Here is a 57,671-nt window from a genome sequence, read left to right on the forward strand (position 1 = left end):
TGGGTTTACTACAAGAACGTATTACGTCAACCCAGTCAGGCTCTATCACTTCAGTTCAGGCGGTATACGTACCTGCGGATGATTTGACCGATCCATCACCTGCTACAACGTTTGCTCACTTGGATGCAACAGTTGTACTAAGCCGTGATATCGCATCACAAGGTATCTATCCTGCGGTTGATCCATTGGATTCAACATCACGTCAGCTAGATCCACAAGTAATCGGCGAAGATCATTATAATGTTGCTCGTGGTGTTCAGGAAGTTCTACAGCGTTATAAAGAGCTTAAAGACATCATCGCTATCTTGGGTATGGATGAGTTATCAGAAGAAGATAAACTGGTTGTTTATCGTGCTCGTAAGATTCAGCGCTTCTTGTCTCAGCCATTCCACGTAGCCGAAGTCTTCACTGGTGCACCTGGTAAATACGTACCACTACGCGATACCATTGCTAGCTTTAAAGCAATCATCGCTGGTGAATACGATGACCTACCAGAGCAAGCGTTCTACATGGCTGGTAGCATCGAAGAAGTAGTCGCCAAAGCAGAGAAAATGAAATCTACTGCAGCGTAAGTTGTGTTAGCAATCGCTAAACGGCAGGTAGGCTATAATAAGTCTATTTGCCAGTAGGTAACGCATCGCAGTTTTGATTGTAAGGAGTTAAGTATGGCAACGTTACAGTGTCGCGTCGTAAGTGCTCGTGAAGAGTTGTATTCAGGCGAAATTAGCATGTTAATAGCTACGGGTACCGAAGGCGAAATTGGTGTATTGCCAGGTCACACACCGCTTATTACTTTGCTAAAACCGGGTGCGATGCGAGTGCAAACACCAAACGGTGAAGAAGAAGTGATTTATGTCTCAGGCGGCGTGTTAGAAGTACAACCGAAGATGGTTACCGTGTTGGCTGATACTGCTATGCGTGCACATAACCTTGACGAAAGCAAAATCGTTGAAGCACGCAAAAAAGCTGAGCAAATGCTGGTCAATCAATCTGATACTGTACAAACCAATGCGGCATTAGCGTCATTGGCTGAATCAGTCGCCCAGCTGCAGACTATTCGTAAATATAAAAACCGCGCCTAGCACATTGTTACGCTTTAGTTTTTGTTATAAACATAAAAACAGTCCATGAGGGGCTGTTTTTTTATGCTTGTTCTTCTAATAGTTAGCTTTCTAGTAGTTAGCGTTTAATATTTGCCATAGCTCAGACATTTACTATAGTGAGTGAAAAGTAATATCAATACAGTACGCACTGCTGATATCAGTTTTTCTTGCTTGCTGTGCCTGCGCAGACAGAGGCTACAAAAAATTGATATCAGCAATACCGTCACGTTTTTAGGATATTTTGACTATATTTGAAAATCTCCTAAGTTATGCAATATTTATCAAAAACTAAATCGAAAACTAAACTGATTTTCATAAAATGATGGAAAAGTGACTAGCGGCAACGCTGATATATGGTTATATTAGAGAGTAGCAACCACATTTTTTATTTTAAAAGTCCAGCAGTTATTTGGCGTCATTCAATAACATTTAATGTTTGAGCTTTTAAAGCGTTGGTTCGATATAAGACCAGTAGAATGATTAAATAAATTTATCCTATGCCTTTTAAAGTTAGTAAAAGGTATAATTTTTGGACGCAAACTAACGTTTTAAATGACGTAGTTTATAGGTTTTGTTACTAACTATAAGCTATAGTATAGGAAGCTGTGTGTTTAATAGTATACTGTGCTACCAAGTTTGTAACCGTGTTACGGTCACTGCCTGTATTGGATTACAAATTGATTGAGTTACGATGCTATTAATTTACCGCTCTTATTTTCACCGCTTTTAAATAAGATGTATTAGAGGATATAACAATGACAACGAATGAAGAAGACAACACCCCCCGAATCTTGATTGTTGAGGATGACGAGCGCTTAGCCATGTTGACCCAAGATTACTTGGTTAAAAATGGTTTAGAAGTGGCAATTGAAACCGATGGTAATCGCGCCATTCGCCGTATTGTCAATGAACAACCAGATTTGGTCGTACTTGATGTCATGCTTCCTGGTAGCGATGGCTTGACGGTATGTCGTGAAGTACGTCCACACTATCAAAATCCTATTTTGATGCTGACCGCGCGCACAGAAGATATGGATCAGGTTTTGGGTCTTGAAATGGGCGCTGATGACTATGTCGCTAAGCCTGCTCAGCCACGTGTATTGCTTGCCCGTATTCGTGCGCTACTGCGCCGCTCAGAAAATGCACCATCAGAAGATGTGCCACAACGTCTAGAGTTTGGTGAGTTAGTCATTGATAACGGTGGTCGTTCAGTTAATCTAGGTGATGAGTTCGTCGATTTCACCAGTGCTGAATATGATTTACTATGGTTGCTTGCTTCTAATGCAGGTCGTATTCTATCTCGCGAAGATATCTTTGAGCGTCTACGCGGTATTGAGTATGATGGTCAAGATCGTTCAATTGACGTACGTATCTCACGTATTCGTCCAAAAATCGGTGATGATCCAGAAAATCCAAAGCGTATTAAGACCGTACGTAGTAAAGGCTATCTATTCGTAAAAGAAGGCAACTAATATTGTTGCTTCTATAGGTTGATTAATTATTAATCACTATTCGAAAAAACCAGCAACGATGCTGGTTTTTTTGTGGCTAAATTCTAATTTTTAAACTTAAATGCAGTGTTATGTGGTTTAATTAACTCATTATTATAGACGCTGACTAAATATATGTCATACATATAAGTCTTTGGATGATTGCTGCATATGAACTAAAATGCGGTAATTAAAAGTCTATCTCTATTCGATCATGCTCGATATCATCAAACACATAGCACTATCTATATGTTTGATGATATTAGCAATCTCTATTTATTAAGTTGGTCACGGCACGTATGTCATTAGTCTCTTCTTTAAAACACAGTATTTTTGTTCGTATCTATGCTGGGCTACTTATAGTCTGCTTATGTGTGGCACTGTTTGCGCAGTTATTGATGGATACCATTAATAAGGAGCGTGTGCAGTCTTATCGTGAAAATATGGCAATGGGCGCGTTTCATTTGGTGAGTGAAGGAATCTCTCACCAAAATAGCGAAGAAGAGCGTGAATATTGGTTATCAGATGCGAGTAGTTTGTTTGGTACTACTTTTAAAGTCTTGCCTATTGACGAAGTAGATTTTAGCGCCAGTGAGTTACGCCGTTTTAAAAATGATAATACCGTTGTACGTTATTTCAACCAGCCTGTATATGCAGATGTTTATTATCGCTTGCCGGATAATGAGAATGTCCTAACAGCACGGATATCGGAGGTTACGGAGCAGCAAGTCAGAGCAATTGCTGTCTTTTTATTGGATGATTTGTCTTATGAAGTCACCTTGTCTGATAAACGTGCACGCTTGGCCGAACTTGAGGAGAAATTTTCTTTTCCTCTGGCATTTGTGCCTGTTAACACGCTCGATTTAGATTCAGATCAAATGTCACGCCTACGCCGCGATGAAGTGGTCATCTCATTACAAGACCCTAATAGTAGTACCAGTAGCTCAGCCATCAAGATAGTGGTTCCGTCTGAAATCAATGATATGGCAGTCTTGATAGGGCCTGTACCCTTATTTAACTGGTTTCCACTTAATTTGATTATTAGTATGATCCTGATTAGTATGTTTTTAATCAGTTTGGGTGTTTATGCGCTCATTTTTCCACTTGAGCGCAAGCTACAGCTGATTCAAGTTGGTGTTAATGAGGTGAGTAAAGGCAACCTTGATATTCAAGTACAGGTTATTGGTCAAGATGAAATAGCACGTTTGTCAGCGACTTTTAATGCCATGACCTCGCATATTAAGCGTTTGATTGAATCACAGCGAGAGCTTACCCGAGCGGTTTCACATGAGCTTCGTACTCCAGTGGCTCGTATTTGATTTGCCGTAGATATGCTTGCTGATACGGATGACGAAGACTCACGTTTTATGCAGCGTGACTATATTGATGAAGATATTGAATCGCTTAATGGTTTGATTGATGAGATCTTGACCTATGCTAAGCTTGAGGAAGGGTCACCAAAGTTAGATTTAGAACCAGTAAACTTAAGAGAGCTGTTAGAGCAGATCGAGCGCGAAACCAATGCGCTAGGTAAATCTATCAAAATAGTAACCAGTTTACCAAATGCAAAAGTCACAGCAGTTGCGGATAGACGCTACTTACACCGTGTGATTCAGAACCTTGCAGGTAATGCGTTACGCTATGCAGAAACAACCATTATCATTAGTGCAGGTGTCAAAAAAGGCAATGCCTTCGTCAGTGTCGAAGATGATGGACATGGTATTCCTGAAGCAGATCGCGAAAAAGTATTCATTCCATTCTCACGCTTAGATGACAGCCGTACACGCGCGTCAGGTGGCTATGGCCTAGGCTTGTCTATTGTATCGCGTATTGCCTTTTGGTTTAATGGTAGTATGAAGGTAGATGAGAGTCGTGAATTAGGCGGTGCAAGGTTCGTAATGACATGGCCTATGAAACCATTGACTCAAGTGCTTGCCGCTGACCAGTTGACCCAAGAAAAGAGCGATCGTGATTTTGGCACTGAATAAGGCAAAATGCTATTTCATGTCCGCAGCATGAAAAATACTTTCGCCAGTACAAAACAGATTAAGCGCTCAATATATAACGGATTAAGTTGAGAAACATTGGTTTGAACAGCCAATTTTTAATATTCAGTCTTATAAGTTGGAAACTAGAGGAGGGCAGAGGATGCCATATTTATTTGGCGGTTTGGTAGTACTGAATGCGTTGACGCTGGGTTATTATTTATTCTTGCAGCAGCCAACCATGACTCAAACGCTAAAAGCCGCGCAGGATGACATTACTCAGCCATTAGCGTTTACTAATAGCGCTGCGTACATTCCCCCCGTTATCGGTGCGCGTGAATAATTGTCATTGCTTAAATAATGAGACAGTTAAATAGTTACAGCGACTTTAAAGACGATTTTGCCATCGTCTTTTTTCAGCTTCTTTATTAGGTATATGATCTGCCATTTTTGCTTTGTCTGAATGAGCTGCTTCTATATTTTCTGTCAGTGTTTGCTCTCCTGCCACTTTGGATAACAGGGGAATACGCACACAGACTTGTAGGCCGCCATCAGGATGATTGATGGCCTCAACCGTACCATGATGCAAGTGGGCGATACGATCAACAATAGCCAGACCTAGACCACTACCTTGCGTGGTTCGCGCTGTTTCACCACGTTCAAAGGGCTGCATGATGCGCTCTAATTGATCTTCTTCTACTCCATCACCGCAGTCCCGTACACATATCATCAGCTGCTCTTGGGCTTGCTTATTAACTTCATTTTCAGACACCACGTCGCTGTCTTCTACGTCAGCTGTTTCTATGAAAGTCGGCACGACCGTTGCTGATAAATAAATAGGCGGCTTGCCATAACGATTGGCATTGTTGACCAGATTAATGACCAAGCGCTTAATGGATAATGGACGCACTGGCACAACCTTGTGACAATCCGATTGATAAATAAATTCCATGGGCGCGAATTGCACCATAATTTCATTAAATATCGTGTCCAAATTGGTCAAGCGCACTGGCTCATCCGAGCCGTCTTTCATAAATGAGATAAACTGCTCCAAAATGGCATCCATATCCTCAATGTCATAAATCAACCCTTCACGAAAAAAATCGTCCGGTAGCATTTCAGCGGTCAAGCGCATACGAGTCAACGGTGTACGCAGGTCATGTGAGATACCAGCAAGCATGATGGTACGTTCTTTTTGCGCTTGATTGAGCGTGGTAAATAAGCGGTTGAATGCCATATTTACCTGACGTATCTCTGTAGGCCCTTTTTGCGTTGGTAAGGATGTTGCGTGACCCAGTCGAATATAGTTGGTGGCCGCACGCTGTAAATACCTTAAAGGACGGTTTAATTGCCGTGCTAACAAAATAATGGTTAGCAGCGATAATATAGGTAATCCAATGAGGAATAGTACTAACAATCCTGGACTATATTGCGAATAATAAACCACGGGTTCGCGAATCCAAAAACTGGTGTCACGACTGTCTTGTACCCACAGCTGCGGGGTTGGTTTGAACTTGAAATACACTTCCACTGGTCGACCTAACTGTGCCCCTATTTCGCGTTGTAATACATCGGTAAAAACACCCGCAAAGGCTTTATCTGCTACTTGCGGGAAGTCACTGGGGTTATCAACCACCACCACGTGCGAATGCTGATATATCCATTGCCGCACCTCGGGGCTATCCTGCCAGTCTTTATTGACGCTATTCATCAAACGTAGCTCGCTGGTCAGATAGCGCGCATGATTTTTGAGCTCTGGCAAATAAAGACTGCGCCAAAAGAACACAATCGATAAGCCGACACTGATAATGACAATAAAAGCCACCATTAAGGTAGTCAGCCAACTGTTGGAATAAGAGCGTGGCAACCAACCTTTACGAGGTATTTTAGGGTTTGGGGTGGTCATATGCATCCAAGGTATAGATAAATAATAGGGTGATAAAATAGTGCCACGTCACAAAAACTGTAGCTCGTTTAGATTATCAAGTAAGCAAGCACATTGCTGGCGTTACGGTCTATTGTATACTGTTTTTATTGGGCTGTTATGAGTAGAAATAGAGCAGCACAATCAAGTAATCAAGTTACATGGATTTACTATGCACAATTTGAACACTTTGATTTGGCTAAGTCGTCCAAAATCACAACCTCACTAAGTACGATCTATAAAAGCTAGTTTTAATATTTTAGTTTTAATATTTTAGCGATTTGATACGGTCAGAAGCAGGGTATTAAGACTTTATAATCATGGGCAATTATTAATTTCAATTTACATACAAGCATATTTAAGCTATTGTTAATAAATAATTAAATAAGCATAGTTTATGTTTTCAATAAAATAAGACTGTGCTATAATTATGCCCTTTTTGGTATACCTGCGAAAGAGAGAATTCACATGGTTGTTATTCGTTTAGCACGGGGCGGTGCCAAGAAACGCCCATTTTATCAAGTAGTTGTTGCTGATCAACGCCGCGCGCGTGACGGTCGCTACATTGAAAACATCGGCTTTTTTAACCCACTCGCTAAAGAGTCTGAAGAAGCAGTACGTCTGAACATGGAAGCGTACAATGCGTGGATCGCCAAAGGTGCACAACCTTCTGATCGCGTTGCTTCATTAGCAAAAGCTTACAACAAGTCTACAGCTCAAACTGAAGCAACTGCTTAAGTTTTTCTTGCTGTTACTGAAATGCTGATAGTGTGATTATGTGCATAGCTCAGTAGACTTTAGAAGATATAGCGTAACTGGTCTGACCAGGGTGCGCGATTAACTGTTTATCGCTTTTGATTGCGTTTATCGCTTTTGATTGAAATGTTTTAATCATTGTTAGGTTAGCCGTTATGTCATCTATTCCAAACGCTAGTGCTCTTATGAAAATCGGTCAGCTTAAGAAGCCTTATGGCATCAAAGGTTGGCTTTGGGTATTTAGCGATACGGATGATCGTACGGCCATATTCGCCATGCAGCCGTGGTGGATGAAAACCGCTACTGGCATGAAACCTCTGACTGTGAAAGCTTGGCGTGAACAAGGCACAGGAATCGTGGCTCAATTTGAGCAGGTTCCTGATCGCAATGTTGCGGAGACTATGAATGGGGTAACCCTTTGGGTCGAGCAAGACGTCTTGCCAGAAACAGCGGAAGATGAATATTATTGGTCGGATTTGGTCAGCTTGCGCGTGATGAACGAGCAAGATGAGTATCTAGGCAATATCGCTGAAATGTTTGAAACCGGTGCCCATGACATCATGCGCGTGGCGCCTAATTCAGACAGTTTAGATAAAGAAGAACGCCTGATTCCATGGCATAAGCAAACCGTGATGCAGGTCGATATGACTGCGAAAACGGTGCTTGTGGCATGGCCAAGTGATTATTAATAATAAGCAATAATTAATCAGTAATGGTTAATAAGGTCTTATTAAGACAAGCTTTGCTGATATAAGTTTCGGCTTTATCGCTGAGCATCGTTAATAGTTACACCGATTCATTTAGCTTTTATTAGCCATTGTGCAAGTAGACATCAGATGTATTTTGCCGTCATTAGTATTTTTCCTGAGATGTTTGCTACGATTCGTGAGTTTGGTATCACGGGTCGGGCAGTCACACAGGAGCAAGTGACGATTGAATGTATCAACCCGCGTGATTATACCACTGATAACTACCGCCGTATTGATGAACGCCCGTATGGTGGCGGTCCTGGGATGGTGATGATGGCTGAGCCATTATCAATAGCTATCGAGGATGCGCGCTTGCGAGCGGGTCAACATGGCTGCCGTGTCGACAGTGAGCATTGTCCGGTGATTTATATGTCGCCACAAGGACAGACGCTTAGCGAAAGTAGTGTGGTCAGTATGACTGAGTATGATGGCATGATTATATTATGTGGTCGTTACGAAGGTATTGACGAGCGCTTACTGGTGCAGTATGTCGACTTGGAAGTGTCGTTGGGTGATTACGTATTGACTGGTGGTGAGCTGCCAGCCATGGTGATGATGGATAGTGTGATACGTCGTCTGCCTGATATTATGGGTGATGATCAATCAGCTGAGCAAGACTCGTTCGTCGATGGCTTGCTTGATTGTCCACACTATACCAAGCCGCATGAGTTTGCGGGTATGGCGGTTCCTGAAGTATTACTTTCAGGACATCATGCCAATATCGCTAAGTGGCGCTTTAGTCAGCAAGTCAGTCGCACGCAAGCGCGTCGTCCCGACTTATGGCAAGCGTTCACCCCAACAGTAGAGCAAGCGAAATGGCTAAAAGCATTGGCAAAAGCAGATAAAAAGCCACGTTAATAACGGTCAAAAACATAAACAGTTAAGCAATAAAATTTTGAGCAATAATAAAACGAGTCATAGCATAATGGCCGTTGGTTATAATCCATTTACGTTGTAGTTGTTATTAATACAAGATGTTGATAATAGCTATGATTAATTATTACAAACAGGTGATATGCGTTAAGCCTCTATTATCTAATGTGAGGAGATAACTCTCATGAGCAACAAGCATCCATTGGTTCAGGTCATCGAAAATGCTCAATTGATTGAGCGCCCAAGCTTTGCACCCGGCGATACCGTTGTGGTTCAAGTTAAAGTACGTGAAGGTGAGCGTGAGCGTCTACAGGCTTTTGAAGGCATTGTAATTGCTAAGCGTAACCGCGGTCTAAACTCAGCGTTTACCGTACGTAAAATCTCAAGCGGTGTTGGTGTTGAGCGTGCATTCCAATTGCATTCACCAATTATTGACAGCATTGAAGTGAAACGCCGTGGTGCGGTTCGCCGTGCAAAACTGTACTACTTACGTGAGCGCTCTGGTAAATCAGCCCGTATCCGCGAAAAACTTGCTCCGCGTGCACCTAAAGTTGTCAAAGCAAAAACTGACGCTCGCGTTCCTGATGCAGTTGAAACTGCACCGGGTATTTAAGCAAAAGCTTGCCGTCTTTAGTTGGCTGTATAATTTACAGTTGATTAAAGTAAGGTAATAGTAGATACAAGCCCTTATTCATAGGTTTATCATATAAATAAGCGGGCCATACCAAAAAAGACAAAACCCCAATCTATGCGCATGCTAGATTGGGGTTTTTGTATGTAGGGTTCAAAAATGTATGTAAGGTTCACAAAAATGATCAGTAGCCGCTTAACGGTCAACTATTCTTCTAAGCAACCACTTCAGCTAATAAGCAACTAATAATTAACAACTGACTAAGTATCGAGCACATCCATACGGCTGCTTTGATTCTTTGATTTGCTGTGTTTGCGCAAGCGTATATAAATAGTCTTGGTGACAGTAGCGATCAACTTCTGCTGATCGTCAAAGATATCCGCCTGATATTCACGAAATACAGCGTCACCGTCTTTGGCCAGTTCTTGAATAGTGATGAGTTCGGTACTAGGAATTTTCATCCGAGTAATTACTTTACTGTTACCTGGCGCGACAAAGTCGATATGTGAGCTTTTGTCCCACACCACATAACTACTGCCCAACTGGTGCATTAGCATGAGCATATAAAAGGGATCTACCATCGAATATAAGCTGCCGCCGAACTGGGTACCGACGATATTCTTATTCAGAGCATTGAGCCCCATGCTTACCACGCACAACCCTTGATCGAGATTGATATGCTCAATTTTGATACCCGCGCCAACATAAGGCGCGTAAGTATTGATGCGCAGTTTAAGTAAATGCGGTGCCAGTAGCGGCATGATATTTTTTTTAGCCTTACGTTTTAGGGTCTCAAGATTTTTTGGTAATAAACTCATAGATATGTCCTGTTGCCTTTTTCAATCTTGTCTGCTGGGCTATTTTTAGTTTATGAATTATTTTATCAAAAGCGCACAAGCACCTGACGATGGTAGGTTTGCTATTGATTCATAGCCATGCAAAAGATATTTATCATAATAAAAAACGCCAACAGCCACCAGCGTTAAAGCGTAACTGATAGACGAATTTTCTGCTATATAAAAACCAGTTTTACCCAGCAAATTCTTAATTATAGTGCAGTAGATAAGTGACAGAGTTTTTAAAGCCAATTTTTCATCTTAAAATATATCATAAGTACTCGATTATTTTCTATTAGTACGTTCGTTACACAATATCATACTTCTTTATTTTATCTCTTCATCACATGGTTATGTTGATCATTATATGCCATTAATAATGATACAAATGGTCTCTTTTAAACCATAAAAACTCGCATTATGGCGGTCGATGACTTACAATACCCGCAAATTTGCTTTGACCGATTGGATTTATCAGGCACTAGCCAAATAAATCGGTAGGGCATAAACCCATCAGTCGACATAAGGAAGTGTGATGAGTGACCTCCAGATTCCCGTTTCAGGGTCCGATGCGCAACCGCCAAATTCGTCCGATAACCACAACGACCTATCAGGCAGCTATGTTGATTTGCATAAGCCAAGCTCAAGCTTTGATAGCCGTGATGATTATCTCAATCATGAACTACAGATTATGCAGCCAAAACGCTGGCGCATGAACTTGCCGTTCCGTGATTATCGTTTTGAGTATGAAGATACCATTCCGGCGATGGCAGCGACCATTGGTAAAGTGGTTATGGTGGGCGCTATTGCCGCCACTTTTGCAGGGCCACTTGGGTTAAGCGATGCTTTTGTCCTAGAAAACGTCCGTTATGAGCTATTGATTGTCTCGTTCTTCGTTATTTTATTCTCAGGATTTCTGCTACCGACCGCCAACCTTGCTGGTACGCATGGTCCACTGATTCCGCTCATCCCTATCGTGGTTGCCGCTGGTGGGCATCCGATGGCTTTTGGTCTGCTCATCGGTGCTTTTGGCTTATTACTGGCGATTAGCAAAGGGGGGAGTCTACTGGCAAACTTGACCAGTAAAGGTGTGTGCGGTGGTTTATTGCTTTATCTAGGCTTTATTGGTACTACCTCACAAGTCAAAAACCTCTTTGCTTGGGCAGAAGGCATCGGCATGGCGCATATTGCCTTCGTAGTGATTTTATTGACCATTATACTGTATGCGGTGTTAGAGAACTTCCAAAAGCGTTGGCTGGCAGTGCCACTTAGCTGCTTGTTAGGTGGTGGAGTAGCCTTTGCCATGGGCGCACCCTTTGCTTTTGAAACAGGGCCAGGCTTACCAAATATGAGCCCAATGTATTGGTGGGGTGAAGATACAGGTTGGATGCTTGGTCTGCCAACCGTTGAAAGCTTTATCGTGGTGCTACCGTTTGCAGTATTAGCAGTGGCGATGTGGTCGCCAGATTTTTTAGGGCATCAGGTGTTCCAAAAAATCAGCTATCCAAAACGCACTGAGCGTGTGTTAATGGATATCGATGATACGATGACCAGTGCCTCTATTCGTCAGGTGGCAGGCTCAGTATTGGGCGGTGCAAACTTTGCCTCATCATGGGGTACATATATTGTGCCAGCAGCGATTGCTAAGCGTCCTATTCCTGCAGGTGCCGTATTGACAGGGTTGTTCTGTGTTATCGCAGGTATCTGGGGCTATCCAATGGACTTGGCTATTTGGGAGCCCGTGATGTGTGTGGCACTGATTGTCGGCGTTTTTATTCCGTTACTTGAGGCAGGTATGGAGATGACACGCGAAGGAAAAACCACGCAGTCTGCTGCGATTGTCGTCTTTGCATCGGCACTGGTGAATCCTGCGTTTGGTTGGTCGATTACCCTTGTGCTTGATAATCTAGGGTTAATTGGTTCTAAAGAACGTAGTGCGAATTTATCAAAGATGAGCCGTTGGATTATTCCTGTGATTACTTTTGTGATATTGACTGGCGTGATGGCTATTGTCGGTATGTTACCGGGTATTCCAGCGCTAATGTCTAATTTTCGCCACTAGCAGCGCTTTATAAAATACAAGTAGCATTTTAAACTATAGAAAAAGTCAGCTTGGTGCTGGCTTTTTTTCTGTCTGACGTTACACTGATAGTTGCCTTGCAAAACTTTCGCTATCGCCCCATAAACAGCTATATATCAGTATCTTGAGAGCAATAAATTCTATGGTAACCGTCTCAGAAACAAGTCCCGTCGATGATAAAAAAGCCCGTCTAAAGCATTTGATTCAGCGCCTGCCAAATTTGCCAGGTGTTTATAAAATGCTGGGTAAGAATGGCGATATTTTATATGTCGGTAAAGCCAAATCGCTTAAAAGCCGCGTCAACAGCTACTTCGCTAAGACGATTGACCACCCAAAAACACGGGCATTGGTGGCGCGGATTCATAACATTGAGACCATTATTACCCGTAGTGAGACTGAGGCGTTACTGCTCGAGCAAAACCTGATTAAAGAGTATCGCCCACCTTATAACGTGCTACTGCGTGATGACAAATCTTATCTGTATGTGTTTATTTCGGCGGACAAGCCTTATCCGAGATTGGCTTATGGTCGTGGCAAAGGCAATCATCAAAAAGGTCGCTTCTTTGGGCCTTTTCCCTCTGCTCACGCGGCAAAAGAGACATTGGTTTTGATGCAAAAAATGTTTCAGATGCGCCAATGTACCAATACCTTTTTCAAGCAACGTAAGCGCCCTTGTCTTGAGTATCAGATTAAGCGTTGCCGTGCGCCCTGCGTGGGCTTGGTATCGCCAGAAGAATATGCAGAGGATGTGAATAACACCATTCGCTTTCTCAAAGGCGACTCTAGCGACATTCATAGTGCTTTGATTGAAAAGATGGAAGGTGCCGCCGAAGAATTAGACTTTGAAAAGGCGGTCTTTTATCGTGACCAGCTGTCTATGCTGCGTGAAGTCCAAGCTAAGCAAGCCGTTTATACTGTGCAGGGCGAGGCCGATGTGATTGCTATTGCCAGTCAGGCAGGCATGACCTGTGTCAACGTACTGACCGTCCGTGGCGGGCGTGTGCTTGGCGGTAAGAACTATTTTCCTGACGTCGATAGTAGCGAGCCGCTTGCTGATAATTTATCTGCCTTTATTACCTCGTTCTACTTTCAGGTGACGGATGACTTGCCAGCAGAAATTATACTCAGTCATGAGCTACCCGATCAGACGGCAGTTAGTGAAGCACTGGCAACGCATTTTGGTAGCAAAGTCGTCATCAAAACCAACGTACGTGAACATCGTGCCGAATGGTTAGATTTGGCAAAATTGAACACGAATAATGCGCTTAAGACTAAGTTGGGTGATTATTTAGAGCTGCATTCGCGCTTTGGCGCATTGAAAGACGTATTGGCCGATGTCACTGAGCGAACGATTGATAGAATTGAATGCTTTGATATCTCGCATACGATGGGTGAGGCGACCATCGGTAGCTGCGTTGTCTTTGACCAAGGTGGATCACGTCGCCGTGATTATCGTCAGTATGCCATCCATGATATTGTCGGTGGCGATGACTATGCCGCGATGAAGCAAGTGCTGACACGGCGTTATAAGAAGCAGCCGCTGCCTGATTTATTGCTGATTGATGGTGGTAAAGGTCAACTTGGCATCGCTAAAGAGGTATTGACCGAGTTGGGTATTCTTAATGATACGCTGCTCATTAGTGTGGCAAAAGGTGAGGGGCGTAAGGCCGGACTTGAAGTATTGCACTTTATCGATCATGAGCCGCTTGATTTGCCAATGGATAGCAAGGCGTTGCATTTATTGATGCACGTTCGTGATGAAGCCCATCGTTTTGCCATCACAGCGCACCGTAAGAAGCGTGATAAGCGCCGTTCATCATCAGTGCTAGAGGTCATACCGGGGCTTGGTGAAAAGCGTCGTCGTGACTTGCTGAATCACTTTGGCGGAATGCAGCAATTGCTTGGAGCATCACAACAAGAGCTGGCAGGTGTGCAGGGGATTGGTCCCATTTTGGCGAAAACGGTTTATAAAGTATTGCATGAGTAATCTGATTGATCGTAAAAAAGGGCTGTCCTAGAAATATCTAAGACAGCCCCAATTTTTCAATCATTTCTAATGAGTGAGCGACAGTTATTCAGCAGCTTTTATTTTATAAGTCACAAATCTAAAATCTAAATCACTCTTTTCATCGTGCATCTGCTCAGACTCTTCTGCCACTGTAAAGTCATTTGGTATTTTAGGATAAAAGGCTTCACCATCAGCGATTTCGGTATCTACATGAGTCAGCTCAATGCGATCGGTATACATCATCGCTTCTTTAAATACCCGCTCACCGCCAATGACCCAAATCGTATCAAGGTGCGCACCATGTGCCAGACTTGCCGCCTGCGTTAAGGCATCATCTAAATTATGTACGACATAAGCGTTGTTTTTGCCCACAAGGCCTTGTTGATCAGCATAATCCATCTGAGTGCTGATGATAAAGCTTACCCGCTTTGGCAACGGCTTGCTGCCCATTGACTCAAAAGTCTTACGCCCCATAATGACGATACCTTGAATAGCGCCATCGTTATCTTTGGTCGTCATTTTTTTAAAGTGCTGCAAGTCTGCTGAGATATGCCACGGCAGTGCATTGTCTTTACCGATACAACGATTGCTACTGATAGCAGCAACTTGGGCGACTTCAGTGTGGGCATAACTCATAACGTATCCTTTTTATTATCTATAAAATGCTATTCTTATTTAAAATATTTAGTCAGACAAATGCTATACAGCAACCTTTGCTTTGATAGCAGGATGCGACTCGTAGCTATCGACGCTAATATCTTCATATTTAAAAGCAAAAATATCATTAACATCAGGGCTAAGTGTTAATGTTGGAAGCGTATAGAGCTCACGTGTCAGTTGCAGCTCGACTTGCTCACGGTGGTTTTGGTAAATATGACAATCGCCACCCGTCCAGATAAACTCACCAACCTCTAGTCCGCAAACTTGCGCGACCATATGGGTCAACAGCGCATAGCTAGCGATATTGAACGGCACACCGAGGAATAAATCCGCTGAGCGCTGATAGAGCTGGCAGGACAGTTTATTGTCCGCGACAAAGAACTGAAATAGTGTGTGACAAGGTGGCAAAGCGACTTGCTCTGCTTCACCGGGATTCCAGCCGGAGACGATCAAGCGTCGTGAATTGGGATTGGTCTTGATTTGCTCAACGACTTGGGTGATTTGATCGACACCATCGTTATTATAGCTGCCATCGTCACGCTTACTCGCGCCATAATTGCGCCACTGATGACCATAAACGGGCCCTAAATCCCCAGCAGGACGCTTAAAGCGCGCCGTCTGCTCAGCCGTTGCCCATTCATTCCAAATACGCACGCCATTTGCTTGTAAGTAATCAACGTGAGTACTACCGCTTAAAAACCATAATAGCTCATAAACGATAGATTTGAAGTGGACTTTTTTGGTGGTTAATAATGGGAATCCTGATGCTAAGTCAAAACGCAGTTGCGCGCCAAAGTGACTTAGCGTACCAGTACCGGTACGATCGCCTTTTTCAGTGCCTTCACTCATAACCTGACGCAGCAAATCCAAGTAGGCTTGCTCATTTTTACTCTGCTTGTGGTGACTAATGGAGTTGCTAGTGCTCATAAAGTTACTCTTCTACGCTGCTAAAACGCATCATTGATATAGTGATTAACAGGGTTTTTGGGGCAAAGTACTGCTTTATACAAAATAATGCTTAATAAGCCGCTTGCTTACCCCAGTCATAGATACCGCGTTTGTAAGCATAAATCAGTAGGATGAAGCCTGCAATAATCATCGGTGCGCTGAGTATTTGACCTTTGGTCATCCAACCCAACAACACAAACCCTTGGTCAGCATCTGGCTGGCGGAAGAATTCGATGATAAAGCGGCTAATACCATAACCCAACAAGAATACAGCCGTCGCAGACATACGCGGGCGCGGCTTCGATGAATACCACCATAAGAAAAGGAACAATAGCAGTCCTTCTGCCAACGCTTCGTATAACTGCGAGGGGTGGCGCGGCAATAAATACTGTCCATTTACCTCAAGCATCAATTCTTGTAGCTCAGGATTGGTCTGTAATTGCTGCATATCAAAGGCGGCCGCTTGCGGGAAATACGTCAGCCAGTTATAGCCGCCATCAGAGACACGGCCCCACAGCTCCCCATTGATATAGTTGCCGATGCGACCGAACAGTAAGCCCGTCGGTACACAAGGAACGATAAAGTCAAAGACTTGAAAAGGTGTCTTCTTATATTTACGGGCGAAGAACCACATACCGAGCATCACGCCGATGAAACCACCGTGGAATGACATACCGCCTTCCCAAACCTTGAGAAGGTACGCCGGATTTTGCAACAGCTCGCCGAACTGATAAAACAACACATAACCGATCCGACCACCTAAAATGACACCAAGCGCGCCATAAAAGACCAAATCAGAGACCATATCGGTGGTCCAACTGTCGCGTTTGGTACTGCGATACCATGCTAGACCGAACGCCGCGGCAAAGGCCAATAAATACATCAGTCCGTACCAGTGTACTTCTACCGGACCCAAGGACAGCGCGACAGGGTCATATTGCGGATGAATCATCATAAGGATATCATTATTATTGATAATAGAATGTGGGTCATAATAGCAAAAATAGTTTGTTAGGCATACCAAATTACTATTAGGCGAATCCCATCGTAACAACTTATCTGCTACTGGTAACATCTAGAAAGAAAGATAGAAAACCGCTAAGATATAAAAAAGCTCCTTTAGAAAAGTGCTTTAAGAAATAATGCTTAGAATAACGATTATAATAAATATAGCATCATGTTTAATAAAGCGTTACAGAGCATGGGCTTGCGCTAATGAAACCTATTAATGGATTAAACGTACTTTTAAGGAATGATTATGCAAGCTGATTTATCCAAAGTGGCAATATCATCTAAGTTGATTGCTAAAACGCGGTTAATGTCGCTGAGTTTATTTGGCATAGCGGCTTTAAGTGTGACTCCTGCTCAGGCAGCCAATAGCAGTATTGAGCAAGTGACGATTTATCAAGGCTTAGCCAGTGTCACCCGTGCGTTACCCATTACTAATAGTGGCGAGCAAACGCTGGTTTTTTCTTGTTTATCCCCTTATATCGATAAAGACAGCCTGAGTGTGCAAGCGGCTAATGACGTTAATATTGGCGAAGTCAGCATCGAAACCTTAAGCGCTGAACAAGCGGCACAGTGTCAATATCAAGGTGATGCCAACGTACAGACGCAGCAGAATAATTTGGACGCGATTAATGCGGAGTTAGAGGCGGCACGCTTAGCAAAAGCCTACTTGCAAAACCTTACCAAGGTCACGCAAATGAGTACACATGGTAGCCTTGCCGATAATGCGCGTGAGGTAGAGACGCAAGCGACCAGTATCAATAAAAGAATTTTGAATATTCAGCAGCGCCAAGCGCGCGCGCAAGATACGCTGAACCAGCTGATGGCTGGCAGTACAACTCAAGCACAGGATAGTGTGACGCAAGTGAGTGTGCGCGTCGCAAGTCGTTCGCCAAGCAGCGTCAAGCTGCATTATCAAGTGCGCGGCGCCAGTTGGGAGCCGACCTATCAAGCACGTCTCAACACGGAGAGCAAACAATTAAACATCATCGCCTCTGCCGTTATTGCCCAGCAAACAGGGGAGAATTGGCTAAAGATTCCTTTGGTATTAAGCTCAGTTAATCCCACTCAAACCACGACCAGCCAACTACCAAGAGTCGAGCGCTTGTCATTATATGAAGAACAGCCAAATAGTAAATTGTCACGCTATGCACAGCCTATGATGGAGTCTGCTCCAGTCGTTGTTGTAGGTAGTGATAGCTATGGCGGAGCAGGGGCTGCAGAGATGCCACCGCTACCGAGCTTTAGCGTGAGCAGTCAGAATAAAAACGGCATCACCGAATATCGACTGCCGCAGCGTATTAGTATTCCAAGTGATGGCAGGCGGGTACGGACGGTTATTGATGAGCAATCAGGCAGTAGCAAGCTGTGGATTCGTAGTACCCCGAGTGTGGAAGCCGCTGGCTACTGGTACGCATCCGCACCGTTTTTGACTCCGGCTTGGGTCGATGGCTCTTTGCAATTGTACCGTGATGACAACTATGTCGGGCAATCGCGCTATAGCTACCAGAATCTAAAAGAGCAGGGTATTGGTTTTGGCATCGATCCCAGTATGCTGGTCAAGCAACTCACTGATGAAGACAAACAAGGTGATAAAGGCGTGTTTAATCGTCAGCAAACCAGAACGACCATCCAAGCCTATCAGTTCACCAATCAGCACAATCGTAGCGTGCATTTACAAGTCTTGGGTAGTGAGCCGGTTAGCAGTGATGACAGTATTAAGGTCACTGCGACGCACACCCCAGCAGTGAGCCAAAAAGACTGGAATGACAATAAAGGTATGGTCGCTTGGGAGTTTGATTTGCCGAGTAAACAGTCGCAAGTGATGCAGTCTACTTATCAAATTAGCTATCCGGCTGATAAGCAGTTAAACACCAATTAATGCTAAATAAGAACTAGGGTCTGTTGAACATTCAAATAGTAGGACTGCTGATACTAAAATCGTCCCAAACCTTTTATCAAATCAGGCGTAAACCGACGATAATGTCGAGACCTTAGCTAGGTTTACAACAACGTTTGGGATGATTTTAGTATCAGCCTTTCAGGGCAGGGCTATTTTTTGCCAATACATGGCGAAATTATCTAACCTAGAACGACTAGTCGTCAAAAATTTCACTGCGTATTGTCTAAAAAATAGCCACTGCCAGTGCCACACTTGAATGTTCATCAGACCCTATATAATCGATTCAATTGAAAACAATATAATACCGATGGGAGTGCTGTTAGGATAAATTTTTTGAAGCCTCTGGAGTGCGAAGCGCACAGCAAGCTAGGAAAATTTATACCAGCAGGACGCTATTTTGAACGACCCTTTTTGATATCGGAACGATTATATAATAATCATATAAAAGGAATGCTATGTGTATCGTCGCCATTGCTTGGCAATTATTTGATGAGCTGCCTTTGGTTTTATTATCCAATCGCGATGAGTTTTTGCAGCGCCCAACCGAGCCGTTACATCAATGGGCTGATAAACCTATCTATGCCGGACGCGATAAACAAAGCGGCGGCACTTGGTTAGGTATCTATCAAAAGTCATATGACGATTTATATGAGCAAAACGGACGTTGGGCAGCGGTATTGAACTTTCGCGATGGCGTGCAGGCAAGTAATGACGAACGCTCACGTGGTGAACTGGTCACCGATTTCTTGACCAGTACGCTAAGCCCAATAGAGTTTGCACGGCAAATCAGTTTGCAAGACTATGCTGGCTTCAATTTAATTATAGGTGATGCGACCCAAGCGGTCCTCGTTAATAATCGTGGTCATGCTCCCACGCCCTTACATGCAGGATTGCACGTTATCTCTAACGGTCAGCCAGAGGATAGCTGGTTCAAAACTGAGCGCCTACGTGGCAGACTGCGGCAAGAAGTATTGCCCTTGATTGCTGAGAATAGCTCACCTGCATACTGGCAACAGGCGGCCTTTGAGGTGCTGTCAGATAATATCAAAGCACCAGCGGACAAGCTGCCAGATACTGGCATGACCAATGAGATTGAGCAAACCTTGTCTTCTATTTACATCGAGCCTGTCGCTTTTGGCGATAGTGCTAAGAACGTACCAACTTATGGCACTCGCACTCAAAGTATCTTAACGTTGCGTGATGAGGATAAAGGCTCAAATTTTACAGCTCAGATTGTCAGTCGCGAGTACCCACACTCAGCAGTTGGTGAATAAAACAATCACTTATTTTCAGTCATATGCACCCTTGTTCTCACACGAACCAGTAGGCAATTTTAAAAACCCTAAAGTAATTGTGGTTTTTGCTTTAAAGTGTCGCGCTTATGGCTTACACTCACTGAGTAGGGGCTTAGAATTTACTGCTAGTATCTAATGCAATTACTGACTATTAAATGACAGCCAGGGCGTGTTTTCAATTCACTCAATACTCATCTAGATGGGCTAAAAATGGATAAACCTTGCCAAACATTGTCAAATAGCTGGTTAATATCCCGATATTATCTACGCTATTTTTCTTGTTTGACGGCAATTGATCTCATTTTTATCACCATTTTTGAAATGAAGACACGCCCTAGTATGAATCAAATAAGTGTGAAAACAGTGTCAAAACAAGGAGTGTGACATGAGTATGATGAAATCACTAATATTTGTTGCGCCAGGTAAAATTGAAATTGCAGAGAAGAAAATTCCCGATGTTGGGCCCAATGACGCTCTTATAAAAATCACTACAACGACCATTTGCGGCACCGATATTCATATTTTTAAGGGTGAGTATCCCGTTGCTCAAGGGTTGACCATTGGTCATGAGCCAGTCGGTATTATCGAAAAGCTCGGTAGTGCGGTGATGGGTTATGAAGAAGGTCAACGAGTGATTGCTGGCGCGATTTGCCCAAGTTTTACTTCTTATGCCAGCCAAGATGGCTTTCCTTCACAAGATGGTGGTTACATCGGGCCAGACGGGACTTGTCCTTGTCATGGTTATAAAGCGACTGGCGGATGGCGCTTCGGTAATATCATCGATGGCACGCAAGCCGAATACGTTTTAGTACCCGATGCGCAGGCCAACCTAGCGCCTGTGCCTAATGGGCTGACTGATGAGCAAGTGCTGATGTGCCCAGACATCATGTCTACTGGTTTTAAGGGTGCTGAAAATGCCAATATCAAAATTGGCGATATCGTGGCTGTATTTGCGCAAGGTCCAATTGGATTGTGCGCCTCTGCTGGTGCCAAGCTGAGAGGGGCGTCTACCATTATCGCTATTGATGGCAATAACGAGCGCTTAGCGATGTCTAAGAAACTGGGGGCCGATATTACCCTCGTCTAAGAAACTGGGGGCCGATATTACCCTCAATTTTAACGAAGTGGATATCGTTGACGAGATTATGAAAATTACTGCGGGTCGCGGGGTTGATAGCAGTATCGAAGCATTGGGCTTACAATCTACCTTTGAACAATGTCTGAAAATTTTAAAACCAGGCGGTACGCTATCAAGCCTTGGCGTTTATTCAGAAGACTTAAGCATCCCCATGTCACACTTTGCAGCAGGTCTTGGTGATCATACTATCCGCACCGCCTTGTGCCCGGGTGGTAAAGAACGGATGCGTCGTCTATTAAATGTGGTGGAGTCAGGGCGTGTCGATTTATCTGAGATGGTCACACATACCTACGCGCTAGACGATATTGTTGCAGCCTATGACTTATTTATGCATCAACGTGATGGCGTACTAAAGGTTGCCATCAAACCATAAATCTAGGGCGTGTCCTCATTTTCATCACCATTTAGATTGTTATCAGTTGAATTGAGGACACGCCCTAGCTATTTTAAATATAAAAAATCCTGCATCCATAATAGATGCAGGATTTTTTATATTCACTAACAAACAAACAATAAACCAGAGGCTAGGTAAGAAGCAAATGGTTGGTATGCTCAGGGATAATCAGTTCTTGTTTAAGCGGTAATTCACGTGCCAGCTCTTGCAAAGCACGACGGTATACCCCGCGTTTAAAGTGAATCACTTGTCCGAGTGGATACCAGTAGCTGACCCATTGCCAATGGTCAAATTCCGGTTTTCCCTCATCAAAGCGGATATGTTGAGTATTTGGCTCATCTAAGCGCAGCAAAAACCACTTTTGTTTTTGCCCAATACACAAAGGGTGCTGTCCATGACGCACATAGCGTTTCGGCAGCCGATAACGCAACCAATCTTGCGTGACTGCCAATAAATCTACATGACGCGGATGTAAACCGACCTCTTCCCAGAGCTCGCGATACATTGCATCCATCGGCGTCTCCCCGCGGTCGATACCGCCTTGAGGAAACTGCCAAGCGTTGTGACCAATACGTTTTGCCCACAGAACTTGCCCTTGTGTATTTGCCAAGATGATGCCGACATTGGCGCGAAAGCCGTCTGCATCTATCATGACTAACCCTTTTTAATTTGTCTAAAAATAGCTTATTTCAACATGACACAACGATAGCAATCATAATTATTATAGGGTGACAGTTATCAATATCAGGTAAAAATAAGATTCATTACCGTTATTAAACCAAGAAACAACCCAAATGTGTAACAGTATTTTGCTATAAAATGTTTCACGAGTTTAACCCTTTAAAATCAGACAGTTATAAATGGATTTTTGTAGGTAAGTTTTAGACGCCATAACGATAAATATAAGTTATATTTAAAAAAGCATATTCAGAGCAGAACGATAAATCTCACTAACCAAAGTGAACACTCAAAAATAGACTCATCAAACGCTCAGGGTAATAATCTAAGACAGTGGCTTTTTAAAATCTCGTTTTAGCTTATGCTACACTAGGGCGTGTCCTCAATCTGAACCCTAAATGGTAAGTGGGCTAATCTCAAGCAAAAATAAAATATTCAGCCAATAAAAAACGTTTAAATCACACATTAAAATAAGGGTAATCTAACATGTCAGAGTCAAAAGCAAGCGTTACGTGGCAAGAAAATAAAGCCTTTATGGGCGTGTCCCCATCGGGACATAACGTTCAAATCGATGCCGATAAAGAGAAGGGTTCCAGTCCCATGGAGCTAATCCTACTAGGGCTAGGTGGTTGTGCGAGCTACGATGTGGTAGCGATTTTACAAAAGTCACGTCAAGCAGTGACAGACGTGCGTTGTGAGCTGACAGCTCAGCGTGCTGAAACCGTCCCAGCGGTATATACTGATATTCATATGCACTTTGTGGTGACTGGTCAAGATATCAAAGATAAGCAAGTTGAAAAGGCGATTCATTTATCAGCAGAAAAATACTGCTCGGCCAGTAGAATGTTGGTACAAGGTGGGGTGAATATTACCCATGATTTTGAAGTGATTGCAGGGTAGGGGCAAATAGACTAATGAATGCACTCTTTGGGTTGATCCCTAATACCGCAGCGTCAGCGATTTGGGCGATGGTGGTGGCAAGTCTGTTACCACTCGCTATGGCACTGACTGCGAAAGCCATTGGTGGCTTTAACTTGGCTGACAATGCGCATCCGCGTGACTTTTTACACAGTACGACTGGCGCAGCAGCACGTGCTAATGCCGCTCAGCAAAACAGCTATGAGACATTACCCGTATTTTTGGCAGCGGTATTGGTGGCGATGTTGTTCTTTGTACCGCAATCAATTATCAACACGCTGGCTTGGCTTTATGTGCTGATTAGGGTTGGCTATTGCGTGGCATATATTACTAATTTGGCAACGTTTCGCTCGATACTTTGGGTATTATCAATTGCCTGTTGTTTGATGCTTTTTTATCTGGCCATTCGGGTAAGCGTCTAGCGTTCGTTTTTTATCGAAAGACCAGTTTAGAATAAAGGCAGGTATTATTATCGGACACTCATTCGTAGTGCGCTAATAATAGCTGCTTTATTTTTTTCTCGCTTTATACGGTCCCACAATATCTTTGCCTCGCTATAGCCTTTGGTGAGCATCGCTAACCACTGCTTATAACGTCCGACCAATACCACATCGCTTTTTGCGGCACCTTCTAAGAACTTAATCTGATGCACGATTAAATCTTCCCAGACTAAGGCGGTCAATGTTTCTGCATCATTATTATGGCCATCAACCTGCGCAATCAAATCGGGACGAGTAACCGCGCCGCGACCTAACATCAAATGATTGGTCCCCGCTTGCGTCATACAATTCTGTGCATGCTCGGCGTTCCATATTTCACCATTGGCAATGACGGGAATATCTAAGTTATAAAAGTTTTGGATTTTATCCCAATAGGCTGGCGGTTTATAACCTTGGGTTTTTGTCCGTGCATGAATGGTTAGCCAATCAGCACCACTGTCTTCAATCGCACTGCGAATATCATCCATGCGACTGGTGTCGGTATAGCCCAAGCGAATCTTTGCGGATACAGGAATATCGCTAGGTACTGCTGTTCTTACTGTGTTGATTATCTCGTACATGACTTCAGGTTCATCAAGCAGCACTGAGCCACCACGATGGCTATTTACCGTTTTAGCCGGACAACCAAAGTTAATATCAATGGCCGGCGCCCCAAGCTCGGCAGCATAAGCGGCATTGTCAGCCATCAACTGCGCGTCACTACCGAGTAGCTGAATATGAATCGGCGTACCGGATGCAGTTTTGGCATCATAATGCAGCTCTGGCACGTACTTATAAAACACATGCGCGGGCAAGACAGTTTGGGTGACGCGAATAAATTCACTCACTGACCAATCATAAGGACGACCCAAGTCTGTGGCAATCTGTGTCAAAATTTGCCGCATTAATGGATCGGTCAAGCCTTCCATTGGCGCGAGCAGGCGAACGGGATTGGCAAATAACTGTTGTATGGTGTTTTGGCGTGTCTGAAGTTGCTGATTATGATTCATGATCGGAGAGTCAACATTATAAATTGAGAATGACAAAGGCGATAAAGTGTGAGCTCGAGCAACATTAAGTATTGCCAAAAATCACTTTTTTACCCGTCTGCAATCCTGATATCAAGTCTTTGATATGATGGATGTCCAAATTGCTTTGCGCACGTGTGCAAGCAACATAGAGCAAACGCAATTCTTCTGGGCTTATCTTGACCGCATTGGTGGTCACATCATAATAAAAATCATCATCGAGCTGTACTTTGCCCCATTCAAGACCTTTCGCTTTATGCGCGGTTGAGATGACATAATCGGCATTTTCAATACTGGATAGGCTATTCACGGCTTGGCTGAGTACATTAGTCCCATGGTCGTCGACCAATTTAACCAGAGTTTTTAAGTCACTGCCTTCGTTGGTTTCAGAATATTCTTGTACGTCACCCCAATTATAAAAATATGCCAGTTCAGGGACGCCATACGCCGATTTACCATTCTTTAAATTTTCGGCTGCCTGACAGAACTTAAGCATACGATCGGTATCCGCTTGTAGTGCCACCCGGTGACCGAGTTTAAGTCCAGTCAATAGCTGCGACATCGCAGCAGCATTGGTACGACATAGGATGGCATCTTTTTTACTGTGTGCCATGCCTTTTTCGGTAGAAGACTGCTTATTGGGGTTGCCTTTTAACGGTACGTCTTCTTGCAAGGCTTTGAGCAAAGTATTGGCAATCTCAGCAATCGGTTCACCAAAGCGAAACGACTGCGTCAACAAGGTCTGCGGCAATGGCAGCTTTTTCATCGCATTGATCGCGCCGCGCCACTCATAAATCTGCTGATGGGCGTCGCCGACATAAATCACCTGCCGTGGCTGCTGGGTCAAAATCCCCATCATTAAGGGGTCGGCATCTTGCGCTTCATCAAACAAGATGAAATCCGCAGGAATACTGGGCTTCGATAATGCCCATAATTTAAGATAGATATCATGCCCAATACCAGCCGGATGGCGCGCATCAATCGATTGTAGCCAGCGTTGCTCAACGGCAGGGTAGAGCATCTCGCGCAGCTGCTCGGCATCAGAATCATCGAGCCAACTTGGAAATTCAATATGCCGTGGTGCAGGATAACTGGCATGCGTACTACAAAAATTGTTCACCGCATCACTAACGAAGCGCGACAAGCGTGCTGGCGTGAGGGTGATATATTTATTAACCCCATCCATTTGCCGACGTACTTGCACCGGTTGTAAGCCTAAATCATCACCCAGACGTTTGGGTGAAAAGCGTGGCAACGACAGTTTGGCGGTAATATCACGGGCGACATGACGATAGGCGAGTGAGTGAAAGGTACGGCAATCCACGTGACCTGGGAATTTTTGCCGCGCATCGTTGGCAATCGCCTTGTTAAAGGCTAGATATAAGCCGCGCCCACGTAAGCGTTCACCGATTAATTTGAGCGTCGTTGTTTTACCTGCGCCTGCATAAGCGACCACTTTAAATGACTTGTGATCCATTGCCATATTAAGCGCGCTCAGCTGCTCATCAGTGGGATCGCTCATATAAGCTGGCATAGATGCGGACATAATAAAACTACCTAAAAGACTAAAAGTGAGTAAAAACCATGGGGGTAAAAAAAGCCACTGGATAAACAATGGCTGGCGGACAATGATGACGCTTAGTAAGGCTAATAACTACTAAGCTAATAAATGGGGTAGAGGACAGTCGAAAACAATTACTATAGGGGCTGTGTTTTTTTACTCGTTATCTACGGCTGTCGAATCAGAATTAGGCTTTTCTTTGATTAAGATTTTTGCTAATAGCAGCCCTAACTCAAACAATAGCCACATGGGAATGGCGAGTAACAACATCGACACACCATCAGGCGGTGTAACGACTGCTGACACGGCAAAACAACCCACAATAATATAGCGACGTTTCTCTTCTAGGCTTTGAATGGAGACAATGCCCACCAATATCAACAGTAAGGTCACCACTGGAATCTCAAAAGTCAGGCCAAACACCATAAACAGCTTAAGTGCAAAGCTTAAATAACTGTCGATATCCGTCATCGGCAAGACATTCTGCGGCGCAAACATGATAAAGAATTTCAACACGCCTTTGAGCACGATAAAGTAAGAAAAAGCCACACCCGCATAAAATAAAAAAATTGATGACGCAAGCACAGGAATCGCGATTTTTTTCTCTTTTTTATACAACCCCGGTGCGACAAATGACCAAATCTGATACAAAATATAGGGCATGGCACAGAAGGCAGCGACAAAAACGGTCAGGCGTATCGGCGCCATGAAATTGGAGGTGATATCCGTGGCAATCATGGTCGAATTGGCGGGTAGCTGAGCGACCAATGGATCGGATAAAAAATTATAGAGCTCGCGCGAAAACCCAACTAACGCTAAAAATATGACCAACACTGCCACGCATATTTTGATTAAATGCGAGCGTAGCTCAATCAGATGCTCAGTGATTGGCATATCAGCGAGTGAGGCTAATATGTCATTAGAGTCCTCATCAATCGCGGTATCAGCTACTTGCTCTCGGTCTGCGTCAGCGACTTTTTCTTGGCGACTCTTTTTGCGTTTAAATAAACCCACTAATCAGTCTCCTGCTTATTAACAGAAAGCTGTTTGTTTAAAGCGCTGTCTAAAGGCCGGTTTAGTAACATATCTGCTTTATAGTTTGGTAAATAGGGCGCTGCAGGTAAGCGTCGTGCCTTATCATAAGCGCCCAAACGAAACCACATGTTTTCCCATGGCTTGGTGGTGATGGCTTGAGTAATTGGTTGAGTATTAGCAATAGAGGCAGTTTTTGAGGTTTCGTCGTCAGTAGCGTGTTTCAGCAATTGCTCAGAATCTGTTGCTGTTTCGTCCTGACCGTAGGCGTAGTCGAATACCTTGGGCGTGATAGATGGCGTGTTTTTTTGACCGCTAGCATCTTGCTGGTGACTGCTTTTGTCATTATTAGCATGGTCAGCGTCTGGGTCATGCGCAGCTTTTAGAGTCTGGTTCTGTGAAGACTCAAACTCTTGCATACTGCCGCGCATTTCTGCCATCTCACGCCGCATCTCCGCCTCAGTCTCACGGATTTTAGCCAGCTCTTTTTGCATTTGTTGCCGCGTTTCAGCCAAGTCAAGCTCAGCCTCTATTTCAGACTGTAACGTAGAGACCGTACGGCGAATTTTAGCATACCATTGCCCAGCAGTACGCGCTGCTTGGGGCAGTTTTTCTGGACCCAAGACAATTAAGGCAATAACGCCAAAGAGCAGTAATTCAGAAAACCCAATATCAAACATAATGGTTGATTATCACTATCTAGATGCTAGCAGTATTATACCCAGCACTATACTCGGTATTATCAATGGTGCTTATCGTCAACAGGCACAGTGTCAATATCGCTATCTTTCACTTTATTGGTTGCGGCGCGATCTGTTGGGTGTGCATTGCCATCATGATCGAGAACCACCTGTTTTTTGGCATGCTCTGCATTTTCGTCTTTGACTGCCTCTTTAAAGCCTTTAACAGCACCGCCCAAATCCTTGCCTGCATTTCTAAGCTTTGAGGTGCCAAATACGACCACCACTACCACCAATAATATCAGCCAATGCGTAATGGAAAAACTGCCCATAATGGTATCCTTAATGTCTTGGTTGCGATATCTATATATGAATGCCTTTATTTTATAGAATATAGATCTATTAAACAAAAAATATAGACGTAAGATGCGAAGCTAAAAAGAGCTATATTATAACCTACCATTGTGACAAAAAGGTGAAAGGTGACAAAAAGGTGAAAGCAATAATAATCAAACAAGGAAGATGCTTATTCTAGAGTTCCACAAGTTATCTTTGTGATTTCACAAGTTATCGAGCCGCTTTTTCATCGATGCCTGATAGTCCAAAGCGTCGTCCCAGCTCATTCAACACCGCGTCCGACTCTATATCGAACCATGCCAGCCCAACCAAAGTATGAAACCAAACGTCGGCCACTTCGTAGATAAGCTCGTGCCGCGCTTCGTCATATTGCGCTTTGTCCGTATTTTCATCACAATGGGCAAAATCTTTGGCAGCGATGATACTCTCTGTGCTTTCTTCGCCCACTTTTTCTAGGATTTTATTCAACCCTTTTGCGTATAAGCTTGCCACATAAGAGCTGTCAGCGTCTGCTTGCTTGCGCTCTGCCAATGCCTTATCAAGCTGTTGCAAAATAGAGGTGTTGTCCGTTTGGGTATTATGATTTTCAGCGGCGTTACTAGCATTATCCGCATTAAGCGCAGCAGTATCGTGGTTGTGATCAGTAGCGCTGGCGGTTTTATCTGATTGATAAATATCTGCAGGGTCTTTTAATACCTTATCGACAGTTTGCCATTGCGGCGTTTGCCCAGACAAATCCAAACGCTGATAAAAGCAAGACTCGCGACCCGTATGGCAGGCGATACCCCCAGCTTGAGTCACGCTCAACACAATCACATCGGCATCACAATCTAAGCGAATATCATGGACTGTCTGAGTATGTCCTGATGACTCGCCTTTATGCCATAACTTGGCACGCGAACGTGAAAAATACACGGCGGTTTTTGTTTGTGCCGTTAATTGAAGCGCTTCAGCATTCATCCACGCCATCATCAAAATGCGCCCCGACGCATGGTCTTGAGCAATCGCAGGAATCAAACCATCAGCGTTAAACTTTATGGCAGTTAGCCAAGCAGGTAAAGTCATAATCTGTCTGTCGTCTTATAATTAGGAAGTGGTCAATAATTGAGTGGTCAGCAATAAAAGTCAATATCAGTATTGGCTATCTACTGATAAGATAAATAAATAGCTTGCGTCTATTGATGGGCTACGTAAATTGATGGGTTATATCAGTGTTTATCAGAGCTCGAACAACTGCGGATACAAGGCTTTTTTAATCGTATTATCCAGCGTGGTTACTTTATTAAGGCGAAAGTCATAATTGACAAAATGCTGTCTGGCCTTTGCCACTATTTCGCCATTGTGCATGCGTGTGGCTTTGAACACGATATTGCCGCCATTATCATAAAGTGGCTCAACGCCCACCTCAAACAAAAGCTCTTCACGCGCCCGTACACAGCTGAAAACATTCAGCTGTAACTCATTAATAATCAAGCCTTGATGATCAGCGTTAATCTCTTTAATACCTTTGGCGTATAAAAAACGCTGCATAGCTTCCGTCAGCAAACCGGTCAATGACTCTAGGGCTAAATGTTGACCCATATCAATTTCGGTATTGCGCACGCGCATCACCGTTTCAAACACAAATATTCCGTCATCAAAGTTTAATTCTTGGTTTGACAACGCTTTCTCCTAGAATGATTGTCCATAATCAATTTTTTGAGCGCTTGGCAAGCGAGCTTAGGGCGTGTCCTCAATTCAAGCGCTTGTATCTAAATGGGCTAAAAATGGCTAAATTTTGCCAAACATCGTCAAATAGCTGATTAATATCCTGATATTATTTGCGCTATTTTCCTCATTTGACGGCAATTTATCTCATTTTTATGACCATTTCTAAAATGAGGACACGCCCTAGCAGTCCAAAAGCAACGAGCCGCGTATAATCCAAGACAAATATAGGCGATAAATGGCGTCGTTTATCGTCGCTTTAAGGTATAGCGCCGCTTAGTGTCTACTTAAGCACAGCTCAAGCTGACATTCAATCTATTTGCAAAAAAAATCGTGATTTACTAGGGTCTATTGAACATTCACAAATAGCCGTCACCAGTGCCACATTTGAATGTTCAATAGACCCTAATAATAACCAGACAGAACCTATTAAGGTAAGGCTAAAACTTTCCTTGGCAAAACAGCGCACTATCTGCTAAAATAGCGCCTCCCACCTCGAGGCAAATAGAGGTTTAGTGCTTGTTTTTAAAGCCACTATTCGTTATTGACTATTTGACGACCAGGTTCTATTAAAGACAAAGAGGCAAATCATCATGAAAAATAAGATGAAAACCAGAAGCGGTGCAGCTAAACGCTTCAAAAAAACAGCGAATGGCTTTAAGCGTAAGCAAGCCTTCAAAAGCCATATCTTGACCAAGAAATCAGCTAAGCGTATTCGCCAGTTGCGCGGTCTAAAGATGGTGGACAAATCTGACGAAGCAGCAGTTCGTCGCATGTGCCCATACCTCTAGTCGACTATCGTCATCTATTTTTAATTAAAAATATGTGACTTTGCAATCTGACAACGATGTCTGTTATTTACTAACATTCATTTCATAACATCGTCAATCGCTTAACAATATCTTGGAGTAATTTATGGCCCGTGTAAAACGTGGTGTACAGGCAAATCGCCGTCACAAAAAAATCTTAAAGCGCGCAAAAGGCTACTACGGTGCCCGTTCACGTGTTTACCGCGTAGCGGTACAAGCAGTGACCAAAGCTGGTCAATATGCTTATCGTGACCGTCGCAACAAAAAACGTACTTTCCGTCGTCTTTGGATTGCACGTATCAATGCTGGTGCACGCTTAAACGGTTTAAGCTACAGCCGCTTTATCAATGGCATGAAATTGGCTAACATCACTGTTGATCGTCGCGTACTTGCTGACATCGCTATGCATGATGCAGCAACTTTCACAGCCTTGGTCGAAAAAGCAAAAGCAGCCCTAGCATAAATATTAACTGTCCTTTAGGCATGCCGCTTGTTAAGTGATTATCTATAGTTACTTACTCATAAGGGATTATCTAAATGGATAGGACTAATATTGATTAATAGGTCGATATTAATAAAAGCTACCGCTGGTCGGTGGCTTTTTTTATATTAAATTATTTTACGGTCGGTTTTATTACCGTTATGATGCAAAACGCTTTTAGGGAAGTTGCACTTTTCATTGTCTAAATATTCAAGCCATTTCTGTAACACGTCTTTAATTTACAATGAATGGGTAAATGGTTTGCAATATTTGGTCAAATCTCTACAATTATAAATCACTATTACTAATAGTCCGTTTAAATCAGGAAGAATGCGTCTTATGACTACCCCTGCTGCTACCACCGATTTGTCGGCGCTACCGACCTTGTCTACAGAGCTCAGCGAGCTAACTGAAGCTCAGCTCACTGAGCTGGCCAGTGCTGCTGAAGCGTTGATCCTACAAGTAACTGATGTACGTGCGCTGCAAGATTTGCGCGTACAATTGACAGGCAAAAAGAGCCCGCTAACTGGCTGGTCAAAGCAGATGGGTAAACTCAGTAGCGATGACAAAAAAACCTATGGCGGCTGGTTACATCAAGTCCGTAGCCGTATTCAAGATGCATTGACGGCGCAGCAGCAGCAGCTAGAAGTGGCTGCACTAAATGCTAAGCTTGCAAGCGAAAGCATTGATATCACTTTGCCTGCTCGCGGTGGCCAAAAAGGTCACTTGCATCCAGTAACGATGATTACTCAGCGTATGCAGCAGTACTTTATACAAGCAGGTTTTAATGTCGCAACTGGCCCTGAAGTTGAAAGCGATTATTATAACTTTGAAGCGCTTAATATCCCTTCGCATCACCCAGCACGGGCGATGCACGATACCTTCTACTTCGATGCGCACTATCTATTGCGTACGCATACCAGTCCCGTGCAAATTCGTACCATGGAAAAGAATGAACCTCCGATTCGTATCATCTGTCCAGGTCGCGTTTATCGTAATGATTCGGACCAAACCCATTCGCCGATGTTTCATCAGTTAGAAGGTTTAATGGTTACTGAATCGAGCACTTTTGCTGAGCTAAAAGGCTTGATTAGTGAGTTCTTAGAAGCGTTCTTTGCTAAAGAATTGACTGTTCGTTTTCGTCCGTCATTTTTCCCATTCACTGAGCCTTCTGCTGAAGTCGATATCCTCGATGATAATGGTAAATGGCTTGAGGTCATGGGCTGCGGTATGGTACATCCACAAGTGCTAACCAACTGCGGTATTGATAGCGATAAATACACCGGCTTTGCTTTTGGTATGGGTATTGAGCGCTTTGCGATGCTGTACTACGGCATTGACGATTTGCGCCTGTTTTTCCAAAACGACGTACGCTTCTTAAAACAGTTTGGCTAGAGCGCTCCTTGTTCATATAAAAAGTGCTCCTTGTTAATACAACAAGTTGATTCGCCAACCTTTAATCCAAAATCTTTATTATAAAATTCTGATCCGAGATATTTATGAAAATTAGCGAACAGTGGCTACGTCAGTGGGTAAATCCAAACAATAGCAGTGAGCAATTGGCTGAACAACTTACCATGGCAGGGCTTGAGATTGACGATCGCTTTGCGGTTGCCCGTGCCTTTAGTGGTGTGGTCGTCGGTGAAGTCATCAGCGTCGAGCAACATCCAGATGCTGATAAACTGCGCGTTACGCAGGTGAATATTGGTGCCGCTGAGCTGTTACAAATCGTTTGCGGCGCGCCCAATGTCTACGTCGGTATGAAAGCACCTGTTGCGACCGTTGGGGCAGTGCTCCCAAGCGATGATAAGAAAGGCTTTAAAATTAAAAATGGCAACCTACGCGGTGTCGATTCTAACGGTATGCTCTGCGGTGCCTCTGAAATTGATTTAGTCGATAGCATCGATGGTCTGCTTGAATTGCCAAGTGATGCACCGATTGGCATGGATATCCGTGAGTATCTAGGTTTAGACAATCAAATCTTGGATATATCTATCACCCCAAACCGTGGTGATTGCTTTAGTGTACGTGGTATTGCGCGCGAGATATCAGTGATTAATGATTTGCCAATGCAGCAGCCTGCAATTCCTGCCAACGTGCCAACTGACGCTAACGGTGCTAAAAATACTACGCCCGCAGTAACGGTAAGCGCGGTTGAAGCGTGCCCGCGCTATTTACTACAATCAATCAGCAATATTGATCGTAGTATCGACACTCCAAAGTGGGTGCAAGATGCGTTGGTTCAGTCTGGACTACGCTCGCATAACTTCTTGGTTGACGTGACTAACTATGTGCTGATGGAGCTCGGTCAACCGCTACACGCGTTTGATGCTGATACCATTGAAGGCGATATCGTGGTACGTTTGGCACAGCCTAGCGAGACCCTCACTTTATTAAATGAGCAAACCATTATCTTAACCGGCGATGAATTGGTCATTGCCGATGATAAAGGTGCATTGGCACTTGCTGGTATCATGGGCGGTCAACGTAGTAGTGTCACTGACAGTACCACCAATATTATTGTAGAAAGCGCTTTCTTTAGTCAGCTTGCTATTGCCGCTCGTGCCCGCCGTTTTGGTCTGCATACCGATGCCTCACAACGCTTTGAGCGTGGTGTCGATTTTGAATTGCCAGAGCTTGCTTTGGCACGCGCTGTTGATTTGATCACCAGTGTCACTGGTGGTCAAGCCGGGCAAATAGTAAAAGCAGAAAATAGCGAGCACTTGCCAGCACGTACGCCGATTACTTTGCCAATCACTAAAGTCCGTGAGGTCATCGGTATTGAGATTGAGCCAGCCGTGATGGTGCGTATTTTGACTCAATTAGGCTTTGAGGTAGATCAGCAAGCAGATAGGCTGATTTGCACGCCGCCATCGTATCGCTTTGATATGAGTATCCGCGAAGATTTAATCGAAGAGATTGCGCGTATTTATGGCTATGATAATATTCCAAGCGTCTTGCCGCATTTGCAAGTCAGCATGGATTATGACGATACGGCAGACTTGACGCATGAGATGAAGCTGGCCTTGGTCGATAATGGCTATATGGAAGCGATCAGCTTTAGCTTTAGTGATGCTAAAATAGAAGTTCTGCTTGATGATAAGGCGCTAGGAGAAGTGTTGGCACTGGCCAATCCTATCTCTAGCGACTTAGCCGTCATGCGCCGTACTTTGCTGTCAAGCTTATTGCCTTGCGTGCAATATAACCTCAATCGTCAACAGCCGCGCGTGCGTTTCTTTGAAACGGGTCTTAGCTTTGTCGGTCAAAGTATTGGCGAATTGGTACAAACGCCAAGTATTGCATTGGTCGCAGTGGGTGACATTTGGGACGAGCAAGCGTATCAAAACCGTGCGTTAGACTTTTATGACCTCAAACACGACATCGAACAATTGCTACCAGCGCAAATCGATAGCGCCCGCATCCGCTATGAGCGTAGTGCGCTTGCTTTCTTGCATCCGGGTCAAAGCGCAAAACTCTATATCGATAATGAGTATGTCGGCTGGTTGGGTCAATTGCATCCTAACACCGCTAAGCAGTTAGATTTGCCAGCTACGTGGGTGGCTCAATTATCACTTGCGCCGCTACTAACACTTGCTCGTGAACAAGATGCGATTACCACGCCAAGTAAATTCCCACAAGTACGTCGTGATATTGCCATTTTAGTAGATAGCGATATTAGCTTGCAGACCTTAGAGTCGACGATACGCACGGCAGCAGGTGAGCTATTGACTGACCTATGGTTGTTTGACGTCTATCAAGGCGACAATGTACCAACTGGGCAGCGTTCATTGGCTTTTGCTTTGGTATGGCAGGATAGGTTACAGACCTTGTCTGATGAAGCAGTCAAAACCGCGACTGACAAAGTGGTACGAGCTTTAACTGAGCAACATGCTGCGAAGTTGCGTGACAGCTAGCATTTAGCATTAATAGTAGAGCATGCTCTGTAGCCTTTATAATTGTGAGGCTATAGGGCATTGCTATTTATAGCGTTTTTTATCTTATCGATAGATTTTATTTGTAAAAAAAGTTAAGTGGTTATTAATAAAGGATTTTAATGCAGACTTTATTAAAAAGACGGTAAAAAACCTTTATAATGACTAGGGTCTGTTGAACACTCAAATATTAGGACTGCTGATCGCTAAAGTCGCATCAAACTAGGCGTAAACCGACGATAATGTCGAGACCTTAGCTAGGTTTACAACAACGTTTGGGGTGATTTTAGCATCAGCCTTTTAGGGCAGGATTATTTTTTGCCAATATCTGGCGAAATTGTCTAACCTAGAATAACTAGGCATCCAAAATTTCACTGCGTATTGTCTAAAAAATAGCTGCTGCCAGTGTCATATTTGAATATTCAACAGACCCTAAGATTAACCTGATACCGCTAATCCATGATATTCGACATCACGACATAGCATAGGAGTCGTACTGTGAGCACCTTAACCAAATCTGACATGATTGAGCATTTGATGAGTCATCTGAACCTGACACGCCAAGAAGGCCGCTGTTTGGTAGAGAATTTTTTTGATGAATTGTCAGAGAGTTTGATTGATGGCAACGAGGTCAAGCTTTCAGGCTTTGGCAACTTCGAGCTTAAAGATAAAAGCAGCCGTCCAGGACGTAACCCTAAGACAGGGGAGCCCGTGGCAGTATCAGCACGTCGTGTGGTCACCTTTAAAACAGGGCAAAAATTTCGTCAACAGGTTGATGAGCGCCTATTTGATGAGTAGTAAATAGCAGCTACTGAGTCCTACCTAACGCTTGCCATTGCGAGATCTTATAATATCGTGATGTTGTTAAAACTGACATGAGTGCTCTTTAGTTGTAAATATACTAAATAGCAGACATAAAAAAAGAGAGCATAGGCTCTCTTTTTTTACTACAGTATGTTTACCGTCGAGACGATAAAATTACTGAGCTGGCTCTTCAACAACAACTTCGTCAGATGCTGCAACAGCAGTATCAGTTTCGCTAGCTACGTCTACGCTAGTAGTAGTACCGTCTACAGGAACTTCAGCGTCCATTTCGTCAGTAGCAGTTGCAGCTTGTGCATCAGCGATGTCAGCTTCAGCGCCGGCAACAGCAGCTTCAGCATCAGCAGTAACTTCGCCTTCAGCAGCAGCTTCGTTTAGCTCTTCAGAAGCATCTTGCACTTCTTCTTGCGCGTCAGATAAATCTTCAGCAGCGTTTTCTTTGTTGCTATCACAGGCAGTAAGGCCCATAGTTGCAGTCATGATACCAGCTAGAGCAAGTAATTTAAGTTTCATATGGTTTTCTCCGGAAAAATGAAATGAGCAGTAGCAGCGACAAAGGTTGAATGTCCGAGATGTCTCAGAATTCAACTAGTCTTAGTCACAGCTACTCAGCTTCCACGCATTCTATATGTTTTCTTTTCAAATGAAAAGACCTTGTACAATTGAGTAACAATAAAATTGTAAAAAGTATTTTACATAGCTCATCTAATATAATTTTTAATACAACAACTTCAATGAATCTACGTATAATTAACCAAAACCAAGCTATTTTTAGATCCAATAAACGTCCATTATTGTTTAATATTTTCTTTTAAATATATACGCTTAGACGGATTACCTTAAATAGTACAGGCATAAAATTAATGTCTTATTAAGGCTAGGTAAATATTGTTAAGGATAGGTAAGTATTGCAAAAAGAAATGATACAAATAGGACCAAGCTTTAGATAACTAACAAGCATGGTTGTAGCAAAAGCGATTCAAAAATTATATAACATGAATAACTATCCATACGAATAGCAGGATGTATCGTATGTTTCTGGAGTAAGATTATGAAATGGCAAGGCAGACGAGGCAGCTCCAACGTACGTACGAGTAGCGGCGGTGGCAAGATGGTCGGTGGTGGTATTGGCGGTATTATTATCGCGGGTATTTTGTGGTTAGTGTTTGGGGTCAACCCCATGACAGCCTTACAGACCGGTCAAGTAGTGGCCGGTGGTAGTAATACCTCGACTGAGCCGGCAACCAGTGATGACCGTGATACACAGTTTGTGAAAGTCGTGCTCGCTGATACAGAAGAAGTGTGGCATCAAATATTTAATGAGGGCGGTAGTACTTATCAGGAACCGTCGTTAATTCTTTTTAATGGACAAGTCAGTTCAGCCTGTGGCAGTGCCACGGCAGCGACAGGACCTTTTTATTGTCCAGGTGACCAGACGGTTTATTTAGATACGTCTTTTTTCGTAGAGATGCGTCAAAATCTAGGCATCGCAGGTGATCAGCAAGACTCTGGTGGTCAAGATAATGAAGGTAAGGCAGGTGACTTTGCCCAAGCCTATGTGATTTCACATGAAGTCGGCCACCATGTACAGACACTATTGGGTATTACTCAGCAGGTCAGTGAAGCCAGTCGTCAAGTCACGCGTGCAGAAGCCAATAAGCTCTCCGTGTTACAAGAACTACAAGCTGATTGCTTCGCAGGGGTATGGGCGCAGCGTAACCAAGCGCGTGTCCAGTTCTTAGAAGCAGGCGATATAGATGAAGCCATCAATGCTGCCAGCCAAATCGGTGATGATCGTCTGGCACGTGCTAGCGGTGGAGCGGTAGTTCCTGATAACTTTACTCATGGTACCAGTCAACAGCGCGTTCAATGGTTCACTCGTGGTCTAGAGAGTGGCAGTGTGCAGACTTGTGATACCTTTAGTGGCGCATTGTGAGATAGTAGCGCGTTGTAAGAATATTCTTAAAGTCATCAATGATCTATTAGACACAAAAAAGCCTGCAATGATTTGCAGGCTTTTTATTCTTACCGCTATCGCTTAATAGCTTCGATATTTATAACCAATTATTTGGTTTGGTCATAGATGTAACCACCAGCACCACCAAGTGCTGCACCAGCTAGTGCGCCACGTGCGATATCTTTGCTATCGCCTTTGCTTCTGATAAGGGCACCAGCAGCAGCGCCAGCAGTCGCACCTTTTACAGTGTTGCTTGCATTGCCGTATGGACCTGAGTTACAACCAGTCATGATTAGTGCTGAGCTAGTAATAGCTGTCATTGCAAATGTTTTAGCAAATTTCATAATGTCACCTGTTAAGTTGTTAAATTAAAAATACAATATACACGATATTTTTGAATACGTTTTACTACTTTTCATAGTAGTCGTTTAATACCTTTCTAGTCGTGGTAAAAACGCTAACCTTTGCAAATAGAGTGTAAAATATGTTGCTTCACTGTATCGATGGTAGTGCTTTTGATGAGGTTTATTGTATTTGATTCGATAATACGCTAACTGTTTTCATCTCTATTACTTATGTGAGTCAGAAAAAAGACCGCTTATAAGCAAGCGGTCTTTTTGTATAATAGCAACGATAAGACGATTAGTTTTGAGATTTACGTTTCATTTGCTCAAAGAACTCGTCATTGGTTTTCGCTTCTTTTAAGCGATCCAATAAAAATTCAGTGGCTTGTACACCATCCATCGGCTGCAGCAATTTGCGTAAAATCCAAACCTTACGTAGTTTGTCTTCGTCTAGCAAACGCTCTTCGCGGCGTGTACCAGATTTTTTGATATTAATCGCAGGGAAGACACGTTTTTCAGCCAAGTCACGCTCAAGCGTGATCTCTTGGTTACCCGTTCCCTTAAACTCTTCAAAAATAACGCTATCCATCTTACTTCCAGTATCAATCAATGCACTGGCAATAATGGTCAAACTACCACCTTCTTCAACGTTACGCGCAGCACCAAAGAAACGTTTTGGACGTTCTAGGGCATTGGCATCCAGACCACCCGTCAACACTTTGCCTGACGATGGGATAACCGTATTATAAGCACGTGCTAGACGCGTAATTGAATCAAGTAAAATCACCACGTCTTGCTTGTGTTCAACCAAACGCTTGGCCTTTTCGATGACCATTTCAGCAACTTGTACGTGACGCTGTGGAGGCTCATCAAAGGTAGAGGCGACCACTTCACCGCGTACCGTACGTACCATCTCGGTCACTTCTTCTGGACGCTCATCAATCAATAGTACGATCAAATAGCATTCAGGATTATTACGAGTGATTGATTGCGCGATGGTCTGTAGCAACATCGTTTTACCCGCTTTTGGCGGTGCGACGATGATAGAACGCTGACCTTTACCAATCGGTGCGATCAAGTCGATGATACGACCAGTCAAATCTTCAGTGGTTCCGTTACCAAGCTCAAGTTTTAAATGCTCAGTTGGGAATAGGGGTGTCAGGTTCTCAAAGATAAGCTTATGACGTGAGCGATCTGGCGTATCAAAGTTGATTTCGCCAACTTTTAATAGCGCAAAATAACGTTCAGAATCTTTGGGCGGGCGAATGGTGCCAGCGATACTGTCACCCGTTTTTAGGCTAAAGCGACGGATTTGACTTGGGCTGACATAGATATCATCAGGGCCTGCCAAATAAGAGCCTTCGGAGGAGCGCAAAAAGCCAAAACCATCAGGGAGAACCTCAAGCACACCATCACCGTAGATGGCTTCACCGTTACGAGCATGGGTTTTTAGGATAGCAAAGATAATGTCTTGTTTACGGCTACGAGCCATATTATCAAGACCCATTTCTTTGGCGATAGCCAATAGCTCAGCGATTGATTTTTTCTTTAATTCAGTAAGATTCATAGATAGGTCATTAGCAATTGATCAGATGAGAGATGCCATTAGCAGCACAAGTCACGACAGTGATTAAAATAACGGTAATATGATGATATGGGTGTGTGCACAGCGCTGTAGTTTATGTAGTTTTGGTTTTATATGTCTGCTTATGTACGCATTGCCATCATCGGAGGCAAGGTAATAAGAAATAAGGATAAAAAAGGCTACATAAGAGTCTGCGTCAAAAACTCAATATCAGTAATTGCGTTTAGTCATTTTGTTCAGCAATGGTGTTTATAATGACGATTGTGTTTTTGTTGATAAACACGAGGAGAATAGCGACAAGATACTTAGGAAAACAGTTGGTTTTCTCTTGTCAGCAGACTATACGGTCTTCACAATAGCGTTGTCAATAAATTTTGCCAAAAAAGTCACATTATCGAGTTTTTTGCACAAAAAACAAGCAAAAAAGCCACTATCTTAGTCAGATAATGGCTTTCTCAGTTATTCTATTTTACCCGCTCAAGATAGTCTGAAGCGAGAAAATTCAACTTATAAATGCTTGTCTAGTACTTTAGCCAATTCAGCTTTTGGCTGTAGGCCCATTACTGAATCAACTTTTTCGCCATCTTTGAATACAAATAGCGTTGGGATGTTACGAATACCAAAACGGCTAGCCGCTTGTGGGTTGTTGTCTACGTCTACTTTGACGATTTTAACTTTACCTTGGTACTCAGTCGCTAGATCTTCTAAAATAGGGGCGATGGCTTTACAAGGACCACACCATGGAGCCCAGAAGTCTACTAGTACAGGTACGTCTGATTGTAGAACGTCTTGATCAAAGTCTGTATCGGTAGTATGTACAATAAGGTCTGACATAATTTTATCTCTCTTGTTTTATTACTTCTATCACCACTCATCGACCTATATATCGGTTTAATAATAAATCAGTTGGTGGTCAAAGAATTGTTTAGAAGGGGTGAAAATGTGCCATTATATTAACATGTTTGGCAACGATTGGCAGACGCCAGCTGGTTAAATTGCTTAACAATTACTATTAGCACAATAAATCGAAACATAACTAAACAGGTTATGTTCTATCTGTCACTTGCATCCTCTGTTGTCATTTTAGTTTTGCACTCACACCTGACCTTGGCTTTGTGCGCTAAGATTGTTTTTATGCTCAGTTTCAGTTTCAACGTTAGCTAAAAGACTTAGTGTCAGTATTCAGTTTGTATACTTCAGTGTAGATAATTCAATTCAGATGCTATTGTCAGCTTGGCTTTTTGATACACGCTAGTCCCCAACTTTAAATCCAATAATATAATTTAAGTCCAATAATATAAGTAGCTTTTTTTATGCCTTTTACTGACGACAAAATCCTGACCCTTAACGCCCAAGAAAAGGACTATCCGCTTGAATTTTTTCAAGAATTTGCGCAAGCCGTTACCGTCTATGAAGATGATGACATCTGGGTGGTCGATAAGCCAGCAGGACTATTGAGTGTCGATGGTAAAACCCTAAAGGTGAGTTTGCTCGCGCGGCTTGAACGTGCCAATCCGGCGGTTAAATTGATTCATCGATTGGATATGGATACCTCAGGGCTGCTCATTTTTGCAAAAAATGCCGAGGCACAAACCAATATCAGTAAGCAATTTATTGAACGGTTACCACAAAAGAAGTACCAAGCACGGGTTTTTGGCGCGTGGGAAAGCGTAGGGGCAACGGGTAAAATCTCAGTGCCAGTGCGCTATGAGCCAAGCACCAAACCGCGCCATATCGTCGACCACGACTGGTCAAAGCACGCGCTCACTTTGTATGAAGTACTGGCGCATGAAGACTGCAATGGTCAGACGGTCACGCGCGTGATGCTAAAGCCAGTCACCGGTCGTAGCCATCAGTTACGTGTCCATATGGTACACGTCGGTCACGTCATGATTGGCGATCCCATTTATGCTGAAGGGGAGGCCCTAACGATTGCACCGCGGCTCAACCTGCATGCACAGCAATTGCGCCTCAAACATCCTACGCTTGGCGCGTGGATGGATTGGGAAAGCCCCAGCCCTTTTTAAAAGCTCTGTTATTAGGATCTATTGAGCATTCAAATGCTAGGACTGCTGATCGCAAAAATCACACTAAACTAGGCGTAAACCGATGATAATGTCGAGACCTTAGCTAGGTTTACAACAACGTTTGGAGTGATTTTAGCATCAGCCCCAAGTACAGAAGCAGGGGCAGGACTATTTTTTGCCAATACATGGCGAAATTGTCTAACCTAGAATGACTAGGCATCAAAAATTTCACTGCGTATTGTCTAAAAAATAGCCACTGCCAGTGCCACATTTGAATGTTCAACAGACCCTAAATTAATAATGTAAAAGTCATCATGCAAATTAAAACCCGTCATGTAAAAACAAGGAACGTATTATGCTTGATATGACTGCAACCAAACAAGCCATTAGCCAGCGCTTTAAACGCAAAAAATCACCAGCAACGCCGCCAGTAGATTGTGATGTTCTCATCATTGGTGCAGGGATTGCTGGCATCGGCATGGCCTGCCATTTACAACAACGCAAGCCAAAGAAGCAACCACGTATGGACCCAAAAACGCCGCCATTTATCGTGTTAGAAAAACGCTCAGATTTAGGCGGCACGTGGGATTTATTCACTTATCCTGGTATTCGCTCAGATTCTGACGCTTTGACCTTTGGCTATAGCTTTAGACCGTGGTTGGATCATCGCATGCTGGCAGCGGGTGAGGATATTAAGCGCTATATCGCTGATACGGCATGCGAATTTGGCGTGTCGGAACATATTCGCTATCAGCATGAAGTCCTGCAATTGTCGTGGTCCAGTCGCGATCAACGGTGGTCAGCCACGATTAAAAATCATGCAAGCGGCGAGATGTCTACCTTGAGTGCCAACTTCGTCGTCGGTGCCACGGGCTATTACGACTACGAGCAAGGCTATCAACCGTATTTTGAAAAGGAAGAAGATTTCCAAGGTCGTATTGTCCATCCGCAGCATTGGCAGAATGTCGATTATGATGATAAAAAAGTGGTCATTATCGGTAGCGGCGCTACAGCAATGACCTTGCTGCCTGCGATGGTCAATAAAGACGATGGTCAATGCGTGCGCCATGTCACGATGCTGCAACGTTCGCCGACTTATGTGGCAAGCGTACCCGGTGATGATTATGCGCTTGACTGGCTGTCTGCTAAATTTTCGCCTTTATCAAAACAGCAAGCTTATACGCTGCTGCGGACGCGTAACGTCTTAAGACAGCAAGGTGTTTATCAATTTGCTACCCACGCACCGAAAGTGTTAAAAGCGCTGTTAACCCATGGCGTAAAAAAAGAGCTAAAGGGTAGTGGCGTGAAGGTTGATCATTTTGTACCGGCTTACAATCCGTGGGATGAGCGACTATGTGCGGTGCCAGATGGTGATTTATTTAATGCCTTGCATAGCAAACGAGCCGCGGTAGTCACTGATCAAATCAGCCACTTCACCAAAACGGGTATCATGCTTGAGTCAGGCAAACATCTCGATGCTGACATTATTGTCACCGCAACCGGATTGAAGTTGCAAATGCTCGGCGGTGCAGCCTTATATATCGATGGTCAGCCTGTCGATGTGGGCGCACGCATGACGTATAAAGCAGTCTTAGTTGAGGGTGTGCCGAATATGGCCGTGTTGTTCGGTTATATTAACGCCTCGTGGACGCTAAAGATCGACTTGGGCTGTCAGTATGTCGTACGGCTACTTGAGCATATGCAGAGCCATCGCTATCAGGTCGCTGTGCCAAAAGCTGAGACCAAGCACGAAAAAGTGCAGGTTCAGCCTGATACGGTGATGGGTGCACTATCGGCGGGCTATGTGCAGCGGGCGCAAGATGAGCTGCCCAAGCAAGGTGATCGTTATCCTTGGCACGTGACCAACAACTATGTCAGCGACCGCATCATGCTCAAGTACCGTAAAATAAAAGACGACTGGTTACGTTTTAGCCGTTAAGTGCGTTAGCGCCCATTCTTAACGGCAGTTCTTTGTTCACGATCTTTTATTGGTTGCCATTTAGTGCTTATTGATAAAATCAGCAACTTGTTTACTTAGCATTTCCCATAGGGTCTCTTGCGCGCTTTTGCTGCCCCAAGCGTTATGCGGGCTAAAGATGACGCGGGGATGATCACTAATGCTGAGTAGTGGATCCTCGTCGGTGATAGGTTCTTGCTCAAACACGTCGCTAGCATAACCGATGATTTGCTCGCTATTAATGGCATCGGTCAGCGCTTGGCTATCGACAACGCCGCCACGAGCAACGTTGACGATAAGTGGTTGCTTAGCCATTTTTGCCAGAGTATCTGCATTAATAAGGTGCTGGGTTTGCTCGTTTAATGGACAATGTAAGCTCAGCACATCAGACTGCGCCAGTACCTCTTCAAACGCCGTATAATCCTCATTACGCGGCGTACGGTCTTGATGTTCTGCCCACAATACGCTCATACCAAAGGCACGGGCAATCTCGGTGACGCGCTTACCGATAGTACCGACGCCGATAATTCCCAGCGTTTTATCTTCCAAATCTATCAGTGGAATATCCAGTAGGCAGAAATTACCGTTACCTTGCCAAGTACCATCGACCACTTTTTGATGATAGTGAATGCTGGCGCGCATGGCAGTTAGCATCAGCATAAAGGTATGCTCGGGCACGCTTTTGACCGCGTAACCGGCAACGTTATACAGCGCAATATTGTGCTTAGTACAAGCGTCTTGATCGACATTATTCATACCTGTCGCTGTCAGCTGGATAAGTTTAAGCTTGGGTAGTTTAGCAATGACGTCAGCATTGATTTGGACTTTATTGGTGATGATAATATCAGCGTCTTTGCAGCGCGCCAAAATAACGTCATTGTCTTTTGGCGTATCATCATAAGTCACATAATCACTGATGCCTGTCGGTGCTGGCAAGTCGACGCCATCAGAAAACGTACCTTTATCTAAAAAAACGGCTTGCATGGTTATTCCTTATTTATTATTGTCGTATAGATGGTCATCGGCTTAATGTATGGTCAGTGAAAAGTAATATCGAAACATCACGCACCGCTGATATCCATTTTTCTTGCTTGCTGTACCTGCGCAGACAGAGTCTACGAAAAATTGATATCAGCAATACCGCAGCGCTTTTAGGATATTTTGACTATAGCACGTTGCAGTCTTTAGTCAAAAAACCCCGTCAAAAAGCGTCCAGCAAAAAACCTCTATTTTATTGAAATAGAGGTTTTATTTTTTGAGACAGTCGTTTTTGTGCTTACGTCGCTTTTACGCTTATAAAGAGAAACGCTTACGCAATTTACCTATTAGACTACGTACGCGACTGCTTAAATCAATACGCACATCGTTTTCAGGGTCGTGCTCGACTTCATAGCGCTTAACCAATTCAGGACTGGCTTTCAGTTTTGTATGATGCTGGAACGCACGGTTGACGCTAATCTCAAGGAGGCTAGCGCGCATTGGTTTTGGTAAGCAGCGATAGACCTGACCTTTATTAATCAAATCAATCAACAAGCCTGCATCTTGGAATTCAGTTTGTACTAAAACCACCAAGTGCGGCGCATCTTGTTTCAAGGTAAAGATAATCGGCGCGATGTTCTCGCCGCTGACATTGATGTCGGTAATACAAACACCGATATCTTCATTCGCCAAATAATCATAAGCTTCTTCTAAGCCTTTAGCATGCAGGACTCTATAGCTGTTCGAAAACTGCTTACGTATTTGCTCAATCAGATCGTTGGTTTCATCGATGACCAATAGCGTTTGTTTGTTGCCTGAGCTGTCGAATTGTTCAGCGTCTTCGTCTGGATTATAGGTCAAAGCTATTTCGGTGGCGCGACCGACGACGGCAAGCAGCTCTTCAGATTTACAAGGTTTGGTCAAATAACGATAAATCTCTCCATCGTTAATAGAGCCGATAATCGCGTTCAAATCAGCATAACCGGTCAATAAGATACGCATGGTAGACGGCGATACTTCTTTGACTTCGCGCAAGATATCGACACCAACGCGCTCAGGCATACGCTGGTCACTGACCGCCACGTGTACGTGGTTGTTTTTGATATAGTCGATATATTCAGTCGGGTCAGTGGTGATAAAAACGTCATGCGTTTTACGAAACAGCAGTTTCATCGAACGTAAAATGCGTTGTTCGTCGTCAATAAATGCCAGTTTTGGCTTTGGTTCAGACCCTAACTCCGTGCTAGGGGTTTCCATTTCAAATTCATTCATGATGGTATCCTTATGATGAATAATAGTGCTATAGCTTTATATAATCATTAAAATATCAATTATAATAAGACAGAACCTAGCGTTTACGCTGCTAGGCTTTGTTCCGTTAAGTCATTATCAATCGGTAGCGTTAAGGTAAAGGTGGTGCCAACGCCTTCGGTCGAGACCGCTTGAATGTCGCCATTATGCTGCTCCATAATCTGCTGACTGATGGCCATACCAAGTCCAGTACCTTCGCCTGCGCCCTTAGTGGTAAAGAACGGCTCAAAGATTTGATTGAGAATCTCTGTGCTCATACCTTTGCCGTTGTCGCTGACATCGATATAGACATTGCTGTCATCAGAGCGCGTCCGCACTTCGATTTTGCCATCCGGTTTTTCTCCCATAGCTTGCGCAGCGTTATTCAATAGGTTGACCAAGACTTGGTTAATCTGTGACGGCGAGCATTTAATCTCAGGCGTTGGGGCAAAGTCTGTGACAATTTCTTGATGTCTGATAGAGTTGCCAGCGATTTTCAATGACGCTTCGATACACTCGCGTACATCGATGGTTTTCACTTTTGACTCATCAAGGCGGGCAAAATTACGTAGGTTTAACACCATTTCAGTGATTTGCTCAACGCCAAAGAGTGAATCTTTAATCAGCTCTTTTAGCTCAGACGACAAGTCATCTTCTTGGATTTCATCGGAAGCACGGACGATATCTGCCAATAGCTTATCAATTTTGCCATCAGCAGCGGCATCCGTTTTAACGGCTTTTAACCCTTGTACCAGTTCAATCAGCTCTTCGTATTGCTCAGTCAACTGACCGATAATTTCAAGGTTGTTTTGCACATAAGATAATGGCGTATTTACTTCATGAGCAACACCCGCAACCATTTGACCTAACGTCGCCATTTTTTCTGAACGAATCAATTGCAGCTGAGAGTTTTTCAGCTCTTTTAGCGTATCTTGCAGCTCAGCGGTACGTTCTTCGACTTTAATCTCTAGCTGCTGATTGATATTGGCAAGCTTACCTTCGTTAGATTGGATACGGCCTAATAGGTCATTAATAGAGCCGTTTACCAGTCCAATCTCGTTGCGACCTTCAGCGAATTTAACCTCGCTTAGCTTATTATATTGCTTATTGTTAATCAGGTTTTCCGCTTTAGAGATTTTATCGGTGGTTTCTTTCAACGGTTTGAATGCCAAGAATGTCAGCATAAAGTAAATCACACCCGCTGTGATTAATAGCGCCAAGGCAATCCAGTTAATCAAGTTTTCACTGAGATTATCGGCGATAGCGTTAATTTCAGCATCAGGCTGGACAACGATAAGCTTCCAATAGGTCTCAGGAATCTCAAACACGTACGCTTGACTGCCGTTGTAGAAGTTGTCTTTAGTCAGCTCAAAGCTCTGCAATAAGCGACTATCCATAGCGTTTTGCTTGTTTTCGCTATTATTGAGATAAGCGGCATAATTGACCAAATAATAACCTTTGGAATCACCCGTTTCTGCTTTATCAATCGTATTCAATACTTGCTGTACTTGCGGCGATACGCTAGCAGCAACTTGCTCAATAGTCTCGTTACGTTGGACATCTAAGAAATCAAGCACCGGTTGCCAAGCAGGGTCTGAGTTGATAACTTGCTTAATATCAAGTGGCGTGCCTGTCTTTTCATCAATATAGCTCAAGCGTTCAGGGTTAGAAGAAGCGATAACCTTGTCACTGTTATCCAAGAGTAGAATGTAACCTGAACCTGAGCTTTCACTTAACTGAACGATGTTTTCTTGTAGCTGGTTTAGGGTAAAGTTGACCGTACTGGCACCCCAAAACTGATTGTCACGCTCGATTGCCACACCGCAGCTCATCGCCAGCTCGCCTTTGGTTTGGCTCGCGCGTACATGGTTCCAGATACAGCTCTCGGGTTTGAGCAGCTTTAAGACGCTAAACCAATCTTCCTGATAATAAGGATTGGCTGGATTTGGGTCGCTCAACACCGCTTGATAATCGCCGTTTTGACGTACCATCAGGAACGGGTGGGTAGCAGTATTTGCCCCAAGCGCACCGTTATCAGGCCAAATACCACCACTGCCTAACAAACTATAATCACGCTTATCAAAGGCATTGGCGGTACTGGCTTGTAAAATCGCCTCTTCTGTTGGCAAGGTTTGTGCGCTTTGTTGCAGCAGCAACGCACTACGCATCACCCGATTGATATCAGCAGAGATACTATTGACTGCCGTATTACCACGTTCAGCCACCAGTTTTGCAGATTCAAGGCGGATTTTCTCATAGCCTTCTTTATCAACAACATAAACGACGACGGCGAGTACGATTGCAAAAGCAATAAATAGAATAGTAGTCACTTGGGTACTGACTTGATTAAAAAAGCCAACTTTTTTGGAGGCACTCATGGTGGTGATGGTCGTTGGATAATGGTGACCACAAAAAAAACTGCCAATACAATTTAGGGTCTGATGAACATTCAAATGTGGTACTGGCAGCGTCTATTTTTTAGACAATACGCAGTGAAATTTTTGACGCCTAGTCATTCTAGGTTAGACAATTTCGCTATGTATTGGCAAAAAATAGCCCTGCCCTAAAAGGCTGATACTAAAATCACCCCAAACGTTGTTGTAAACCTAGCTAAGGTCTCGACATTATCGTCGGTTTACGCTTAATTTGGTGCGATTTTAGCAATCAGCAGTCCTAACATTTGAATGTTCAACAGACCCTAATGATCGCAATCAATCAGGTGGTTATGTGTAATTTTGATTAAAATGGTCTATGTATAACGGCAAAACACCTAAAAGTATAAAAGTTATGGCGGTATAACTTAATCGACTGATTAAATTTAATTGCCATAACTTTAAGGACTATAATTTTAAAGACTATAATTTTAAAGACTATAAAAAGCCACGCTGTGCTTAAGAACACCGTAAAGCAGTTAATGACGAATAATGAGTATTTAAAGGGTATATTTAGAGGAGCGTTTGGACAGTTCAGATAATTCAGGTAAGAAAAAAGAAATGTTCTATTGCATTTGTTAACAATACAGAAGCAATTTTATAATGACAATATTTTTTCTTTACTTGCGAGTCGTTATCTTCTTGTTTTATATGACTAACTTATGCTTGGCATTGCGGTAATCTTGCACGAATCTGCTCTTGAAAACTCAACTAAACGCACTCATCTAGCCGCTAACGTTATATAATGGTCGGCTTTATCTTGCGACCTAGCTAATAAACTGATGCTGCCGGTATGGCCGGTGACCTATCAGACTATTGATGAGTGATATCTGATGAATGATATCGCGCTAGTGACAACCCTAGCGACTCTCATTGTGAGCTATCTATTTTTTCCTATTATCTGAGTACAAAAGACATCGCCTTATGACTATCTCTATTGCTTCATTGCACAGTACTGAATTCGCCGTTGGTCAACGTTATTTATCTGATACGGAGTCTGAGCTTGGCTTGGGGGTGGTCATCGATGTTGATGACCGCTGTGTGCATATTTTATTCCCGCAAAGTGAAGAGACGCGCGTCTACGCCAAAAATTCTGCGCCATTATCACGCGTGGTGTTCAAGGTCGGCGACAGCATTTATGACCAAGATGGCAAGTGCTACATGGTCAATGCCGTTGATGAGGTCATGGGTGTACTCAAATATGGTGTCGATGAGCATGAGCGCGGCATTATGGAAACCCGCCTTGCTGCCAATATTACCTTGGCTAAGCCGCTTGAGCGTCTACTTGCTGGTCGTATTGAGCGCGGCGATTGGTATGAGCTGCGCCAAGATATCCTGCGTATGCAATCGGCGCTGGCCGGTCATCCACTCAAAGGTTTGATGGGCGCGCGCGTCGATATTATTGAACATCAGCTTTATATCGCTCACGAAGTTGGCAAACGTATCGCCCCGCGTGTGCTGCTCGCTGACGAAGTGGGTCTGGGTAAAACCATCGAAGCGGGTCTGATTATTCATCAACAGCTGCTAACGGGTAAAGCTGAGCGTGTGCTTATCCTCGTACCAGACAGTTTGCAATATCAGTGGATGATTGAGCTGCGTCGTCGCTTTAACTTAAACTTTGCTTTATTTGATTTGGTACGTACGGCAGCCATTAAAGAACACGATCCTGAACAAAACGTCTTCGCCACCGAGCAATGTATCATTGCGGGTATGGATCTATTGCTCGATCATCCTGACTTATATGACCAAGCGATGGAAGCTGGTTTTGATTTATTGGTGGTCGATGAGGCGCATCATCTGCATTGGGATGAGGCACAAGGCGGCAATGATAAATATGACTTGATTGCTGACTTTGCCGAAGAGACGCCAGGGGTGATGCTATTAACGGCAACGCCTGAGCAGCTTGGCGCGCAAAGTCACTTTGCTCGATTGCGTTTGCTCGATCCAGATCGCTTTGATGATTTGGATGAGTTTATCGATGGTCAAGAAGCCTTTGCTGAAACGGCTGCTGTCGCTGCTGTGTTAATCGAAGACAAGCCTTTGAGCGACAGTCAAATTGCCGCGTTAAGCAGCTTGCTAGACATCAGCCTTGATGAGTTGGCAACGATTAATGATGACGAAAAACTGCGCACACATGCCCTTAACGAGCTACTAGATCGTCACGGTACGGGTCGTATTTTATTCCGTAATACTCGTGAGAGTGTCAAAGGGTTTTATGGTCGTAGCAGTCAGCCGTATCCACTGGCATTGCCTGAGGCGTGGATAGACAGCTATCAAACCAATGGTAAATTGCGCGAGCAGCTATGGGGCGAAGAAAACCAACCTGACGGCGGCTGGCTAGAAGACGACCCACGTGTGCCTTGGTTGATTGATATTTTGCGCGGTGAGCTTAAGCATAAAAAAGTGCTATTGATTGCCCGTAGTGGCGCGACCGTTGAAAGCTTGGAGGCGGTATTACGTCTGCATGCAGGCATTAAGACGGCTATCTTTACTGAGCAGATGACATTGCTTGAGCGTGACCAAGCAGCCGCATTCTTCGCAGACAGTGAAGGTGCACAGATATTATTGTGCTCGGAGATTGGCTCAGAAGGTCGTAATTTCCAGTTTGCCAGCCAGCTGATACTATGGGATTTACCCGCCAATCCAGATACCTTGGAGCAGCGTATCGGTCGCCTAGATCGTATCGGACAAACCCAACAGATTATGCTGCATGTGCCTTACGTACAAGGGACGGCGCAAGAGCGACTGTATCAGTGGTATCACGATGCGCTCAATATGTTTAATCAGATTTCACCGACCGCACAGAGCGTGCAAGAGCAGTATATTCAAGACCTAAAGCCGATGCTTGAAGGCGCGGATACCGATGCTAATCGTACGACCTTGCAAGATATTATCGAAGAAGCACAACAGACGCGATTGGGGCTGGAAGCACAGCTACAAGCGGGTCGTGATCGCCTATTAGAATACAACTCGTGCCGTCCCCGTGTGGCTGGTCGTATCGCTGATGCCATGCGTGATTTTGATGGGCATAATCTATTGCCACAGTTTATCGAGCGTTTCTTTGCTTCTGCCAATATTGACCATAATATCCAACGCGATGGCTCGTGGGTGATTGCCCCTATTGATAGCACTGAGATTAGTGATTATATCGATGGCTTGCCACTTGGCGATGAAGACGGCATGACCTTGACCTTTGACCGTGAGCAAGCGCTACAGCATGAAGATATCGAATTTATCACTCATGAGCATCCATTGATGCGCGCGATTTATGAGCTAGCAAGTACCAGTACCTTTGGTAATACTACGGTGGCGATGTTAAAAAGTGCTGCCGTACCACAAGGCATGGTGTTGCTCGAAGTGAATTTTCGCGTTGAAGCCATTGCGCCAAGATTGCTCAATTTGCCAGCGACTTTAACCACACAAAATATCCGTGTGTTTATCAGTGAGCAGGGCAGTGATTTATCCGCGCGTATCAGCGCCGATATGATTATGCCGCATATTGAGCGTTTGGATAAAAACCGTGCGCGCCAAGTGATTAAAGTGCGCGGCGATGTGATTGAGCAGCGTTATTATGAAGCAGAAGACATTGCCCGTCAGCAGCTTGCAGAGATTGGTGAGCAAGCGAGTGCCCGCTTTAGCCAGCAGTGGTCACGTGAAATCAAACGCCTAAAGCACCTGCAAACCATCAATCCTAACGTCCGTCCTGCAGAGATTGAGCGTCTTGAGCAGCTAAAAGCCCAAGGCGAGCAAGCCTTGAGTAATTTATCGCTAGTGCCAGACTCTATCCGCGTGCTAGTGGCAGTAAAACCATAAGTTAAAATTCTGATAAAAAAACGAGGTGCTTAATCGTCTCGTTTTTTTATGATTGATTCATGACAATGGATTTCGCCTATCTTATCTGTTATCCCAATACATGAGACAGAGACTGGCTAGTAAGTGGCTATTATCTAGCCAAAGCCCACAATTTTGGGTAAGATGTTGGCCTTCTTGCCGAATAATGAATGTTTAGTCATCGTGCTACTACAACTGTATTTTTTGTTCTAGAATCTCCCTTGTGTCTTTCTAACAAGTGATTTCAAATTATTTTACATTCAACCGCAAAGGATCTTTCGCGATATCATATCGATATCGTTGAGTGCGTGTTTTTAGAGGCTCGTTTTTAGATGCTTAGCGTTTTTGATAAAAATAAGGAAACATATCGTCATGTCCGATTATTCGCAACTGATTGATGAGCTGCTGGCTACTGTAGCGCTTATTGAAGTTACCCCCGATGTCTTTGAGGGTAAGAGCCATGACTATGTTGGCAGTCGTATTTTTGGTGGGCAAGTGCTGGCGCAAGCGATCATGGCAGCGGCTCATACACTCGATCAAGAAAAGCCTTGTCACTCACTGCATGGCTATTTTTTGCGTGGTGGTGACATCAATCAGCCGGTGATTTATCAAGTGCGTCGCCTACGTGACGGTCGCAGTCTGTCTGCGCGCGAAGTAACGGCGATTCAATATAAAGAAGTACGTGGCAAAGCGCCGATCGAGCAAGTGATATTTTCGATGATTGCCTCGTTTTCGCCGATGGAAGAAGGCTTGGAGTATCAAGAAGATATGCCAGTCTATCCGCCGCCTGAAGATTTGCTCGCCGAGCAGGATTTAAAAGAAGAGTATGTCGGAAAAGTCCCAGACGCGCTAAAAGCCCGTTTTATGCGCCGTCGTCATGTTGAGATTAAGCCGGTCAAACCGCGTGACCCGATTCATCCAGAGCCGATGAAGCCTAAACAGGCGAACTGGTTGCGCATTCGTGAGCTTGGCAAGCAGCCTATTGCTATTCAGCAAGCACTGTTGGCATTCTCTTCTGATTTTTATCTGGTTGGTACAGGGCTGATGTCACACGGCGTTAGCTTTATGACCAGCGGCTTACAAGCGGCCAGTATTGATCATTCGATGCATTTTCATCGCAATTTTGATTTGAATAATTGGCTATTGTATGACATGTGGAGTGATACTACGTCTAATGCCAAGGGCTTAAACCATGGGCAGTTTTGGCAAGATGGTCGATTGGTAGCAACGGTACAACAAGAAGGCTTGATGCGTTTGCGTGTGCCAAAGTCTTAATCTTCTAGTATTTCTTAAATAAAAAAAGCGACTCATGATTCATTGTGAGTCGCTTTTTTTATGAATTTTATTTAAGTGAATTCACTTATTGTTCTAAAATCTTAACCATCGCTCGTGGCAACCCAAGGGTTGCCTGAGCATCATTAGCATTTAACCAATGAATATTAATCTCTGCCGCTTGTAAGGCTTCGGTCATTTCGGCAGTTTGCTTAGCGTTTAAAGTGACTGATTGCGGTGTTAAATACCAATGAAAATGGGTCAGCGAATGCTTAATAGGGGCATCGTCTAATAAAGTTTTACTGACTGTTTTTGCAACTATTTTATTGTTATTCAGCCACTCGTTAATAATCTGCTCAGCAGTGGTAAATTCTGTTTCATATACTTTTTCATTGCTAGCAACTTTTAACGGTTTATCATCGCTCGCTTCTGAATTTTTAGCAGTTGTTTTGCCACTTATTTTACCGTCAATTTTTTCAACAAACTGCAAAGGCAAACTCCATAGTCCGCCCCAAATACCGTTATCGGGGCGCTGTAACCACAGTATTTTGCCATCCGTATTTTTAATTAATAGCGCATTGCTATACTTACTGGGTTTAGGCTGCTTTTTTGCTTTGACTGGATAATCGGTTTCGCGACCTTGCGCATGGGCAATACAATCATCTTGCAGCGGACACAAAAGACAAGCAGGCTTGCTACGAGTACATAAGGTTGCGCCCATATCCATCATCGCTTGCGCAAATAACCCTGAGTTTTCCCTAGGGGTTAAACGTTCTGCCAATGCCCACAGCTCTTTAGTGGTGGCAGATTTAGTTATATCGCCATCAATTGCTGCCCAGCGTGTCAGGACGCGTTTGACATTACCGTCACAGATGACGCCATAACGATGTAGCCCCATCGCCATAATCGCCCCAGCAGTCGACGGGCCAACGCCAGATATCGCTTCCCAACCGGCTAAGGTTTGCGGAAAATCGCCCGTCTCATCAATAACTTCAACCAATTGCTTCGCACCTTTATGCAAATTACGCGCGCGGGCATAATAACCCATACCTGCCCAATGCTCAGCGATGGTGTCCCAATCTGCGGCTGCTAAATCTTGCACCGTCGGAAACGACTCCATAAAACGGGCAAAGTAGGGCAGTACAGTGGTCACTTGTGTTTGCTGAAGCATGACTTCGGATAGCCAAACAATATAAGGGTTTGGCGTATCGGTTTGATGCTGTTGCCAAGGTAAATCGTGGCGACCATTTTCGGCAAACCAGTCGAGTAGGCGTGGGGCGAAGGCGTTTAGGGAAGAGGTGATGTGGTTAAAATTAGTGGTTATCATAGGCGATGGGCGAGCAATTCAAAAAGTATGAGAGTTATATGAGGGTCGCATGTGGGGATTAAAGGCGTTATCGATAGATGCTGTCTAAAGTTTGACCTGCGGCATTTTTCCATTCAATCCAGCCGTTAGTCGAACGACCTGACACTAAAGAACTGGCTCCACTGGGTGTTTTAAATAAATGATTTTCAGTGAGCTTATAGCTTGTATCATTTACCGCTATGAGTTTGCCACTACTGAGTAGACTCTCTTTTAATTTAGCCACAAATGGTGGAGCTGATGACGTTTGTGTTTGTCGTATTAAAGAGCCTGCTAATACTACAAAGCCATCGTCATCATAATAGCCTTGTGCATCGCCATCTTTTACCTTGTAATAAAACAGGACTGGGATAGGTTTCGTTGGAGATATTTCAGCTGTTTTTTTAACTTTAACATCAGTGGGTGTGGTCAGTTTATGTGCATCAGTCTCGTTGCTATAAAGGCTATCGTGAATAGCTAAAGATTCAAAAATAGGTTGACCCAAGGTTGATAGTAAAACATCAAGGGTGTGAAACAACTCTTCGCAGTCAGCTTTTAATGGGTCGGGTGTATGCGGCTTATTACCACTATTACCATTTTTTAGCTCATAGCGCCCCACGTCAAGGGCAGTGGCAATTGCTTTATGCTCCATATACAGCGCATGGGTTTGGGTCATGGAATTATTGGTTGAAAGCATGACAAAAGCCCGCGTCCAAAAGTCTTTTTTATGATGTTGATTGAGACGAGTTTTCAAATCGCCAGTTTGCCCGATATAAAGTAATGGCTTATCTATACTGTCGGTGTCACCAATCAAAAAATATAAGCCAACTTGATTGGCATCTGGCATCGCAAAAAAATCATCAATATGAATGCGTGGAATCTCAATCAAACGCACCGTACGCGTGGTCATCTCTGCCAAGCGCAATCCGCGAGGATTACCTTTTGGCAGATAAATCTGAATGGTTTTAGCAGAGGGTATTAACGGATTCATAGTAGCCAATATTCTTTATGCAATTTATTTACGATTCTTCCGCGTTTTTAATCGACGTAAGCGCTTTTCTTCTTCTTTAGCAATTCTTTTCTCTTCAGCAGCCAGACGTTGCTCAGCGACGACGACTTCTTCAGCTTCCGTCATGGCTGGTGTCTCAAGCGTAATACGCCCAAGCTTACCACTACGCAGCTCATTAATCAGAATCTCAGACATACGGTAAGTATCGACTTTATTACCCGAACGTACACAGCCGCGATTACGTCCCGCAACTTCAAAAAACTCCCAATCTGTCTTAGGTAACTCTTCAATTTTATAGCGAGTTTTTAGCAGCTCAGGATAGGCATGCATCAAGTACTCAGCGGTGTAACTGGCCACATCAGCGAAGTCAAAAGCGGTATCACGAATACCGCCGGTCGCCGCCAAGCGATAGCCAGAGTTTTCATTTTCGACCTTTGGCCATAGCATACCGGGGGTATCATAGAGCATGATGTCATCGTCAAGCTTAATCAGCTGCTGCGACTTAGTGACCGCTGGCTCGTCGCCGGTTCTTGCCACGGCGCGTCCAGCTAAGGTATTAATCAACGTTGATTTACCAACGTTTGGAATACCCATAATCATGGCTTTTATTTGGCGACCGGTGCCGACTTTATTGGGTACAAGTTGTTTACAGATGGCGATAATACGCTTTACATCATTGGCTTTTTCAGTATCACAAGCAATGGCTTTGACACCGCTTTGCTGCTCAAGATAGTCCATCCATGCTTGGGTCAATTCAGGGTCAGCAAGGTCGGCTTTGTTCAGGATTTTGATGACTGGTTTTTCGCCGCGTAATGCTGCGACCATGGGATTTTCACTGCTATAAGGAATACGCGCGTCAATCACTTCAATGACGACATCCATCTGCGGCATGATTTCTTTGATTTCATTGCGGGCCTTATTCATATGCCCAGGGAACCACTGAATACTTACTCTCTTATCCATCTGCTTTACTAACCTTTTATAAAAAATGCTCAAAGTAAGACGATCGTCATTTACTTTTTATGGCGTTCAGTTTACTACAGAACCACAGTGCTCACGCCACAATTTCGCCCAACCAGATGTGCGGCTACTCTTGTGCCTGATTGACGCTTTCCTCGCGGGCAGGCGGCAACGGTGCCAAATAACCAATTAATAATATTAAACTGCCTGCGCCAAGGAAGGAAATCACTCGCCAAATTGCCTCGGTCTGTGATAAATCGACAATTACCAGTTTTAGCACGACAACGCCCAACAGTCCAATGCCCATAAACCACAGCGAAGTTAAAAAAACTGATGCAGTTTAGTTATATCGTACGTGATAAAATACATAAGGAGTATTTAATTAGTCAGTATTGAAGTTATTAAAGCGCCTTATCGCAAGC

At 43.8% G+C, this 57,671-nt stretch carries 50 protein-coding genes and 1 pseudogene (1 of these 51 only partly in view); 27 read left to right on the plus strand and 24 right to left on the minus strand.

Translation table 11 applies throughout. From position 1 onward, the window contains the following. The 5 genes and pseudogenes from atpD to AAEY79_RS06555 all read left to right on the plus strand — a co-directional run. Positions 1 to 572, plus strand: the final stretch of a protein-coding gene (gene atpD / locus AAEY79_RS06535) for a F0F1 ATP synthase subunit beta (protein WP_352287729.1). 862 nt of this gene lie to the left of the window's left edge; only the last 572 of its 1,434 coding nucleotides appear in the window; its start codon lies beyond the left edge, outside the window; its stop codon occupies positions 570 to 572. Positions 573 to 665: 93 nt separating this feature from the next. Next, a complete protein-coding gene (locus AAEY79_RS06540) occupies positions 666 to 1,082 on the plus strand; it encodes a F0F1 ATP synthase subunit epsilon (protein WP_021812807.1) in 417 nt (138 codons plus the stop codon). A gap of 776 nt (positions 1,083 to 1,858) precedes the next feature. After that, on the plus strand, positions 1,859 to 2,575 hold the full coding sequence (locus tag AAEY79_RS06545) for a response regulator (protein WP_352287732.1): 717 nt from the start codon (positions 1,859 to 1,861) through the stop codon (positions 2,573 to 2,575). A gap of 317 nt (positions 2,576 to 2,892) precedes the next feature. Continuing rightward, positions 2,893 to 4,581, plus strand: a pseudogene (locus AAEY79_RS06550) (ATP-binding protein). Positions 4,582 to 4,741: 160 nt separating this feature from the next. After that, a complete protein-coding gene (locus AAEY79_RS06555; RefSeq protein ID WP_025651493.1) occupies positions 4,742 to 4,921 on the plus strand; it encodes a hypothetical protein in 180 nt (59 codons plus the stop codon). Between the two features lie 45 nt (positions 4,922 to 4,966). On the opposite strand, the gene AAEY79_RS06560 is transcribed toward AAEY79_RS06555, so the two are convergent. Continuing rightward, positions 4,967 to 6,484: an ATP-binding protein gene (locus AAEY79_RS06560; protein ID WP_051395165.1), complete on the minus strand. Its 1,518-nt coding sequence runs from the start codon at positions 6,482 to 6,484 to the stop codon at positions 4,967 to 4,969. A 486-nt stretch (positions 6,485 to 6,970) separates the two neighbouring features. Between AAEY79_RS06560 and rpsP the strand changes: the two genes are divergently transcribed. From rpsP to rplS, 4 genes are all read left to right on the plus strand, one after another. Continuing rightward, positions 6,971 to 7,240 carry a 30S ribosomal protein S16 gene (rpsP, locus tag AAEY79_RS06565; protein WP_025651495.1) on the plus strand — a complete coding sequence of 90 codons (270 nt, stop codon included), beginning with the start codon at positions 6,971 to 6,973 and terminating at the stop codon, positions 7,238 to 7,240. A 173-nt stretch (positions 7,241 to 7,413) separates the two neighbouring features. Beyond that, positions 7,414 to 7,947 (plus strand): ribosome maturation factor RimM, encoded by a 534-nt coding sequence (gene rimM, locus AAEY79_RS06570; RefSeq protein WP_025651496.1) that lies wholly within the window; start codon positions 7,414 to 7,416, stop codon positions 7,945 to 7,947. A gap of 147 nt (positions 7,948 to 8,094) precedes the next feature. Then, a complete protein-coding gene (trmD, locus tag AAEY79_RS06575; RefSeq protein WP_173240354.1) occupies positions 8,095 to 8,865 on the plus strand; it encodes a tRNA (guanosine(37)-N1)-methyltransferase TrmD in 771 nt (256 codons plus the stop codon). 199 nt (positions 8,866 to 9,064) lie between these two features. Next, a complete protein-coding gene (rplS, locus tag AAEY79_RS06580; RefSeq protein WP_025651498.1) occupies positions 9,065 to 9,493 on the plus strand; it encodes a 50S ribosomal protein L19 in 429 nt (142 codons plus the stop codon). A 278-nt stretch (positions 9,494 to 9,771) separates the two neighbouring features. On the opposite strand, the gene AAEY79_RS06585 is transcribed toward rplS, so the two are convergent. Further along, a complete protein-coding gene (locus AAEY79_RS06585) occupies positions 9,772 to 10,329 on the minus strand; it encodes a DUF4442 domain-containing protein (RefSeq protein WP_101211236.1) in 558 nt (185 codons plus the stop codon). Between the two features lie 553 nt (positions 10,330 to 10,882). Here AAEY79_RS06585 and AAEY79_RS06590 point away from each other — a divergent pair. Together AAEY79_RS06590 and uvrC are read left to right on the plus strand one after the other, a co-directional pair. Continuing rightward, positions 10,883 to 12,409, plus strand: a complete 1,527-nt coding sequence (locus AAEY79_RS06590; RefSeq protein WP_173240041.1) for a DUF3360 family protein — start codon at positions 10,883 to 10,885, stop codon at positions 12,407 to 12,409. A 160-nt stretch (positions 12,410 to 12,569) separates the two neighbouring features. Continuing rightward, on the plus strand, positions 12,570 to 14,414 hold the full coding sequence (uvrC, locus tag AAEY79_RS06595; RefSeq protein WP_352287737.1) for an excinuclease ABC subunit UvrC: 1,845 nt from the start codon (positions 12,570 to 12,572) through the stop codon (positions 14,412 to 14,414). 84 nt (positions 14,415 to 14,498) lie between these two features. On the opposite strand, the gene AAEY79_RS06600 is transcribed toward uvrC, so the two are convergent. The 3 genes from AAEY79_RS06600 to lgt form a co-directional block, all read right to left on the minus strand. Continuing rightward, positions 14,499 to 15,071 (minus strand): dihydrofolate reductase, encoded by a 573-nt coding sequence (locus AAEY79_RS06600; RefSeq protein WP_101211429.1) that lies wholly within the window; start codon positions 15,069 to 15,071, stop codon positions 14,499 to 14,501. Between the two features lie 63 nt (positions 15,072 to 15,134). After that, the gene (locus AAEY79_RS06605) at positions 15,135 to 16,022 is read right to left on the minus strand and encodes a thymidylate synthase (protein WP_201582815.1); all 888 of its coding nucleotides are present in this window, start codon (positions 16,020 to 16,022) and stop codon (positions 15,135 to 15,137) included. A gap of 91 nt (positions 16,023 to 16,113) precedes the next feature. Further along, positions 16,114 to 16,998: a prolipoprotein diacylglyceryl transferase gene (lgt, locus tag AAEY79_RS06610; protein ID WP_201576911.1), complete on the minus strand. Its 885-nt coding sequence runs from the start codon at positions 16,996 to 16,998 to the stop codon at positions 16,114 to 16,116. Positions 16,999 to 17,301: 303 nt separating this feature from the next. Here lgt and AAEY79_RS06615 point away from each other — a divergent pair, with 303 nt between their 5' ends. From AAEY79_RS06615 to AAEY79_RS06630, 4 genes are all read left to right on the plus strand, one after another. Next, positions 17,302 to 18,933: a DUF4139 domain-containing protein gene (locus AAEY79_RS06615; RefSeq protein ID WP_352287742.1), complete on the plus strand. Its 1,632-nt coding sequence runs from the start codon at positions 17,302 to 17,304 to the stop codon at positions 18,931 to 18,933. A 476-nt stretch (positions 18,934 to 19,409) separates the two neighbouring features. Then, positions 19,410 to 20,228, plus strand: coding sequence for an NRDE family protein (locus AAEY79_RS06620; protein WP_201578317.1), 819 nt, complete (start codon positions 19,410 to 19,412; stop codon positions 20,226 to 20,228). Between the two features lie 406 nt (positions 20,229 to 20,634). Then, positions 20,635 to 21,336 (plus strand): alcohol dehydrogenase catalytic domain-containing protein, encoded by a 702-nt coding sequence (locus AAEY79_RS06625; RefSeq protein WP_350588135.1) that lies wholly within the window; start codon positions 20,635 to 20,637, stop codon positions 21,334 to 21,336. 58 nt (positions 21,337 to 21,394) lie between these two features. Continuing rightward, positions 21,395 to 21,760, plus strand: a complete 366-nt coding sequence (locus tag AAEY79_RS06630) for a zinc-binding dehydrogenase (protein ID WP_350588136.1) — start codon at positions 21,395 to 21,397, stop codon at positions 21,758 to 21,760. Positions 21,761 to 21,911: 151 nt separating this feature from the next. Here AAEY79_RS06630 and AAEY79_RS06635 read toward each other — a convergent pair whose 3' ends face one another. Then, complete coding sequence (locus AAEY79_RS06635; protein ID WP_350588137.1) at positions 21,912 to 22,433, minus strand: RNA pyrophosphohydrolase; 522 nt, start codon at positions 22,431 to 22,433, stop codon at positions 21,912 to 21,914. 512 nt (positions 22,434 to 22,945) lie between these two features. On the opposite strand from AAEY79_RS06635, the gene AAEY79_RS06640 reads away from it, so the two are divergent. After that, a complete protein-coding gene (locus AAEY79_RS06640; protein ID WP_025651510.1) occupies positions 22,946 to 23,359 on the plus strand; it encodes an OsmC family protein in 414 nt (137 codons plus the stop codon). Between the two features lie 14 nt (positions 23,360 to 23,373). Beyond that, positions 23,374 to 23,799 (plus strand): MAPEG family protein, encoded by a 426-nt coding sequence (locus AAEY79_RS06645; protein ID WP_025651511.1) that lies wholly within the window; start codon positions 23,374 to 23,376, stop codon positions 23,797 to 23,799. A gap of 47 nt (positions 23,800 to 23,846) precedes the next feature. Here the strand turns inward: AAEY79_RS06645 and AAEY79_RS06650 are convergent, their stop codons facing one another. The 7 genes from AAEY79_RS06650 to AAEY79_RS06680 all read right to left on the minus strand — a co-directional run bounded on the left by AAEY79_RS06650 (position 23,847) and on the right by AAEY79_RS06680 (position 30,176). Next, positions 23,847 to 24,866: a tRNA-dihydrouridine synthase family protein gene (locus tag AAEY79_RS06650; protein WP_350588138.1), complete on the minus strand. Its 1,020-nt coding sequence runs from the start codon at positions 24,864 to 24,866 to the stop codon at positions 23,847 to 23,849. A 64-nt stretch (positions 24,867 to 24,930) separates the two neighbouring features. Continuing rightward, positions 24,931 to 26,430 (minus strand): UvrD-helicase domain-containing protein, encoded by a 1,500-nt coding sequence (locus tag AAEY79_RS06655; RefSeq protein WP_350588139.1) that lies wholly within the window; start codon positions 26,428 to 26,430, stop codon positions 24,931 to 24,933. Positions 26,431 to 26,601: 171 nt separating this feature from the next. After that, complete coding sequence (tatC, locus tag AAEY79_RS06660) at positions 26,602 to 27,459, minus strand: twin-arginine translocase subunit TatC (protein WP_350588140.1); 858 nt, start codon at positions 27,457 to 27,459, stop codon at positions 26,602 to 26,604. Then, positions 27,459 to 28,157, minus strand: a complete 699-nt coding sequence (gene tatB / locus AAEY79_RS06665) for a Sec-independent protein translocase protein TatB (protein ID WP_201582819.1) — start codon at positions 28,155 to 28,157, stop codon at positions 27,459 to 27,461. Before tatB ends, tatC begins: the two co-directional genes overlap by 1 nt. A gap of 62 nt (positions 28,158 to 28,219) precedes the next feature. Then, positions 28,220 to 28,489, minus strand: a complete 270-nt coding sequence (gene tatA / locus AAEY79_RS06670) for a Sec-independent protein translocase subunit TatA (protein WP_025651516.1) — start codon at positions 28,487 to 28,489, stop codon at positions 28,220 to 28,222. 235 nt (positions 28,490 to 28,724) lie between these two features. Then, positions 28,725 to 29,579: a bifunctional phosphoribosyl-AMP cyclohydrolase/phosphoribosyl-ATP diphosphatase HisIE gene (hisIE, locus tag AAEY79_RS06675; RefSeq protein WP_352287748.1), complete on the minus strand. Its 855-nt coding sequence runs from the start codon at positions 29,577 to 29,579 to the stop codon at positions 28,725 to 28,727. Positions 29,580 to 29,732: 153 nt separating this feature from the next. Beyond that, the gene (locus tag AAEY79_RS06680) at positions 29,733 to 30,176 is read right to left on the minus strand and encodes a thioesterase family protein (RefSeq protein WP_025651518.1); all 444 of its coding nucleotides are present in this window, start codon (positions 30,174 to 30,176) and stop codon (positions 29,733 to 29,735) included. A gap of 638 nt (positions 30,177 to 30,814) precedes the next feature. Here AAEY79_RS06680 and rpmI point away from each other — a divergent pair. From rpmI to AAEY79_RS06705, 5 genes are all read left to right on the plus strand, one after another. Beyond that, positions 30,815 to 31,012 carry a 50S ribosomal protein L35 gene (rpmI, locus tag AAEY79_RS06685; RefSeq protein ID WP_025651519.1) on the plus strand — a complete coding sequence of 66 codons (198 nt, stop codon included), beginning with the start codon at positions 30,815 to 30,817 and terminating at the stop codon, positions 31,010 to 31,012. Positions 31,013 to 31,136: 124 nt separating this feature from the next. Further along, positions 31,137 to 31,493: a 50S ribosomal protein L20 gene (gene rplT / locus AAEY79_RS06690; RefSeq protein WP_025651520.1), complete on the plus strand. Its 357-nt coding sequence runs from the start codon at positions 31,137 to 31,139 to the stop codon at positions 31,491 to 31,493. Between the two features lie 357 nt (positions 31,494 to 31,850). Further along, entirely contained in the window at positions 31,851 to 32,906 is a 1,056-nt protein-coding gene (gene pheS / locus AAEY79_RS06695) for a phenylalanine--tRNA ligase subunit alpha (protein WP_037026232.1), read from the plus strand. Between the two features lie 104 nt (positions 32,907 to 33,010). Next, positions 33,011 to 35,425, plus strand: a complete 2,415-nt coding sequence (gene pheT, locus AAEY79_RS06700) for a phenylalanine--tRNA ligase subunit beta (protein ID WP_201566416.1) — start codon at positions 33,011 to 33,013, stop codon at positions 35,423 to 35,425. Positions 35,426 to 35,941: 516 nt separating this feature from the next. After that, positions 35,942 to 36,241, plus strand: a complete 300-nt coding sequence (locus AAEY79_RS06705) for an integration host factor subunit alpha (protein ID WP_010197859.1) — start codon at positions 35,942 to 35,944, stop codon at positions 36,239 to 36,241. Between the two features lie 180 nt (positions 36,242 to 36,421). Here the strand turns inward: AAEY79_RS06705 and AAEY79_RS06710 are convergent, their stop codons facing one another. Further along, positions 36,422 to 36,778, minus strand: a complete 357-nt coding sequence (locus tag AAEY79_RS06710; protein WP_025651523.1) for a hypothetical protein — start codon at positions 36,776 to 36,778, stop codon at positions 36,422 to 36,424. 538 nt (positions 36,779 to 37,316) lie between these two features. On the opposite strand from AAEY79_RS06710, the gene AAEY79_RS06715 reads away from it, so the two are divergent. Continuing rightward, the gene (locus tag AAEY79_RS06715; RefSeq protein WP_201566415.1) at positions 37,317 to 38,201 is read left to right on the plus strand and encodes a neutral zinc metallopeptidase; all 885 of its coding nucleotides are present in this window, start codon (positions 37,317 to 37,319) and stop codon (positions 38,199 to 38,201) included. Positions 38,202 to 38,329: 128 nt separating this feature from the next. Here the strand turns inward: AAEY79_RS06715 and AAEY79_RS06720 are convergent, their stop codons facing one another. The 3 genes from AAEY79_RS06720 to trxA form a co-directional block, all read right to left on the minus strand. Beyond that, positions 38,330 to 38,566 carry a glycine zipper 2TM domain-containing protein gene (locus AAEY79_RS06720; RefSeq protein WP_025651525.1) on the minus strand — a complete coding sequence of 79 codons (237 nt, stop codon included), beginning with the start codon at positions 38,564 to 38,566 and terminating at the stop codon, positions 38,330 to 38,332. Positions 38,567 to 38,864: 298 nt separating this feature from the next. After that, positions 38,865 to 40,133 carry a transcription termination factor Rho gene (gene rho / locus AAEY79_RS06725; protein ID WP_055125334.1) on the minus strand — a complete coding sequence of 423 codons (1,269 nt, stop codon included), beginning with the start codon at positions 40,131 to 40,133 and terminating at the stop codon, positions 38,865 to 38,867. Between the two features lie 525 nt (positions 40,134 to 40,658). Further along, a complete protein-coding gene (gene trxA, locus AAEY79_RS06730; RefSeq protein ID WP_057761928.1) occupies positions 40,659 to 40,985 on the minus strand; it encodes a thioredoxin in 327 nt (108 codons plus the stop codon). A 479-nt stretch (positions 40,986 to 41,464) separates the two neighbouring features. On the opposite strand from trxA, the gene AAEY79_RS06735 reads away from it, so the two are divergent. Then, positions 41,465 to 42,178 (plus strand): RluA family pseudouridine synthase, encoded by a 714-nt coding sequence (locus AAEY79_RS06735; protein ID WP_201578124.1) that lies wholly within the window; start codon positions 41,465 to 41,467, stop codon positions 42,176 to 42,178. 355 nt (positions 42,179 to 42,533) lie between these two features. Next, positions 42,534 to 44,117, plus strand: a complete 1,584-nt coding sequence (locus AAEY79_RS06740) for an NAD(P)/FAD-dependent oxidoreductase (RefSeq protein ID WP_101210943.1) — start codon at positions 42,534 to 42,536, stop codon at positions 44,115 to 44,117. Between the two features lie 60 nt (positions 44,118 to 44,177). Here the strand turns inward: AAEY79_RS06740 and AAEY79_RS06745 are convergent, their stop codons facing one another. From AAEY79_RS06745 to AAEY79_RS06755, 3 genes are all read right to left on the minus strand, one after another. Further along, entirely contained in the window at positions 44,178 to 45,119 is a 942-nt protein-coding gene (locus AAEY79_RS06745; protein ID WP_101210944.1) for a D-2-hydroxyacid dehydrogenase, read from the minus strand. Between the two features lie 309 nt (positions 45,120 to 45,428). Further along, complete coding sequence (locus tag AAEY79_RS06750; protein WP_025651532.1) at positions 45,429 to 46,385, minus strand: response regulator; 957 nt, start codon at positions 46,383 to 46,385, stop codon at positions 45,429 to 45,431. A gap of 83 nt (positions 46,386 to 46,468) precedes the next feature. Continuing rightward, positions 46,469 to 48,781 (minus strand): sensor histidine kinase, encoded by a 2,313-nt coding sequence (locus AAEY79_RS06755; RefSeq protein WP_025651533.1) that lies wholly within the window; start codon positions 48,779 to 48,781, stop codon positions 46,469 to 46,471. Between the two features lie 978 nt (positions 48,782 to 49,759). Here AAEY79_RS06755 and rapA point away from each other — a divergent pair. Then, the gene (rapA, locus tag AAEY79_RS06760) at positions 49,760 to 52,648 is read left to right on the plus strand and encodes an RNA polymerase-associated protein RapA (RefSeq protein WP_201617419.1); all 2,889 of its coding nucleotides are present in this window, start codon (positions 49,760 to 49,762) and stop codon (positions 52,646 to 52,648) included. Positions 52,649 to 53,038: 390 nt separating this feature from the next. Further along, positions 53,039 to 53,941, plus strand: a complete 903-nt coding sequence (locus AAEY79_RS06765; protein ID WP_025651536.1) for an acyl-CoA thioesterase II — start codon at positions 53,039 to 53,041, stop codon at positions 53,939 to 53,941. A gap of 85 nt (positions 53,942 to 54,026) precedes the next feature. Here the strand turns inward: AAEY79_RS06765 and mutY are convergent, their stop codons facing one another. From mutY to AAEY79_RS06785, 4 genes are all read right to left on the minus strand, one after another. Beyond that, positions 54,027 to 55,265 carry an A/G-specific adenine glycosylase gene (gene mutY, locus AAEY79_RS06770; protein ID WP_350588142.1) on the minus strand — a complete coding sequence of 413 codons (1,239 nt, stop codon included), beginning with the start codon at positions 55,263 to 55,265 and terminating at the stop codon, positions 54,027 to 54,029. A 67-nt stretch (positions 55,266 to 55,332) separates the two neighbouring features. Next, positions 55,333 to 56,271: a GIY-YIG nuclease family protein gene (locus tag AAEY79_RS06775; protein WP_037025955.1), complete on the minus strand. Its 939-nt coding sequence runs from the start codon at positions 56,269 to 56,271 to the stop codon at positions 55,333 to 55,335. Between the two features lie 24 nt (positions 56,272 to 56,295). Beyond that, on the minus strand, positions 56,296 to 57,252 hold the full coding sequence (gene ylqF, locus AAEY79_RS06780; RefSeq protein ID WP_025651538.1) for a ribosome biogenesis GTPase YlqF: 957 nt from the start codon (positions 57,250 to 57,252) through the stop codon (positions 56,296 to 56,298). Positions 57,253 to 57,376: 124 nt separating this feature from the next. Beyond that, on the minus strand, positions 57,377 to 57,556 hold the full coding sequence (locus AAEY79_RS06785) for a DUF2339 domain-containing protein (RefSeq protein ID WP_201576999.1): 180 nt from the start codon (positions 57,554 to 57,556) through the stop codon (positions 57,377 to 57,379). Positions 57,557 to 57,671: the final 115 nt, after the last annotated feature.

Origin of the sequence: Psychrobacter sp. GW64-MNA-CIBAN-0177 (assembly GCF_040309585.1) — a bacterium.
In the GTDB taxonomy this organism is placed as follows: Bacteria; Pseudomonadota; Gammaproteobacteria; order Pseudomonadales; family Moraxellaceae; genus Psychrobacter; species Psychrobacter okhotskensis.

Coding starts and splice junctions, on each gene's coding strand:
- AAEY79_RS06540 (WP_021812807.1), top strand. CDS start 666: ATGGCAACGTTACAGTGTCGCGTCGTAAGTGCTCGTGAAGAGTTGTAT.
- AAEY79_RS06545 (WP_352287732.1), top strand. CDS start 1,859: ATGACAACGAATGAAGAAGACAACACCCCCCGAATCTTGATTGTTGAG.
- AAEY79_RS06555 (WP_025651493.1), top strand. CDS start 4,742: ATGCCATATTTATTTGGCGGTTTGGTAGTACTGAATGCGTTGACGCTG.
- AAEY79_RS06560 (WP_051395165.1), bottom strand. CDS start 6,484: ATGACCACCCCAAACCCTAAAATACCTCGTAAAGGTTGGTTGCCACGC.
- rpsP (WP_025651495.1), top strand. CDS start 6,971: ATGGTTGTTATTCGTTTAGCACGGGGCGGTGCCAAGAAACGCCCATTT.
- rimM (WP_025651496.1), top strand. CDS start 7,414: ATGTCATCTATTCCAAACGCTAGTGCTCTTATGAAAATCGGTCAGCTT.
- trmD (WP_173240354.1), top strand. CDS start 8,095: ATGTATTTTGCCGTCATTAGTATTTTTCCTGAGATGTTTGCTACGATT.
- rplS (WP_025651498.1), top strand. CDS start 9,065: ATGAGCAACAAGCATCCATTGGTTCAGGTCATCGAAAATGCTCAATTG.
- AAEY79_RS06585 (WP_101211236.1), bottom strand. CDS start 10,329: ATGAGTTTATTACCAAAAAATCTTGAGACCCTAAAACGTAAGGCTAAA.
- AAEY79_RS06590 (WP_173240041.1), top strand. CDS start 10,883: ATGAGTGACCTCCAGATTCCCGTTTCAGGGTCCGATGCGCAACCGCCA.
- uvrC (WP_352287737.1), top strand. CDS start 12,570: ATGGTAACCGTCTCAGAAACAAGTCCCGTCGATGATAAAAAAGCCCGT.
- AAEY79_RS06600 (WP_101211429.1), bottom strand. CDS start 15,071: ATGAGTTATGCCCACACTGAAGTCGCCCAAGTTGCTGCTATCAGTAGC.
- AAEY79_RS06605 (WP_201582815.1), bottom strand. CDS start 16,022: ATGAGCACTAGCAACTCCATTAGTCACCACAAGCAGAGTAAAAATGAG.
- lgt (WP_201576911.1), bottom strand. CDS start 16,998: ATGATGATTCATCCGCAATATGACCCTGTCGCGCTGTCCTTGGGTCCG.
- AAEY79_RS06615 (WP_352287742.1), top strand. CDS start 17,302: ATGCAAGCTGATTTATCCAAAGTGGCAATATCATCTAAGTTGATTGCT.
- AAEY79_RS06620 (WP_201578317.1), top strand. CDS start 19,410: ATGTGTATCGTCGCCATTGCTTGGCAATTATTTGATGAGCTGCCTTTG.
- AAEY79_RS06625 (WP_350588135.1), top strand. CDS start 20,635: ATGAGTATGATGAAATCACTAATATTTGTTGCGCCAGGTAAAATTGAA.
- AAEY79_RS06630 (WP_350588136.1), top strand. CDS start 21,395: ATGAAAATTACTGCGGGTCGCGGGGTTGATAGCAGTATCGAAGCATTG.
- AAEY79_RS06635 (WP_350588137.1), bottom strand. CDS start 22,433: ATGATAGATGCAGACGGCTTTCGCGCCAATGTCGGCATCATCTTGGCA.
- AAEY79_RS06640 (WP_025651510.1), top strand. CDS start 22,946: ATGTCAGAGTCAAAAGCAAGCGTTACGTGGCAAGAAAATAAAGCCTTT.
- AAEY79_RS06645 (WP_025651511.1), top strand. CDS start 23,374: ATGAATGCACTCTTTGGGTTGATCCCTAATACCGCAGCGTCAGCGATT.
- AAEY79_RS06650 (WP_350588138.1), bottom strand. CDS start 24,866: ATGAATCATAATCAGCAACTTCAGACACGCCAAAACACCATACAACAG.
- AAEY79_RS06655 (WP_350588139.1), bottom strand. CDS start 26,430: ATGTCCGCATCTATGCCAGCTTATATGAGCGATCCCACTGATGAGCAG.
- tatB (WP_201582819.1), bottom strand. CDS start 28,157: ATGTTTGATATTGGGTTTTCTGAATTACTGCTCTTTGGCGTTATTGCC.
- tatA (WP_025651516.1), bottom strand. CDS start 28,489: ATGGGCAGTTTTTCCATTACGCATTGGCTGATATTATTGGTGGTAGTG.
- hisIE (WP_352287748.1), bottom strand. CDS start 29,579: ATGACTTTACCTGCTTGGCTAACTGCCATAAAGTTTAACGCTGATGGT.
- rpmI (WP_025651519.1), top strand. CDS start 30,815: ATGAAAAATAAGATGAAAACCAGAAGCGGTGCAGCTAAACGCTTCAAA.
- rplT (WP_025651520.1), top strand. CDS start 31,137: ATGGCCCGTGTAAAACGTGGTGTACAGGCAAATCGCCGTCACAAAAAA.
- pheS (WP_037026232.1), top strand. CDS start 31,851: ATGACTACCCCTGCTGCTACCACCGATTTGTCGGCGCTACCGACCTTG.
- pheT (WP_201566416.1), top strand. CDS start 33,011: ATGAAAATTAGCGAACAGTGGCTACGTCAGTGGGTAAATCCAAACAAT.
- AAEY79_RS06710 (WP_025651523.1), bottom strand. CDS start 36,778: ATGAAACTTAAATTACTTGCTCTAGCTGGTATCATGACTGCAACTATG.
- AAEY79_RS06715 (WP_201566415.1), top strand. CDS start 37,317: ATGAAATGGCAAGGCAGACGAGGCAGCTCCAACGTACGTACGAGTAGC.
- AAEY79_RS06720 (WP_025651525.1), bottom strand. CDS start 38,566: ATGAAATTTGCTAAAACATTTGCAATGACAGCTATTACTAGCTCAGCA.
- rho (WP_055125334.1), bottom strand. CDS start 40,133: ATGAATCTTACTGAATTAAAGAAAAAATCAATCGCTGAGCTATTGGCT.
- trxA (WP_057761928.1), bottom strand. CDS start 40,985: ATGTCAGACCTTATTGTACATACTACCGATACAGACTTTGATCAAGAC.
- AAEY79_RS06735 (WP_201578124.1), top strand. CDS start 41,465: ATGCCTTTTACTGACGACAAAATCCTGACCCTTAACGCCCAAGAAAAG.
- AAEY79_RS06740 (WP_101210943.1), top strand. CDS start 42,534: ATGCTTGATATGACTGCAACCAAACAAGCCATTAGCCAGCGCTTTAAA.
- AAEY79_RS06745 (WP_101210944.1), bottom strand. CDS start 45,119: ATGCAAGCCGTTTTTTTAGATAAAGGTACGTTTTCTGATGGCGTCGAC.
- AAEY79_RS06750 (WP_025651532.1), bottom strand. CDS start 46,385: ATGAATGAATTTGAAATGGAAACCCCTAGCACGGAGTTAGGGTCTGAA.
- AAEY79_RS06755 (WP_025651533.1), bottom strand. CDS start 48,781: ATGAGTGCCTCCAAAAAAGTTGGCTTTTTTAATCAAGTCAGTACCCAA.
- rapA (WP_201617419.1), top strand. CDS start 49,760: ATGACTATCTCTATTGCTTCATTGCACAGTACTGAATTCGCCGTTGGT.
- AAEY79_RS06765 (WP_025651536.1), top strand. CDS start 53,039: ATGTCCGATTATTCGCAACTGATTGATGAGCTGCTGGCTACTGTAGCG.
- mutY (WP_350588142.1), bottom strand. CDS start 55,265: ATGATAACCACTAATTTTAACCACATCACCTCTTCCCTAAACGCCTTC.
- AAEY79_RS06775 (WP_037025955.1), bottom strand. CDS start 56,271: ATGAATCCGTTAATACCCTCTGCTAAAACCATTCAGATTTATCTGCCA.
- ylqF (WP_025651538.1), bottom strand. CDS start 57,252: ATGGATAAGAGAGTAAGTATTCAGTGGTTCCCTGGGCATATGAATAAG.
- AAEY79_RS06785 (WP_201576999.1), bottom strand. CDS start 57,556: ATGGGCATTGGACTGTTGGGCGTTGTCGTGCTAAAACTGGTAATTGTC.